Below are 56,321 nucleotides of genomic sequence, written 5' to 3' on the forward strand. Positions count from 1 at the left end.
GCCCGCCCCGCCCGCCCGGGCCCCCCCCCCCCCCCCCCGCGCCCCCCCCCCCCCCCCCCCCCCCCCCCCCCCCCCCCCCCCCCCCGTTCCCGGATCAGGCGAGTCTCGCGGTCAGGTCGGCCACCAGAGCGTCGAGCGGTACGGGCTTCTGCTCGCCGCTCTCCATGTCCTTGACCTGCGCCACGCCCTCGGCGAGATCACGTTCACCGGCGACGATCGTGAACCGCGCGCCCGACCGGTTGGCGTTCTTCATCGCGCCCTTGAGCCCCTTGCCGCCGTAGCTGAAGTCGGCCGCGACCCCGGCCCTGCGCAGCTCGGTGACCACGCCGAACAGCAGCCGGCGCGCCTCCTCGCCGAGCGGCACCGCGAATACGCTGGTGGCGGGCGGCAGTTGGAGCGTGATGCCCTCGGCCTCCAGCGCCAGCACCGTACGGTCCACACCCAGCGCCCAGCCGACCGACGGCAGCGCGGGGCCGCCGATCATCTCCGAAAGCCCGTCGTAGCGGCCGCCACCGCCCACCGCGGACTGCGCGCCGAGGCCGTCGTGGACGAACTCGAAGGTCGTGCGGGTGTAGTAGTCCAGCCCCCGTACGAGCCGTTCGTCGTCCTCGTACGCGACACCCGTGGCGGTCAGCAGCCCGCGCACCTCCGCGTGGTACTGGCGGCAGGCGTCGCACAGATAGTCGCGCAGCTTCGGGGCGCCGGTGAGCTGGTTCTGTACGGCCGGGCGCTTGTCGTCGAGGACCCGCAGGGGGTTGATCTCGATACGCCGCCGGGTCTCCTCGTCGAGGTCGAGGTCGCGCAGGAAGGTCTGCAACGCCTCGCGGTAGACGGGGCGGCACTCCTTGTCGCCCAGGGAGTTCAGCAGGATGCGGAAGCCGGTCAGCCCGAGCGAGCGGTACGCCTGGTCGGCGAGGATGATCAGCTCGGCGTCGAGCGCCGGGTCCTCCGCGCCGATGGCCTCGGCGCCGACCTGCGAGAAGTGGCGGTAGCGGCCCTTCTGCGGACGCTCGTAGCGGTAGTACGAGCCGGAGTACCAGAGCTTGACGGGGAGGTTGCCGGCCTTGTGCAGATTCGCCTCCAGCGCGGCGCGCAGCACGGAGGCCGTGCCCTCGGGGCGCAGCGCCAGCTCGGAGCCGCCCTTGGTGGTGAGGGTGTACATCTCCTTGGTGACGATGTCGGTGGACTCGCCGACGCCGCGCGCGAAGAGTTCGACGTCCTCGAAGCCGGGCGTCTCGATGTAGCCGTAACCGGAGTTCTTCAGCGGTGCGGAGATCGCCTCGCGCACCGCGAGGAACACGGCGGATTCCGGCGGAAGCAGGTCGTACGTGCCCTTGGGGGCCTGAAAGGTGTTCATGGAAGTCGCTGCGTCACATTCCTCGTCGCGGAGCGGCGCCGTGGCCGCTGCCGTAGCCTGCGGCCACCTCGCGCAGATACGGGTTGGTGGCTCGCTCCCGGCCGATGGTCGTCTGGGCGCCGTGGCCGGACAGCACCACGGTCGAGTCGTCGAGCGGCAGGCACACGCGGCCCAGCGACTTGAGCATCTCGGCCGGATCGCCGCCGGGCAGGTCCGTGCGTCCGACGGAGCCGGCGAACAGCAGGTCGCCCGAGAAGAGGACGGACGGAATCTCCGCCGCCTCGGGCACCCTGAAGGTCACCGACCCCTTCGTATGGCCGGGCGCGTGCGCGACGCCGAGGCGCAGCCCCGCCAGCTCCAGCTCGGCGCCGTCGCCCAGCTCTTTGACGTCGGCGGGCTCCCCCACGGTGAGTTCGCCCATGAGCGGCATCCCGATGGAGCGGCCGAGGGCCTTCTCGGGGTCGTTCATCATGTACCGGTCGGAGGGGTGGATCCACGCGGGCACGTCGTGGGCACCGCACACGGGGACGACCGACGCGACGTGGTCGATGTGGCCATGGGTGAGGATGACCGCGACCGGCTTGAGGTGGTGCTTTTTGACCGTCTCGGCGACGCCCTCGGTGGCCTGGTGGCCGGGGTCGATGATCACGCACTCCTCGCCTGCGGCGGGGGCGACCAGATAGCAGTTGGTCCCCCAGGCCCCGGCGGGGAACCCGGCAATAAGCACGATCGTCCTCAAATGTCGTCCGTCGGGAGATTGCAGCAGATCAGAGCCTACCGGCGCTCCTCATTCCACAGGTAACCCATATACCGTACGGGGCTAGTCAGCGTTCATAGGACTTAGTTCCGAGCACTGTTCCGAGCACCGCCCAGACAGGGCCCACGAAGACACGAGGAGACGACCCGGTGGTCAACAGCGAGCAGCGCCGGCGCCAGCTTGCCAGGGAGAAGTTCGAGCGGCAGCAGCAGCGCCGGGCGGAGATCCGCAAGGGCGCCAGGCGCCGTAACGCGATCATCGCTTCCGCGCTGGCGGTCGTACTGGCGGCGGCGGGCGGCGCGTACGCCATCGCGGGCCTGACGGACGACAACGGTGAGAAGGACGTCGCGCAGGACAGTCCCTCGGCGCCGCCGTCCCCGACCGAGAGCAAGCCGGCCGGTCCGAAGATGGCGATCGACGCCAAGGCCAAGTACACGATGTCCCTGAAGACGAATCAGGGCGACATCGGCATCGCGATGGACGCGGCGAAGACTCCGGAGACGGTGAATTCCTTCAAGTCCCTCGCGGACAAGAAGTTCTTCGACGGCACGAAGTGTCACCGTCTGACCACGGAGAACATCTTCGTGCTCCAGTGCGGCGACCCGAAGGGCGACGGCACCGGCGGTCCGGGCTACACCATCGCGGACGAGAATCTCGACGCGCTCGGGAAGCCGGCCGCGGACGGTGCGGTGACCTACCCCGCGGGGTCGGTGGCGATGGCGAATACCGGCCAGCCGAACAGCGGCGGCAGCCAGTTCTTCCTCGTGTGGAAGGACACCAAGCTCCCGCCCTCGTACACACCGTTCGGGACGATGGACGCCAAGGGCCTGAAGACCGTGAAGGACGTGGCGGCGGGCGGCGTCACCGGCGAGAACAAGGGAGACGGTGCGCCGAAGAAGACCGTCACCATCGAGAAGGGCACCGTCGGCAAGTCGTGACCACCGGTGACCGGCGGCGCGGCCCGCGGCGCGGGGCCTTCGACGGCCCCCGCACCGCACCCCGCGAATTTCGGCCGTGCGGAGTGCGGACAGCCGGGCCGCCGGTCACCTAGATTGGCGTTGTGCGACGCGCGGATCGGCTCTGCGGATCCGCTTTCGCGTCGCGGAAGACGGGCGAGGCCCGTCCAGGAAACTGTGGACGATGCCCGGGGGGCACCCCTCGCAGGCATCAGGTGGAGGAGGCGCTGTGAGCAGCGACCCGTGGGGCCGTGTCGATGAGACGGGCACCGTGTACGTGCGCACGGCCGAGGGCGAGCAGGTCGTCGGATCGTGGCAGGCAGGCTCTCCCGAGGAGGCTCTGGCCTACTTCGAGCGCAAGTACGAGGGCCTGGTGGTCGAGATCGGCCTTCTCGAACGGCGGGTGAAGACCACCGATCTCTCGGCCAAGGACGCGCAGGCCGCCATCGACCATCTGCGGGCGCAGGTGGACGAGCATCACGCCGTCGGGGATCTCGCCGCCCTGCGTACGCGTCTCGACGGCCTTGTCGCGACGGTCGAGGCGCGGCGCGAGGAGCGCAAGGTCCAGAAGGCCAAGCAGACCGACGCCGCGCGTGAGGCGAAGCAGGCTCTGGTCACGGAGGCCGAGGAGCTGGCGCAGAGCGACCAGTGGCGGTCCGCCGGGGAGCGGCTGCGCGCGCTGGTGGACACCTGGAAGGGTCTGCCGCGGCTGGACCGGAAGTCCGACGACGAGCTGTGGCACCGCTTCTCGCACGCCCGGTCGGCGTTCTCCAAGCGCCGCAAGGCGCACTTCGCCTCGCTGGACGCGCAGCGCGAGGAGGCCCGTAAGGCCAAGGAGAAGCTGGTCGCCGAGGCCGAGTCGCTGTCGGGCTCCACGGACTGGGGCGGGACGGCGGCGCGTTACCGCGAGCTGATGACCGAGTGGAAGGCCGCGGGCCGCGCGCAGCGCGAGTCCGAGGACGACCTGTGGAACCGCTTCCGCGGCGCCCAGGACGTCTTCTTCGCCGCCCGCGGTGAGGTCTTCGCCGAGCGGGACGCGGAGCAGACCGAGAACCTGAAGCTGAAGGAGGAGCTGGCGGCCGAGGCCGAGCGGCTGCTCCCGGTGAAGGACCTGAAGGCGGCCCGCGCCGCGTTCCGGGCCCTCAACGAGCGGTGGGAGGCGGTCGGGCATGTGCCGCGCGACGCCAGGCCCAAGGTCGAGGGCCGGATGCAGACGGTCGAGCGGGCGCTTCAGGAGTCCGAGGAGAACGAGTGGCGCCGTACGAACCCGGAGGCGCGTGCGCGTGCCGCGGGTCTGACGGGCCAGCTCCAGGCGGCCGTCGACAAACTGCGCACGCAGATCGACACGGCACGCGCCGCGGGCAACAACGCCAGGGCGGACAAGCTGGCGAAGGAGCTGGAGGGCCGGCAGGCACTGCTGGACCAGGCGCTGAAGGGTCTTCAGGAGTTCGGCGGCTGACACCCGCAGATGCGACGACGGAGCGGCCCGGCGGTGATCCCACCGTCGGGCCGCTCCGTCGGACAGGACCTAGGGCGTGTCCGCAAAGCCCCGCCTGGCCCGCGACGCCTGGCACGATCCTCGCGCCCTGCGATGCACCGCACCAGCCGCCGCGCGCCCCGCCCTGCGGGCGGACGGCGCTATTTGTCAGACACGGCCTAGGGCCGGCGGGCGGACGTGACGCGGTAGACGTCGTAGACGCCCTCCACGCCTCGTACGGCCTTCAGCACGTGCCCGAGGTGCTTGGGGTCGCCCATCTCGAAGGTGAAGCGCGAGGTGGCGACCCGGTCGCGGGACGTCTGGACCGCCGCCGACAGGATGTTGACGTGCTGGTCGGACAGGACCCGGGTGACGTCGGAGAGCAGCCGGGACCGGTCCAGTGCCTCGACCTGGATGGCGACGAGGAAGACGGACGACTGGGTGGGCGCCCACTCGACTTCGAGGATCCGCTCCGGCTGCTGCGACAGCGAGTCGACGTTCACGCAGTCCGCGCGGTGTACGGAGACGCCGCTGCCGCGGGTGACGAAGCCGATGATCGGGTCGCCCGGGACCGGCGTACAGCAGCGGGCGAGCTTGACCCACACGTCCTCGACGCCCTTGACGACCACACCGGGGTCGCTGCTGGAGCGGCGCTTGGAGCGTCCGCGCGAGGGCGGCGCGCTCTCGGCGATGTCCTCGTTGGCGGCCTCCTCGCCGCCGAGCGCCTGCACCAGTTTCTGTACGACGCCCTGCGCGGCGACATGGCCCTCGCCGATCGCCGCGTACAGCGACGAGATGTCGGGGTAGCGCATCTCGTGCGCGAGCGTGACGAGCGAGTCGCCGGTGAGGATCCGCTGGATCGGCAGATTCTGCTTGCGCATCGCCTTGGCGATGGCGTCCTTGCCGTGCTCGATCGCCTCGTCGCGCCGCTCCTTGGAGAACCACGCGCGGATCTTGTTCCTGGCCCGTGGCGACTTGACGAAGCCCAGCCAGTCCCGGGAGGGTCCGGCGCCCGACGCCTTGGAGGTGAAGACCTCCACCAGGTCGCCGTTGTCGAGGGTCGATTCGAGGGGGACGAGCCGCCCGTTGACCCGCGCTCCTATGGTGCGGTGGCCGACCTCCGTATGGACGGCGTAGGCGAAGTCGACGGGGGTGGCTCCGGCGGGCAGCGCTATGACATCGCCCTTGGGCGTGAAGACGAAGACCTCGTTGCGCGACAGGTCGAAGCGCAGTGACTCCAGGAACTCACTGGGGTCCTCGGTCTCCTTCTGCCAGTCGAGCAGCTGGCGCAGCCACGCCATGTCGTTGACGGTGTCCTGGCCGGCGCCCTTGCCCGCGTGTCTGGGCACGTCGGTACGGACCTTGGACGCCCCGGCGACGGCCTCCTGCTTGTACTTCCAGTGCGCCGCGATGCCGTACTCGGCCCGGCGGTGCATGTCGAACGTACGGATCTGGAGCTCGACCGGCTTGCCGCTGGGCCCGATGACCGTCGTGTGCAGCGACTGGTACATGTTGAACTTGGGCATCGCGATGTAGTCCTTGAACCGCCCCGGCACCGGATTCCACCGGGCGTGGACGGTGCCGAGCGCCGCGTAGCAGTCGCGGACCGTGTCGACGAGGACACGAATACCCACCAGGTCGTAGATCTCGGCGAAGTCCCGGCCCCGCACGATCATCTTCTGGTAGACGCTGTAGTAGTGCTTCGGCCTGCCGGTGACGGTGGCCTTGATACGGGCGGCGCGCAGATCGGACTGGACCTCGTCGGTCACTATGGCCAGATACTCGTCACGCTTGGGCGCCCGCTCGGCGACGAGCCGGACGATCTCGTCGTACATCTTGGGGTAGAGGATCGCGAAGGCGAGGTCCTCCAGCTCCCACTTGATGGTGTTCATACCCAGGCGGTGGGCCAGCGGCGCGTAGATCTCCAGCGTCTCGCGGGCCTTCTTCTCCTGCTTCTCCCGCTTGAGATAGCGCATGGTGCGCATGTTGTGCAGCCGGTCGGCGAGCTTGATGACCAGGACTCGGGGGTCCTTGGCCATGGCGACGACCATCTTGCGTACGGTCTCGGCCTGGGCGGCCTCGCCGAACTTGACCTTGTCGAGCTTGGTGACGCCGTCGACGAGGAGGGCGACCTGGTCGCCGAAGTCCTTGCGGAGCGTGTCGAGGCCGTACTCGGTGTCCTCGACGGTGTCGTGCAGCAGCCCCGCCATGAGCGTGGCCGGGTCCATGCCGAGTTCGGCGAGGATCGTGGTCACTGCGAGGGGGTGCGTGATGTACGGGTCGCCGCTCTTGCGCTTCTGGCCGCGGTGCCAGCGCTCGGCGACCTGGTAGGCGCGCTCGATCTGGCGGAGGACCGCGGTGTCGATCTTGGGGTCGTTGCTCCGTACGGTCCGCAGGAGCGGTTCGAGGACCGGGTTGTACGGCGACGAGCGCTGCACGCCGAGACGGGCCAGCCGCGCGCGTACGCGGTTGGAGGAGCCGCCGGAGCGCGAGGGGGCGGCCGGCGGGGGCTTGGGCGCCGTGACGGGGACCGGGAGCTGGCTCTTGGCTGGCGCGGAGCCCGGCACGGCCGGGGACGCGGGGGCGGGGGCGGGGGCCGGGTCGACCGGCTTCGACGGGCTCCGCGTCGGATCGGGCCCGTTGCGGTCGGAGCTCTGCTCGGACCCGTTCCGCTCGCTGCCGCTGCGCCCGGACCCGTTCCGCTCGGCAGACGTCCGCGCAGCCGTCCTCGACCCGTCCGCCTGATTCTGCGGCGGAGCAGGCGCCGCCATGGCCTGGTCTGCGTGCGGATCGGGCTGGGCGGCGGCGAGTGGCTGGGCCTCGTCTGGCAAGAGCGCTCCTCGTGCGTTTCCGGGGTCCCCCGGTCAGGTGCGGAACGGCCATGGTATCGACCTCGTGCCGCGGGTGCTCACGAGACCGTTGACCGCACGGGGGCAGCGAGATATTCCGGGTCGATGAATGGAAAAACGCGGACGCCCCGGGCGGAATTCCCGGGGCGTCCGTTTTCATCGCATTTCACCGTATCTGACCGAGTCGGTCAGAGCTTGATCAGTGCCTCCAGCGGAGCGTCCCGCAGGTGCGGCTCCAGGCGGGCCCTGCCGCCGAGGAAGCCCAGCTCCAGCAGGACTGCCACGGCCACCACGTCGGAGCCGGCCCGGCGGACCAGTTCGACCGAGGCCTCGGCGGTACCGCCGGTGGCGAGCACGTCGTCGATGACGATGACGCGGTCGCCCTCCTGGAGGTCCTCGGCGTGGACCTCCATCTCGGCGCTGCCGTACTCCAGGTCGTACGTCTGCGACAGCGTCGCACCGGGCAGCTTCCCCGCCTTGCGGACAGGGATGAAGCCGATGCCGGCCCGGACCGCGACCGGCGCGGCCAGGATGAAGCCGCGCGCCTCCAGACCGACGATCTTCGTGGCGCCGTGCCGCACGGCCAGTTCCGCGAGTGCGTCGGTGAGCGCCGTGAAGGCCTGCGGATCCGCGAGCAGCGGCGTGATGTCCTTGAACATCACCCCCGGCTTCGGATAGTCCGCCACATCACGGATCCGGCTGAGGAGCAGTTCCCTCGTACTGTCGTCGGTCATCGACGCTTCCCCGACGCACGGCCCCGGCCACGGCCGCCGTGGCTCCGGGGACCCGCGACCGCGGCGGCGGGCGGGGCGTCGCGCACCGGCCCCTCGCCGTCATCCGGGTCGGCGTCCCTCGGCTCGTCGGAGCCCTCCTGCTCGTACTCGGCCGACTCGCCCTTGGCCGCCGCGGCGGCCCGCTTGGCCAGTACGCGCCTCTTCAGTGCCTTTATCGACGGCTCGCGCTCCTTGAGGTCCGCGACCAGCGGAGTGGCGATGAAGATCGACGAGTACGCACCGGCGGCGAGGCCGACGAACAGCGACAGCGAGATGTCGTTCAGCATGCCGGCGCCGAGGAATCCGCCACCGATGAAGAGCAGGCCGGCGACCGGCAGCAGTGCGACCACGGTGGTGTTGATGGAACGCACCAGGGTCGAGTTGATGCTGCGGTTGGCCACCTCGCTGAAGGTGTAGCGCGTCTGCTTGGTGATGTCCTTCGACCCCTCCTTGAGGCTGTCGAAGACCACGACCGTGTCGTACAGGGAGTAACCAAGAATGGTCAGAAGACCGATCACCGTGCCCGGTGTGACCTCGAAGCCGACCAGCGCGTACACACCGACCGTGATGGTGAGGTCATGGATCAGGGCGATCAGCGCGGCGACCGCCATTCTCTATTCGAAGGCGATCGCCAGATAGATCACCACCAGGATCATGAAGATCCCGAGTCCTGTCCACGCCTTGTTGGCGATCTGCTCGCCCCAACTCGGCCCGACCAGGTCGGCGTTGATCTTCTCCTTGGGGATGTTCAGGTCTTCCGCGAGCTGGGTCTGCGTCTTGTCGGCCTGGGCCGTGTTCAACTCGGTGACCTGGATTCGCAGGCCGCCGTTGCCGAGCTTCTGGACGATCGCGTCGTGGCCGGACGCCGCTTCCGCGTGCTCCTGCGCCTCCGACACGGAGATGCTCGTCTTGGGGGTGTTGAAGACGGCACCGCCCTTGAACTCGATGCCCATGTTGAGCCCGCGCACCGCCAGGCCCGCGATGGCCAGGATGGTGATGAGGATCGAGAGCGCGTACCAGAACTTGCGCTTCCCGACGAAGTCGTAGCCGACATCGCCGCGGTAGAGCCGGGCGCCGAGATCGCCGAGTCGCGACATCTCACGCCTCCTTCGGGTCGGTGGGGGCGCCGAGACGGCGTGTGCGGCGCAGCGGTGGTTTCGCACCGAGGCGCTTCGGGTCGAGACCGGACCAGGAACCGCCGCCCGAGAAGAACTTCGTGCGGGCGACCAGAGTCATGATCGGCTTCGTGAAGAAGAAGACGACGACGACGTCGAGGACCGTGGTCAGGCCGAGCGTGAACGCGAAGCCCTGCACCTTGCCGACGGTGACGGTGAACAGCACGGCCGCGGCGAGGAACGACACGAAGTCGGACACCAGGATCGTGCGCCGGGCACGTGGCCAGGCCCGTTCGACGGCGGGCCGCAGCGTACGGCCCTCTCTGATCTCGTCACGGATTCGTTCGAAGTACACGATGAACGAGTCCGCCGTGATGCCGATCGCAACGATCGCACCACACACCGCGGGGAGGTTGAGGGCGAAGCCGATACCCGGTCCGAGCAAGGTCATGATCGCGTACGTCATGGCCGCCGAGGCCAGGAGGCTGACGATGGCGATCATCGCGAGACCCCGGTAGTAGAGCACCAGGTAGATGATCACCAGCGCGAGGCCGATGGCGCCGGCGATCAGACCGGCGTGCAACTGCTCACCGCCGAGCGCGGCGGTGACCGTGGTGACGGTCTCTTCCTGGAAGGTGAGGGGCAGCGCGCCGTACGACAGAATGTTGCCCAGGTCCTGTGCGGACTCCTGGGTGAAGTTGCCGGAGATCTCGGCGTTGGCGCTCAGGGTCTGGCGCACCGAGGGCGCCGAGACGACCTCACCGTCGAGGACGATGGCGAACTGGTTCTGCGGGGGCTGCTGCTGCGACAGCTTGCTGGTGATCGCCTGGAACTTCTTCGAGCCACCGCCCGTGAAGTCCATCTGGACGATCCACTGGCCGGTCTGCTGGTTGATGGTGGCGTTGGCGTCGTCGACGTCCTTGCCGCCCACCTCGGCCGGGCCGAGGATGTACTTCTCCCACACACCGTCGTTCTCACCGCAGGCGAGCGTCGGCTGGTCCGGCTTCGCGTTGTCGCCGAGGGCGCCCCTGACCTTCTCGTTCGTGCAGTCGAGCGCCGCGAAGTCGGCCTGGAGCTTCTCCGTCGCGGGGTCCGTGGGCGGTGTCGCGGGCTCGCTCGGTGACGGGCTGGGCTCGTCGGAGGGCGAGCCGCTCGGCGTGGGCGTCGCGTCGGCCTTCAGGTCCTCCGTGAGGGGACGGCCCTGGGTCGTCTCCGAGGGGCTGGGGGCGTTGTCGCCCGAAGGAGAGGCGGTCTCCTTCGGCTTGTCGCTCCCGGAAGGGCTCGGGCTCTCGCTCGAACCGGCGCTCGGAGTCGGGTTCGCGTCCGGCGGCGGCTGCTGCGCGGCGGGGTCACCCGGTCCGAGGGTCACGACCGGCCGGAAGTACAGCTGAGCGGTGGTGCCGACCTGCTCACGAGCCTGCTGCGAGTTCGTGCCCTTGGGGATGTTGACAATGATGTTGTCGGATCCCTGGGTCTGAACCTCGGCCTCCTGAACGCCGAGACCGTTGACACGACGCTCGATAATGCCGACCGCGGTGTTCATGTTGGTCTCGTTGACCGCGTTCGCCTGGCCCGGCGAGCTCTTGGCCTTGAGCGTGATGGTCGTGCCGCCGGCGAGGTCGATACCGAGGCGCGGCGTGAGCTCGCCCGCCCCGAACATCCCGCCGACGAGGGCGATCATCGCGATCAGGAACAGGATCAGGGTGCGCCCCGGCTTTCCCGGGGCCCCCGTCTGCCTTCGGCCCTTCTGAGGTGCTGCCACCTTTTCGTTTCTCCCTGTCCAACCGCTCCACGCCGGGTGAGCGACAAAGCGGCAACGAAGTGTTGTGGGGACGTGCCCACGCGAATGCCTGCGCCGTCCGGGGACCGCGGTACGCCCGGGGGCGCGGTGCGGGACCGGACGGGACTACTTCGCGCCGCTCTCGCCGTCGGCCTTGGCGTCCTTGGGCTCGACGACCGACTCCTTCTCGGCGTCGGCGTCGGCCGTGGGCGCGTCGGCCTTGGGCGCGTCGACGTCGGCCTCAGTCTCGGCCTCGGCGTCTTCCGGGCTGTCCTTCTTGCCCAGGTCGATCTTGGAGACGTCGTCGTCGACCAGCGAGGAGGCGTCGTCGGGCACGACGTGGCCGTCGACCTCGAACTCTTCCTCGTCGCCGTGGACGATGCGGTTGTACTCCTCGTCCGTCAGGACGGCGCCAATGGCGTTCTTCGCGTACACGGCGTGGACGGCCGGCGCGACCTCCAGCAGGACCGTGTCGTCGTGAACTTCCTTGACGGTGGCGTACATGCCCCCGATCGTCCGGACACCTGTGCCGGGCTGCATCTCATTGCGCATCTGCACAGCCGCCTGCTGCTTCTTCTTGGCGGACCGGGTCATCAGGAACATGGCCCCGATGAGCACGATGAAGGGGAGGAGGGTCACGAGACTCACGGGAGGGAACTTCCTTCGCACGACCGCGCTGTCGAGCGGCCTGATATACGGGGGTGGGTAGCCGACCGTTACGGGCGGCATCGGCGGAGTCTAAGCGAGTCCGCATCAATGGAACAACGCCCAGCATGGCACCGGGGTTCCTGCTGAGGCGAGTGCCAGTGCGCTCACGCCCCGAAGAGCCCCGGTTGTCCGCTTGCGCCTGGGCTCCGCGGGGGTGGCGTCAGCCCCAGATGTGCCCATGCCGCCGGAGTCGCGACCCGGCCCCGGGGGGTGCGGGCGAGCAGTCCCTCCCGTACGAGGAAGGGCTCGGCGACCTCCTCGACCGTCTCTCGCTCCTCCCCCACCGCGACGGCGAGGGTCGACAGGCCGACCGGGCCGCCGCCGAACAGCTTGAGCAGGGCCCGGAGCACGGCCCGGTCGAGGCGGTCCAGGCCGCGCTCGTCCACCTCGTACACCTGAAGGGCGACGGAGGCGATGTCGCGGTTGATGTACCCCTCGGCCTTGACCTGCGCGTAGTCGCGGACCCGGCGCAGCAGACGGTTGGCGATACGGGGCGTGCCCCGGGAGCGGCCGGCGATCTCGGCGGCGCCGTCCGCGTCGATCTCCAGGTCCAGGAGGTGCGCCGAGCGGTGGATGACCCGTTCCAGCTCGACGGGCTCGTAGAACTCCATCTGCGCGGTGAAGCCGAAGCGGTCGCGCAACGGGGGCGGAAGCAGGCCGGCCCTGGTGGTGGCGCCGACGAGGGTGAAGGGCGGCAGCTCCAGCGGGATGGCGGTGGCGCCGGGGCCCTTGCCGACGATGACGTCGACGCGGAAGTCCTCCATGGCCATGTAGAGCATTTCCTCGGCGGGCCGGGACATCCGGTGGATCTCGTCGAGGAAGAGGACCTCGCCCTCCTGGAGGGAGGAGAGGATCGCCGCGAGGTCGCCCGCGTGCTGGATGGCGGGGCCCGAGGTGATGCGGATCGGGGCGCCCATCTCGGCCGCGATGATCATGGAGAGAGTGGTCTTGCCGAGGCCGGGCGCGCCCGACAGCAGGACATGATCGGCGGTGCCGCCCCGGGCGAGGGCCGCCTTCAGGACGAGGTCGAGCTGTTCCCGTACGCGCTCCTGCCCGACGAATTCGTCCAGCGACTTGGGCCGCAGCGCCGCCTCGACCGCCTGGTCCTCGCCGTCGGCGGACGCGGCGACGAGCCGGTCGGACCCGTCGGTCGCGTCCGTCGGCGGAGGGCCGCCTCCCGGCGTCCCCTTGCTGCTGTCGTCCCAGTTCACTGTGGCTCACCTCATGGAATCGGGACGTCCCTGGACGGTCCCGTGGAGTTCGGCTCCGGCGCGGGCCTGGCGGCGATCGCGGGGCGGCCCGGCCCGCGCCCGTCGTCGTGGCCCGGTCAGCGTGTGCGGTTCAGCGACTGGAGAGCCGCCCGCAGGAGTCGCGGTACGGCGGGCGCCTCGCCCGCCTCGATCGCGGCCTCGGCCTGGGGGGCGACCAGCGCGACCGCCTCGTCCGCCTCCCTCGTCGCGTAACCGAGACCGATCAGCGCCGAGTGCAGCTGATCGTTCCACGCGGCGGAGACGGGGACGCCGATTCCCTGTCTGCCGATATGCGTACCGAGGGGCTCGCCGAGCCGGTCCTTCAGCTCCAGCAGCAGCTTCTGCGCGCCCTTCTTACCGATGCCGGGGACGGCGGTGAGCGTCTTCTCGTCCCCCGTGGCCACGGCGACACGCAGGGTGTCGGGCGCGTGCACCGCGAGCATCGCCTGGGCCAGCCGCGGACCGACACCGCTGGCGGTCTGGAGCAGCTCGAACGTCTGGCGCTCGTCGTCGTCGGCGAAGCCGTACAGCGTGAGCGAGTCCTCCCGGACGACCAGCGAGGTGGCGATCTTCGCCTCCTGACCGATCCGCAGCCCGGCGAGGGTGGCCGGGGTGCACTGGACCATCATGCCGACGCCGCCGACCTCGATCACCGCGGAGGTCGGGGCGAGCGCGGCCACCGGGCCGCTGACGAAGGCGATCATCGGGGAACCTTCCGTACGGGTGTGTGGCCGGCGGGGCGGGACGCCTTCGCCGCGGCGTGCGCCTGCTGGAGACGGTTGACGGCGGGGGCGCGCCAGATATGGCAGATGGCGAGGGCGAGGGCGTCGGCGGCGTCGGCCGGTTTGGGCGGCGCGTCCAGTCTCAGCAGCCGGGTCACCATGACACCGACCTGTGCCTTGTCGGCGCGCCCGTTGCCGGTGACCGCGGCCTTGACCTCGCTGGGGGTATGCAGGGCGACCGGGATGCCGCGGCGGGCGGCGCACAGCATGGCCACGGCGCTGGCCTGGGCCGTGCCCATCACCGTACGAACGTTGTGCTGGCTGAACACCCGCTCCACAGCGACCAGTTCGGGCCGGTGCTCGTCCAGCCAGGCTTCCACTCCCCGCTCGATGGCTACCAGGCGCGATCCGAGGTCCGCGTCGGCGGGTGTGCGCACCACACCGACGCCGAGCATCGTCAACGTCCGTCCGGCGACGCCCTCGACGACGCCGACACCGCACCGCGTCAGTCCGGGGTCCACGCCCAGTACCCGCATCGCGCCCCTCCCCCTCACACTCTCGGTCCCGCCCGATCACCTGTTCCGCCGGTGAGTCAGAACCCCTGATCAGCACAGTATCGGTCGGCACCGACAACGCGGCGGGCCGACGGGGGGTGTGTCCCCGTCGGCCCGCCGCGTACAGCCGAGTTGACGCCGGCGACGCGCGCCGGTGGGCCCGCCGGTCAGGCGTCGACCTTCTCCATGACCTCGTCCGAGACGTCGAAGTTGGCGAAGACGTTCTGCACGTCGTCGCTGTCCTCCAGCGCGTCGATCAGCTTGAAGATCTTCCGTGCGCCGTCCTCGTCCAGCTCGACCTGCATGGTCGGCACGAAGTTGGTGTCGGCGGAGTCGTAGTCGATGCCGGCCTGCTGGAGCGCCGTGCGGACCTCGACCAGGTCGGTCGCCTCGCTGAGCACCTCGAAGGACTCACCCAGGTCGTTGACCTCCTCGGCGCCCGCGTCGAGGACGGCGCCCAGGACGTCGTCCTCGCCCAGCTCGGCCTTGGGGACGATCACGACGCCCTTGCGGTGGAACAGGTACGACACGGAGCCGGGGTCGGCCATCGAGCCGCCGTTGCGGGTCATCGCGACGCGGACGTCGGACGCGGCACGGTTGCGGTTGTCGGTCAGGCACTCGATGAGCACGGCGACACCGTTGGGCCCGTAACCCTCGTACATGATCGTCTCGTAGTCGGCGCCTCCGGCCTCCAGGCCGGCGCCGCGCTTGACGGCCGAGTCGATGTTCTTGTTCGGCACCGAGCTCTTCTTCGCCTTCTGGATGGCGTCGAAAAGGGTCGGGTTGCCGTCGACATCGGCGCCCCCGGTGCGGGCCGCGACCTCGATGTTCTTGATCAGCTTCGCGAAGAGCTTGCCGCGCTTGGCATCGATCACGGCCTTCTTGTGCTTCGTCGTAGCCCATTTAGAGTGGCCGGACATCTGCCTGTCTCCTTCGCGTAACCAATCCTGCTCCGTTCGGCAGAGATCCTACCGGGATCCCCTCACCCCGCGGAGCGCACCATCTCCGTGAAGAAGCCGTGCAGCCGGTGGTCGCCGGTGAGTTCCGGATGGAACGCCGTGGCGAGCGCGTTGCCCTGCCGAACGGCCACGACATGCCCGCCGTGCTCGGCGAGCACCTCCACCTCGGCGCCCACCGACTCGACCCACGGCGCCCGGATGAAGACCCCGTCCACCGGTCCCACACCCACGACATCGACGGCCGCCTCGAAGGACTCGTTCTGCCGCCCGAAGGCGTTCCTGCGGACGATCATGTCGATGCCGCCGACGGTCTCCTGTCCGGAGCGCGGGTCGAGGATCTTCTCGGCGAGCAGGATCAGGCCGGCGCAGGTGCCGTAGACCGGCATCCCGTCGCGTACGCGCTCGCGCAGCGGCTCCAGCATCCCGAAGAGGACGGCCAGTTTGGACATGGTCGTCGACTCGCCGCCGGGGATCACCAGACCGTCGACGGCGGCCAGTTCGTCCGGCCGCCGTACGGTCGTGGGCACCGCACCGGCCGTCTCCAGGGCGGCCAGGTGCTCCCGTACGTCGCCCTGGAGGGCCAGGACGCCGATCAGCGGGCCGCGCGCGGCGCCCTGGTCACCAGCCACGGTTGGCATAGTGCTCGGACGCGGGCAGGGTGTCGATGTTGATGCCGACCATGGCCTCGCCGAGATTGCGCGAGGCGTCCGCGACGATCTTGGGGTCGTCGTAGAAGGTGGTGGCCTTGACGATGGCGGCGGCGCGCTTGGCGGGGTCGCCGGACTTGAAGATGCCGGATCCGACGAAGACGCCCTCGGCGCCGAGCTGACGCATCAGGGCGGCGTCCGCCGGGGTGGCCACGCCTCCTGCGGAGAAGAGCACGACGGGCAGCTTGCCCAGCTCGGCGACCTCCTTGACGATCTCGTACGGAGCGCGGAGTTCCTTCGCGGCGGCGTACAGCTCGTTGTTGTCGTAGCCGCGCAGCCGGGCGATCTCGTTCTTGATCTGGCGCAGGTGACGGACCGCCTCGACGACGTTGCCGGTGCCGGCCTCGCCCTTCGAGCGGATCATGGCCGCGCCCTCGGCGATACGGCGCAGGGCCTCGCCCAGGTTGGTCGCGCCACAGACGAACGGCGTGGTGAAGGCCCACTTGTCCGAGTGGTTGACCTCGTCGGCCGGAGTCAGGACCTCGGACTCGTCGATGTAGTCGACGCCGAGGGACTGCAGGACCTGGGCCTCCACGAAGTGGCCGATGCGGGACTTCGCCATCACCGGGATCGAGACGGCCTCGATGATGCCCTCGATCATGTCGGGGTCGGACATCCGCGCGACGCCGCCGTCCTTACGGATGTCGGCCGGAACGCGCTCCAGCGCCATCACGGCGACCGCGCCGGCGTCCTCGGCGATCTTCGCCTGGTCCGGCGTGACCACATCCATGATCACGCCGCCCTTGAGCTGCTCGGCCATGCCGCGCTTCACGCGCGCGGTGCCGGTCTCGGGGGTCTGGCTGGTGGTGGAAAGCGTGCTGGACACGGGAACGACCTCACGGGGACGGGGACGGGAGCGGTTGACGAGGCGAGCAAACCTCTCCGGACCAGTCCACAGCAAGGGCCAATGGAAGGCCTGTGGATCGTTCTCGCGGCCTTGTCCGAAAGACAGCCCCTAGGCGGGACGGTTCGCGAGAGCCACCGGTGGCTCGTCGTCCATCTCGAAGGCGAGCGGGGACGGCGCGTGCCCGGCGAGGCGGAACCAGCGGACCGTACGGTGCCGGCGCAGCGCGCGGGCCGCGCGTACGGAGTCGTTGTGGAATCGCCGGGCCATCGGAACGAGGCGTACGGCGGCGGCCAGCTCGTCGGCGGCCTCGTCACCGCCCGGAGCCGCCCGTACCGCCTCGACCTGCGCGACCTCTCCGAAGACGGCCCGCAGCGCCTCGCTCAGCTCACTTTCGGCCACCTCACGCTGCTCGTCCTCGGCCTGGCGCGCGGCGTGCGCGCCCTGGTAGAGCACGATCGAGGCGGCGGGATCGAGGAGGCCCGCGGTGGCCAGCTCCTGGGCGACCGAGGCGCGGCGCAGCAGTTGGGCGTCGAGGGAGGCCCGTGACGCGTCTATCCGCGAGTGCAGTCGGTCGAGGCGGCCGGCGGTCCAGCTGAGGTACAGGCCGATCGCCAAGAGCCCGGCGAAGATCCAGATCAGGGTTTCGGTCACGAACGGCAGGCTACTTGTGGCCGGGGTCCCTTCCGCCACCCCGTCCCGCCCCAATCCCGGGAGCGGGCTCCGTCCCCCTCCCGAGAAGGGCGCGAGCGGACGACAGAACCGGATGAGGCGCCAGGTCCTGTCCGGCGGATCTCGCGGATCGGCCGGGGCCCGCCGCGGCAGCGGCTGATGTCACGTTGGTGCGGGCCCCGCCCTGCGGGCGGACGGCGCCACTTTGCGGACAGGCCCTAGTCGCGCGCCGCCAAACCGAAGCGGGCGCGGAGGCCGACGCGTTCGTCCGTGGCCACCGACGCCGCGCCGTCGGTGACCGTCTCGTACACCGCGAGGATGTCCGCGCCCACCGTCGACCAGTCGAAGCGCCGCACATGCGCGCTGCCGCGCTCGCCCAGTTCCTTGCGTCGCCGCGAGTCCCCCAGCAGCCCTATGGCCGCCTCCGCCAGCGCGTCCGCGTCCTCGTTGGCGAACAGTTCCCCGGCGGCGCCCTGGTCCAGGACCTGCGCGAACGCGTCCAGGTCGCTCGCCAGCACCGCCGCTCCCGCCGACAGCGCCTCGACCAGGATGATGCCGAAGCTCTCGCCCCCGGTGTTGGGCGCCACGTACAGGTCGACGCTGCGCAGCAGCCGCGCCTTGTCCTCGTCGCTCACCATGCCGAGGAATTCGACGCTGCCGCGCATCTCCTCAGGAAGCGACTCCACCGCTTCCCTCTCGTCGCCGCGCCCCGCGACGAGCAGCCTCGTGTCGGGGAACGCTTCGAGAATCCTCGGCAGGGCCTTCATCAGGACGGGCAGCCCCTTGCGCGGCTCGTCGATGCGCCCGACGAAGCCGATCGTGCCGCTCTGCCACTGAGGGTTGACCGCGGCCCTGGCGAAGAAGTCGACATCCACCCCGTTGGGGATGACGACGGCGTCGCCGCCCAGATGCTCGACCAGGGTGCGCCGCGCGTACTCGCTGACCGCGATCCGTGCGCTTATCTTCTCCAGCGCCGGCTGAAGGATCGGGTACGCGGCGAGCATCACGCGCGAGCGCGGGTTGGACGTGTGGAACGTCGCGACGATCGGCCCCTGCGCCGCCCAGCAGGCGAGCAGCCCGAGCGAGGGCGCCGTGGGTTCGTGGATGTGGATGACGTCGAAGGTGCCGTCGTGCAGCCAGCGCCGTACCCGGGCCGCCGCCAGGAAGCCGAAGTTCAGCCGGGCGATGGAACCGTTGTACGGCACGGGCACGGCCCGCCCGGCGGAGACCACGAACGGCGGGAGCGGCGTCTCGTCGTCGGCGGGCGCGAGCACCGAGACCTCGTGGCCCAGCCGGATCAGGTGGTCCGCGAGGTCCCTGATGTGGAACTGCACTCCGCCCGGCACGTCCCAGGAGTACGGGCAGACGATGCCGATCTTCACCCGGCCCCACCGACCTTCTCGGGGCTTCCGCCGGTCCCGGAACTCGTATCGGGACGGGGTTCGAGGTCGGCGAGCCAGAGACGTTGCAGCATGTGCCAGTCCTCCGGGTGCTCGGCGATGCCGGCGGCGAACTTGTCAGCGACGGCCTGTGTCATCACAGACGACTTTTCGGCGCGTTTGCCTGTCTCCGGCACCTCGACGGCCGGATAGACCCGTCCCCGCATGAGTTTCGGCCCGTCGAAGTGGAGCGAGACCGGAAACAGCAGTGCCCCGGTCTGCTGCGCGAGCAGGGCGGGCCCGGCCGGCATCCGCGTCTTCTCGCCGAAGAACGTCACCTCGACGCCCGACGCGGACAGATCCCGGTCGGCGACCAGGCACACCAGGCCGCCCGACCGCAGCCGCCGGGCGAGCGTCCCGAAGGCGGTCCCCCCGGTGTGCGGCAGCACCTCCATACCGAGGCTCTCGCGGTATTCGACGAAACGGTCGAAGAGCGATTCGGGCTTGAGCCGTTCCACGACGGTGGTGAACGGAACGCCCATCCCCCGGGTCAGCCAGGCCCCGGCCAGATCCCAGTTGGCCAGATGTGGCAGGGCCAACACGACGCCCCGCCCGCTCTCCAGACCCTCCGTCAGGAGATGGATGTCCTTGATCTCGACGCTGTCCCGCACTCGCTCCGCGCTCCAGACCGGCAGCCGGAACGACTCCATCCAGTACCGCATGTACGAGCGCATGCCCGCCTTCGACAGCTCCGCGAGGCGCTCGGGGCCCGCGTCCGGCACCACACGGGCCAGATTCGATTCGAGCCGCAGTACGTTCGAGCCGCGCCGCTTCCAGACGGTGTCGGCGATGGTCCTGCCGAGGGCGACGGCCACCGGTTCGGGCAGCGTCTTGACGGTGCTCCAGCCGAGTCCGTAGAGGGTGTCGACGAGCCGGTCCCGCCCGCCGCTCATGAGGCGGACCCGCCGGCCCTGGCCGCGTCCGCCTCGGCGGACTCCCGCCGTACGGTCACCACACGCTGTCCGAGTGTCACCAGACTGCCCGCGGCCACCACCCACAGCGCGATCGGCAGCAGGATGTCGATACCGGGCACCCCGAATTTGTGCATGCCCGCGAGACCAGCCGCCACCAGCGAGATGACAAGACGCTCGGCGCGCTCGATGAGCCCGTTGACGGCCACCGGCAGCCCTATGGATTCGCCGCGGGCCTTCGTGTACGAGACGACCTGGCCGCTCGTCAGGCAGAAGATCGAGACGGCGCACAGCACATTGTTGTCGCCCGTCCCCGCGTACCAGAGCGCGAATCCGCCGAAGACGGCGCCGTCGGCGACCCGGTCGAGCGTGGAGTCGAGGAAGGCCCCCCACCGGCTGGAGATCCCGGCCTGCCGCGCCATGTTGCCGTCGATGAGGTCGGAGAAGACGAAGAGCGTGATGACGATCGTGCCCCAGAAGAACTCTCCACGGGGGAAGAAGACCAGCGCTCCCGCCATCACTCCCGCGGTACCGATGAGCGTCACAGCGTCGGGACTCACCCCACGGCGGAGCAGAAACGCGGCGAACGGGGTGAGGACACGCGTAAAGAATGCACGCGCGTACTTGTTCAGCATGGCCTTCCCGACGGTCGTTGGCAGGCGGCCCCATCGGCCACCGGCTGGCCCATCGTAGCCAGGACCGCGGGCCTCCACCGCCGGGGAGCCCACCTCGGGCGGAAAGGGCGCTCCCGCCCGACATGGTGACCGCGTATGGACGCGGGCCGACGCGAGTGGAAAGCTCGAAGGACCACCGTGGGCATCGCAGGAGCTGCCACGCGCGGCCCCCACTTGCCCGCGCCCGACTCCTCACCGTGCGATCGATCGGGAGGCATGATCATGGGCGACAAGTCGAACGGACATCCCGGGGCCGCCGGCAGGGCGACAACGGTCGGCCGGCCCTCCTCGGTACGGAACGTGGCGCTGGTCGGCCACAGCGGATCCGGCAAGACGACTCTGGTCGAGGCCCTGGCGCTGACCGCCGGGGCTCTCACCCGGGCGGGCCGCGTGGAGGACGGCGGCACCGTCTCGGACTACGACGAGATCGAGCACCGGCAACAACGTTCCGTACAGCTGTCCCTCGTCCCACTGGACTGGGGAGAGTACAAGATCAATCTGCTGGACACCCCCGGCTACGCGGATTTCGTCGGGGAGCTGAGGGCCGGTCTGCGCGCCGCGGACGCGGCTCTTTTCGTTGTCTCGGCCGCCCAGGAGGCGGAGGCGGTGGCGGGCTCCACCCGCGCGATGTGGGAGGAGTGCGCCGCCGTCGGCATGCCGCGTGCGATCGTCGTGACGCATCTGGAGACCGCCCGCACGGGCTTCGACGAGCTGACGCGGGTCTGCGGCGGGATCTTCGGCGGTGACGACCCCGACGCCGTCCTGCCCCTGTATCTCCCTGTGTACGGCGCCGAGGGCCCCGACGGGCACGCGCCGGTCACCGGGCTCACCGGACTGCTCACGCGCAAGATCTACGACTACTCGTCCGGCACCCGCGAGGTGCTCGCGCCCGACCCCGGCCGGCTGCCGCTCATCGACGCGGCCCGGGACCGGCTCATCGAGGGGATCATCGCCGAGAGCGAGGACGAGACCCTGATGGAGCGCTATCTGGGCGGCGCCGAGATCGACGAGCGGACGCTCGTGGACGATCTGGAGAAGGCCGTCGCCCGCGGTGTCTTCCACCCCGTCCTCGCGGCGGCGCCGGCCGCCGGCGGAGCGCGCCAGGGCCTCGGCACGGTCGAGTTGCTCGACTTGATCACCCGGGGCTTCCCCACCCCTCTGGAGCGCCGCGCGCCCGAGGTGACGACCCCGCACGGCTCGGCACGCCCGCGCCCGAGCTGCGATCCGGGCGGCCCGCTTGTCGCCGAGGTGGTCAAGACGGCGTCCGACCCGTACGTGGGCAGGCTCTCCCTCGTCCGGGTCTTCTCCGGCACGCTGCGGCCCGACGAGACGGTGCATGTCTCCGGGCACGGGCTCGCCGACCGCGGACACGAGGACCACGACGTGGAGATGCGGATCGGCGCGCTGTCGGCGCCCTTCGGCAAGCAGCAGCGGATCCTGGACAGCTGTATCGCGGGCGATCTGGCGTGTGTGGCGAAGCTGTCGCACGCCGAGACGGGCGACACGCTCTCCGCGAGGGACGACCCGCTGCTGATGCGGCCGTGGACAATGCCCGATCCGCTCCTGCCGCTCGCCGTGGAGGCGCACAGCGCGTCGGACGAGGACAAGCTGTCGCAGGGGCTCGCCCGGCTCGCCGCCGAGGATCCGACGATGCGTCTGGAGCAGAACCCGGCGACCCGTCAGGTCGTCCTCTGGTGCCTCGGCGAGGCGCACATGGACGTGGCCCTGGAGCGGCTGCGCGACCGGTACGGCGTCCAGGTGGACGTCGTACCGCACAAGGTGTCGCTCCGGGAGACCTTCGGCGAGCGGGCGTCGGGGCGCGGCAGGCTCGTCAAACAGTCCGGCGGCCACGGCCAGTTCGCGATCTGCGAGATCGAGGTCGACCCGCTGCCCGTGGGCTCCGGCGTCGAATTCGTCGACCGGGTCGTCGGGGGCGCGGTGCCGCGGCAGTTCATCCCCGCCGTGGAGAAGGGCGTACGGGCGCAGGCCGCGCGCGGGGTCGCCGCCGGCCATCCACTGGTCGACGTACGGGTGACGCTGGTGGACGGGAAGTCGCACTCGGTGGACTCCTCCGACGGTGCTTTCCAGACGGCGGGCGCGCTCGCGCTGCGTGAGGCGTCCGAGCAGGCGCGTATCGAACTGCTGGAGCCGGTCGCCACCGTGGAGGTCGTGGTCCCGGACGAGTACGTGGGCCCCGTGATGAGCGACCTGTCGGGGCGGCGCGGCCGGGTGGTCGGCACCGATCAGGCCGGGGCGGGACGGACGGTCGTACGGGCGGAGGTGCCGGAGATCGAGATCGGCAGGTACGCGATAGATCTGCGGTCGGTCTCGCACGGCACGGGGCGGTTCAGCCGCTCGTACGCCCGGCACGAGGCGATGCCGGCGCACGTGGCCGACCGTATCCGGGAGAGCGCCGACGCCGGGGTGGTGGCCTGAAGACGGCGCCCCGGCCACGGGATCCGCACGGTGCCGGGGCCGGGTTCTCCCTGACGCGGGGGGTGCCCCCCGGGTTACGCTGTGATGCGCCCCAGCTCAGCAGGTGTGCGGGGCACGGTAGTTGGGAAAAGGGCGCAGCAGCGGATGCTCGCGGCGATGGGGGCGGACAGTGGCGCAGGACGGATTCGATTTCTCTCCGGGAGCTCAGGTTCCGCTCCAGGGGTCGGCGGGTCAGACGGCGGCGACGCATGCCCTGGCCTCGGCGGCGTACCGCGACAGTCCGATCGAGGAGATCCTCAAGGCCGACAGCGAGTGGCACAAGTCGACGGTGAAGAAGGGCAAGGTCTCGCTCTTCGAGCCGAATCTGGGCGAGGCGTTCTCGCGCGCGGTGCAGACGCGGATGCTCGGTGGCGGCCGTGCCGCGCTCATCCAGTCCTTCGGTATGGAACCGCAGTCGGTGGTCGAGCACTGTCTGGCGGCGATCCGCATCCGCAAGGAGCGCGACACCCGGCTCACTCTGGTGACCGTGGTGTTCGGCCTGCTGTTCCTGCCGGGGGCGCTGCTGTGGCTCGGCGTCTTCCAGCTGCGCAGGACGCTGGCCGGGTCGAAGGACAAGAAGGCCGGCGCGATCGGCGGCGCGCTGCTGCTCGGCGTCGCCGCGCTGGCCGTGGTCTTCCTGGTCGCGCTGCCGTTCACAGGGCTCCTCGGCTGGTATCTGCGCGGTGTGATCGTGGCGCCCGTCATCGGCTGGCTGGTCGCCAAGCGGATCTGCGAGGCGACGGCCAAGGACCTGCGCGCCCGCTGGAGCGACCTCCTGTCGGGCGGTGGCCTCGGCGCCAAGGTGCCCGAGGCGGTTCCGGGGCATCCCGACGAGACCGCGCGGGAGGAGCTGCGCCACGGGCTGGAGAAGCTGACGGCCGAGCAGCGTTCCAACGCGGTCTTCTACGCGGGCCCCAAGGGCATATTGGGTATGGGCACCCGGTGGGGCAGCTGGCAGCTCGCGGAGGAGCTGGTTCCCAAGGAGGCCGGCAAGGACATCCACCAGTTCCGCAGTTACGACGTGATACGGGCGATGCACGACCAGCTGAAAATGCTGGAGCGCGGCCCGCTCAACTCGGGTGGTTTCCCCAAGCCCGAGGTGAAGCACTGGATCGTACGGCCGGTCGGCGAGAACGCCGGATCGGTCAGCAGGCCCGAGGGCCAGGACGTGGAGACGTTCCAGGTCAAGGGCCATGAGATACAGCGGATCTGCAACCACCAGCAGTTCGGCAGCGGCGACCGGCACTATCTGGGGGTCCAGTTCACCCTCTGGGACGGCCAGTTGATCATCACCATGATGATCACGGTGACGGTCCTGCACGAGACACTGCGCATCGAGGTGACAGGCCACGCCCTCGGTCCGGTGCACTCGCTCTTCACCACGAAGCCGTCGCCCAAGACGGTCACGGTGGCCAAGACGATCCGGTTCTGGGAGACCACGACACGCAACCTGCCGTTGGTGGAGCCGAAGGAGGCGGTACGGCTCGCCGTCCGCGCGCCGTTCACCTGGTACCCGCCGATCCTCGACTTCCTCGGCGGCAAGCTCGCCCTGCCCGAACCGTTCGGTCTGCGGCACGCCTGGGCGGAGAAGCCGTGGCGCCACCGCTTCATGGCCGACGACGCGATGCGCGCGGCCACGCCGGTGCTGCGGGTGGCGCACACGGCGGCCATGCGCGTACTGGACGAGAACGGCGTGGACACCGAGCGCTTCGGCAACCGCTCCTCGTTCCTCAGCGGCGCGGTCCAGGACCCGTCGCCGAGGAAGGTCGACGTGTACGACGCGTAGCGAGGGCTACGAGTCCGTCTTCGGCCACGCGTCGGCGAGCATCACCCGGGTGTCGGCGAGGAGTTGGGGCAGCACCCGGGTACGGGCGATGACGGGCATGAAGTTGGCGTCGCCGCCCCAGCGCGGCACGACGTGCTGGTGCAGATGGGCGGCGATGCCGGCGCCGGCGACGGTGCCCTGGTTCATGCCGATGTTGAAACCGTGCGCCCCGGAGGCCGTACGCAGCGCGGTCATCGCCTGCTTGGTGAAGGTGCCCAGCTCGGCGGTCTCGGCGTCGTCCAGCTCCGTGTAGTCGGCGACGTGCCGGAACGGGACGACCAGGAGATGGCCGCCGTTGTACGGATAGAGATTCAGCACCGCGTACACCGACTCACCGCGTGCGACGACGAGCCCGTCCTCGTCGGACTTGAGCGGGATGGAGCAGAAGGGACAACCGTCGCCCGCGTCCGGGCTGGTGGGCTTGTTCTCGCCCTGGATGTAGGCCATCCGGTGGGGTGTCCAAAGGCGCTGGAACGCGTCCGGGTTGCCCACTCCGATCTGCTGCTCCGGCTCACTCGTCATGCTGTGCAGCATATGACTTCGGCCCGGTGACGCGTGTCGCCGGGCCCGCCCCGTACCGGCCCCGGCCATGCTGGCGCGATGCATGTCCGGAACCGAGCGAACCGCCCGCGTGGCTGGGAGCGGCGCGTCGAACTGCCACTGCTCATCGCCTCGCCGCTCTTCCTCGCCTGTTACGCGGTGCTCGTGCTGAACGACAGCCGGAACCCGCTCCTGGGTGATGTCGTGCTGGGCTTCCTCCTCGCGGTCTGGGCGCTGTTCGCGGTGGACTACGCGGTACGTCTGGTGCTGAGCGGCCAGGGGGCCCGCTTCGTGACGACGCACTGGCTCGACACGGTCGTCCTTCTGCTGCCCCTGCTGCGCCCTGTGCGGATCGTGAGCACCTACGTGGCGCTCCAGCGCCGCCGCGACCAGCCACGGCTGAGCCTGTACGGGCGGGTGATGCTGTACGCGGGTGTGACGGCCGTCCTGCTCAGCTTCGCCTCCGCGCTCGCGGTCTACCAGCAGGAGCGCGGTGCGCCGGGCGCGACCATCCGGACCTTCGGGGACGCGGTGTGGTGGGCCTGCTCGGCGATCACCACCGTCGGGTACGGCGACGTGACACCGGTGACACCACTCGGCCGGCTGTTCGCGGTCTTTCTGATGGTGTGCGGTCTGGCGTTGCTGGGCGCGGTGACGGGTTCGTTCTCCTCGTGGCTGATCCAGGTCTTCGACCGGGAGGACCGGGCGAGGACGGTGGACCGGGGCGAGCGGGGCGACGACCGGGGAGACCAGGGAGGGCGCGCGGTACGGCCTCCGGGAAGCTGACGCCTCCCGGAGGCCGTACCGGACCCGCGCCCGCGCCTCAGACCTGTACGCGGCGCTCCACGACGTCCAGCAGCTCGGCGAGCGCCTCGTCGGCCGGGATGCCGTTCTTCTGCGTCCCGTCCCGGTAGCGGAAGGACACCGCGCCGTTGGCGATGTCCTCGTCACCGGCGATGATCATGAATGGCGTCTTGGCCTTCTGGTGGTTGCGGATCTTCTTCTGCATCCGGTCCGCCGACGCGTCCACCTCGACCCGCAGCCCCTTGGCCTTCGCCCGCGCGGCGAACTCCTGGAGGTAGGGCACGTGCGCGTCGCCGATCGGGATGCCGACCGCCTGGACGGGCGCCAGCCAGGCCGGGAACGCGCCCGCGTAGTGCTCCAGGAGTACGGCGAAGAAACGCTCGATCGAGCCGAACAGCGCCCGGTGGATCATGACCGGCTGCTGCTTGGTGCCGTCGGACGCGGTGTACTCCAGCTCGAACCGCTTCGGCTGCTGGAAGTCGACCTGGATGGTGGACATCTGCCAGGACCGCCCGATGGCGTCCTTGGCCTGAACGGAGATCTTGGGCCCGTAGTACGCGGCGCCGCCCGGGTCGGGGACCAGCGGCAGGCCCTGCTTGTCGGCGGCCTGCTGGAGCGCCGCCGTGGCCTCCTCCCACTCCGCGTCCTCGCCCATGAACTTGTCCGACTCCGGGTCGCGGGTGGACAGCTCCAGCTCGAACTCGGACAGGCCGTAGTCGCGCAGCAGCTCCAGGACGAAGGTGAGCAGGGAGTCCAGCTCCTGCGGCATCTCCTCCTTGGTGCAGTAGATGTGCGCGTCGTCCTGGGTGAAGCCGCGTGAGCGGGTGAGCCCGTGCACGACACCGGACTTCTCGTAGCGGTAGACCGTGCCGAACTCGAACAGGCGCAGCGGCAGCTCGCGGTAGGACCGCCCGCGCGCCTTGAAGATCAGGTTGTGCATCGGGCAGTTCATGGCCTTGAGGTAGTAGTCCTGGCCGTCGAACTCCATGGGCGGGAACATGCCGTCCGCGTAGTGCGGCAGGTGTCCCGAGGTCTCGAAGAGCTTCTTCTTCGAGATGTGCGGGGTGTTGACGAACTCGTACCCGGACACCTCGTGGCGGTCGCGCGAGTACTGCTCCATCTCCTTGCGGATCACCCCGCCCTTGGGATGGAAGACCGCGAGACCGGAGCCCAGCTCGTCGGGGAAGGAGAACAGGTCCAGCTCGCTGCCCAGCCTGCGGTGGTCGCGGCGCTCGGCCTCGGCGAGGAAGTCGAGGTGCGCCTTGAGCTCTTCCTTCGACGGCCACGCGGTGCCGTAGATCCGCTGGAGCTGCGGGTTCTTCTCGCTGCCACGCCAGTAGGCGGCGGCGGACCGCATCAGCTTGAAGGCCGGGATGTTACGGGTGGTGGGCAGGTGCGGGCCGCGGCACAGGTCCTTCCAGCACAGCTCGCCGGTCTTGGCGTCGAGGTTGTCGTAGATCGTCAGCTCACCGGCGCCGACCTCGGCCGACGCACCCTCGGCGGCGTCGGCGGCCTTGCCCTTGAGCCCGATCAGCTCGATCTTGTACGGCTCGTCGGCCAGCTCGACCCGCGCGTCCTCGTCGGTGGTGACCCGCCGGGAGAACCGCTGGCCGCGCTTCTGGATCTCCTGCATCTTCTTCTCGACGGCCTTGATGTCGTCGGGGGTGAAGGGCTCGGCGACGTCGAAGTCGTAGTAGAAGCCGTCCTTGATCGGCGGACCGATACCCAGCTTGGCCTCGGGGAACAGCTCCTGCACGGCCTGCGCCATGACGTGCGCGGTGGAGTGGCGCAGGATGTTCAGGCCGTCCTCGGAGGAGATCTCCACGGGCTCGACGGTCTCGCCGTCGGCGACCTCGTGGCTGAGGTCCTTCAGCTCTCCGCCCACCCGGGCGGCGATCACGGTGCGCTCGCCGGGGAAGAGGTCGGCCGCCGTAGTGCCCGTCGTCACCACGCGCTCTTCCCGCTCGGAATCGCGTTCGATGGTCACGCGGACATCTGACACCGGTCTCTCCTGACTCACGGGGCGCGCGGGCTCGTTTCCCTACGCGACGGGAATCGTACCGAGCCGGAGGGGCCACTCGCTAAACGGTTGAATTGTGCCGCCATCTCCGGCGTACGCCGCAAAGGGGGCGGGTATCACCGATTCGGGCAGTCGGCCGGATGCCATCTGCCAAGCGTGCGTGAGGAGTTACAGGGATGACGCACTGGTACGAGGGCCCCCTGGCCGCATTCGACATCGAAACGACAGGCACCGACGCCGAGGAGGACCGGATCGTCTCGGCCGCCCTCGTCGTCCAGGACATATCGGGCGCTCGGGCCCGGGTCACCCGCTGGCTGGTCAATCCGGGGGTCCCGGTGCCGGTCGAGGCGACCGAAGTGCACGGTCTCACCGACGCGTTGGTCCAGCGCTCGGGCCGCTGGCCGGCTCCGGTGATCGAGGAGGTCGGCCGGGGACTCGCCGAGCAGTGCATGGCGGGCCGGCCGCTGGTCGTGATGAACGCGCCGTTCGGCCTGACGCTGCTCGACCGCGAGATGCGGCGCCACCGCAGCTCGTCAATGGCCCGGTATCTGGAGAACGCCCCGTTCTGCGTGCTGGATCCGAGTGTGCTCGACCGGCATCTCGACCCCGTCCGCAAGGGCCGGCGGCGGCTGGTCGACCTCTGTTCGCTGTACGGGGTGGTGCTGGACGGCTCGCACGACGCCGCGGCCGACGCGACGGCGGCGCTGGAAGTGGTCCGGTCGCTGGGGCGCCGGTTCGCCACCACGACACAGCAGCTCACCGTGGCCCAGTTGCACGCCCGGCAGGCCGCCTGGCACGCGGCGCAGTCACGCGGCCGGCAGGAGTGGTTCGCGCGCGGCGGCTCGCGGGTGGCGGCGGACCCGGCGTGGCCACTGCGGCCCCAAATGCCGGTCGTGGCCTGACCGTTCGGCCGTACGCCGATACGGCGGCCGGGGCGGGCCCCACAACAGTGAGGCCGGTCCGTCAGCGACGGACCGGCCTTTCCCGGTGGGCGATACTGGGTTCGAACCAGTGACCTCTTCGGTGTGAGCGAAGCGCTCTCCCACTGAGCTAATCGCCCGGGAACGGACTGAACCATACAGGTCTCGGCGGGTTTCGTTCAAACGGTATGGCCGCCCGTGAGGACCTTCCGCAGCCCCCGCCGCCCGGCCCGCATCATCAGCGCGTGATTGGCGAGGAAGAAGGGCCGACCGGGCAGGGCGAAGCGCCGCAGCAGCGGCTTGTTGACGACGACCTCCTGCTCGTACAGGGCGCGGGTGCCGGGGCCCCGGGCGCTCAGGGTCCAGCGCGCCCAGCCTTCGAGGTCACCGGTCATCGCGATTTCGAGGACGCGGGCACGCGGGTCGTTCCTGCTCTCGCGGGCGTGGACGACGAGGTCGTACGGAATCACCGACCGGAACCGGGCCGTCCCGCCGCGCTCGTCGACAGGGGTCACCTCCCGGACCTGGGGCCACCAGTCGGGGTACTCACCGGCCCGTTCCAGCACGCCGAACACGGTGTCCGGGGCGGCGTCGAGATCCCAGACGCTGCGGAAGCGGAAGTGATGCCAGTCCATGGGGCAAGTGTGCGCCCCGCGCACGTACTCAGACACGTATCTGAGTACGAGAGCCGATGGCCCGTGCTGTGGCCCGGACCACACTCCAGGCCATGGAAAACGTTCCGCGACCGGCCGAGGAGCTCGCGGTCCTCGATCACGAACTCGCCCGAATCGAGGCGCGCAGAGCGCGGTTGCTCGCCCGCAGGTCCTATCTGTTGACGCTGCTGACACCGGTGGCACCACCGGTCCCACAGGCGCGGCCCGCCGCCCGGGCGCCCGAGACATCCCCGCCGAGCGTGCAGAACGCCCTGCTCGCGCTGGGCGGTGTGCTGCTGACCATCGCGGCGATCGCCTTCACGGTGGTCAGCTGGGGGTCCATAGGTATCGGCGGCCGGTCCGTCGTGCTGGGCACCGTCACCGTCGCCGCACTCGCCGCCCCGGCCCTTCTGCTCCGCCGCTCCCTGGCCTCGACCGCCGAGGCGGTCGGCGCACTGGCCCTGGTCCTGACGGTCCTCGACGCCTACGCGCTGTACCGCGTCGCACTGCCCGACGCGGATCCGCTCGGCTACGCGGCCACCGTGTGCGCCGTACTCGCCGCGCTCTGGGCGGGGTACGGACTGCTGGTCGACGGGCTGCGGACGCCGCTGCCCGCCGCGGTCCTCACCGCCCAACTCCCCCTGCCGCTCTGGGCACTGGCCGCCGGCGCGGGCGAACTCGCCCTCGCGTGGGCGCTGCTGGCGACCGCCGCCGCCGACACGGCGATCGTGCTGTGGACCAAGCCCGCGCCGGCCAGGTCGATCGCGGGTGTCACCGCCTGGGCGAGCGGCGGCTGGGCGCTGCTTGTCGCGGTCGGTCTCTCGGTGACCGCCGACACCCCGCTCGACGCCGCCCGGCCCGGCGTACCGCTGCTCGCCGGAGCCGGTCTGGGTCTCCTCGTCGCCGTGCGCGTTCCGGGAGTCTCGTTCGCCGGCGGCCTGGTGGCCGGTCTGGCCGCGATCGCCGCGACCGGTGGTGTGCCGCGTCCCTCCGTACCGCTCAGCTGGGCCGTCGTCGGGTATCTGTTGTGCGGCGCGGTCCTGTTGACGGCCGTACGGGCTCCACTGCCCCGCGCGGCGGTGCGTGGGCTGGGCGCGGCCGCCGGAGCGGTGGTGGCCGGGGCCGTTCTGTGGACGCTGCCCTCGGTGGCCGTGACGGTCCTGGGCCCCGTGTCCCGGGCCGAGGACATCTGGTCGGGCGCACCGGGCGGCGCGCGTGAGGCGCTCGGGACGGATCCGGGGTGGTCGGCGATGGCAACGGCGCCGCTGGTGCTGCTGATCGCCGCAGGTCTCCTCGCCGCCGCGTACCGACATCTGAGCGCCTCCGTCCGACCGGCCGTGCTCGGCGGTGCGACGGCGCTCGGCTGGGCCGCGGTGCTGGTGCTTCCCGGGGCGCTGGACCTCGGGTACGGGGCGGCCGTGGCGACTCATCTCGCCCTGACGGCGGGCGCGTTGACGCTCGCGGTGTACCCGCGCCTGTCGGCTGCCGGGGCGGCCTGGCCGCCGGTCTCGACGACCGCCGTGGTCTGCGCGCTCGTCGGCGCGGCCGCCGTCTCGCTGCTGGCCCTGGCCACGGAGACGACCACGCTGATCACCCTCGGGGTACTGCTCACCCTGCTCTGCGGCGGCGCGGTGGCCCTCGGCCCCGCCGTGGCCGACGCCGAAACGGACACCGGCACCGGCACCGGCACGGACTCCACCCGCGCCGGCCTCCTGGCGCGGTCCTTCCAGGCGCTCCTCGCCTGCGTCGCCGTCGTGACGGCCGTCGCCCTGCTGTGCGCGCTCTGCGCGTCCGCCGGGCTGCCGCGCGAGCACATCGCCCTGGTCGTCCTCGCCGTGCCCACCGTCGTCGCCCTGCTCGGCGCGGGCCTGCGCGACCGTCCCGTCGCCCTGCCGGTCGAGCTGACGGCGGCCGGAGCCGGTCCCCTCGCCGTCGTCCTCGCCTCGGGCCACCCGGAGACCGTCGCCCTCGTGCTCGCCCTCTGCGGGGTCGTCGCGGCGGGCACCGCGCTGCGCCCGGACCGCCGCCCGGCCGCCGGGTATCTCGCGGCGGTGCTGTTCGTCCTGGCCACCTGGGTGCGGCTGTACGCCTCCGAGGTGGCGACCCCGGAGGCGTACACCCTGCCGGTGACCGTCCCCGCGCTCGTGGTGGGCTTCCTGCGGCGCCGCGGCGACCCCGGGGCGTCGTCCTGGACGGCGTACGGCCCCGGCCTCGCCGCGACGCTCCTGCCGAGCCTCGCCGCCGCATGGGGCGACACGCACTGGCTCCGCCCGCTGGCGCTGGGTGTCGCCGCGCTCGCCGTCACGCTCGTCGGCGCCCGGCTGAGGCTCCAGGCGCTGCTGGTCCTCGGCGGCACCGTGCTCGCCCTCGACACACTGCACGAGCTGGCGCCGTACGCCGTCCAGGTCGTCGGCGCCCTGCCCCGCTGGCTGCCACCCGCACTCGCCGGACTGCTGCTCCTGGCGCTGGGCGCGACCTACGAACGGCGCCTGCACGACGCCAGGCGCCTCCGGGAGTCCCTGGGCCGGATGCGCTGACGGGCCGACGGCCGGAATCACGTAGGGAAACGGCCGATGCCCCGGAGACGGTGAAGTCTCCGGGGCATCGATTCCGGGTGGGCGATACTGGTTTCGAACCAGTGACCTCTTCGGTGTGAACGAAGCGCTCTCCCACTGAGCTAATCGCCCGGACGCAGGGCAAACATTACCCCATGTCAGTGCCTCCGCCGGACCGCTTCCGCGGTCACTGGTCGATCTTCCAGGGCATGACGAATCCGAACTTCCACAGGTAAATGCCGGCCAGTACGGCCATGATCACCAGACCGACGGTCGTCAGGATGATGTTGCGTCGGCGCACCTTGGGTTCGAGCGCTTTCTGCGCCGCTTCGGTGACCTTGCGTCGCGTCCACCGGAGCACCAGTTGCGCCCAGACGAATTCGGTCGCCCAGATCGCCATACCGCCGAAGATTATGAGCCAGCCGGGACCGGGCAGCGGCAGCAGCACCACACCCACACCGACCACCGCGAGCCCGACGACGAATACGCCGACCTGCCAGCTCACGTGGAGCGTCTTCGAACTCTTGATAAAGCCGGGAGCGCGTGAGCCGAGCTCCCGCTCCGGCGGCTCCGCGGTCAATTCCGCCGTGGATTTCCCTGTCGTCGGTAGGACGACATCCCCCCGCTCGTCACTCTCCGCATGCATGACTCCCAACCTACCGGACGCCGGGTCGTCACCGGAATGGCGGCATAAGTCGAAGTTACGCACCGCTGTACGAGCTACCTGAAGGATCACAAAACAGACAGAGGGGTTTACAACGGCACCGTAGGTGGCATGTCGATTTCGCCGACGTGCGAATCCCCGAGCGCACACTGAGCGAAAGGCCCTGGCGCTTATGAACACCACGGTCAGCTGCGAGCTGCACCTGCGCCTCGTTGTATCGAGCGAGTCCTCACTGCCTGTACCCGCGGGCCTGCGGTATGACACGGCCGATCCTTATGCCGTGCACGCCACCTTCCACACCGGAGCCGAGGAGACGGTCGAGTGGGTGTTCGCCCGCGACCTTCTGGCCGAGGGGCTGCACAGGCCCACCGGCACCGGCGACGTCCGAGTCTGGCCCTCACGCAGCCAGGGCCAGGGAGTCGTCTGCATCGCACTCAGCTCCCCCGAAGGAGAAGCCCTGCTGGAGGCCCCGGCGCGAGCCCTGGAATCCTTCCTCAAGCGAACCGACGCGGCGGTGCCACCCGGCACCGAGCATCGCCACTTCGACCTCGACACAGAGTTGTCTCACATCCTGGCCGAGAGCTGAGCCAGGCCGACAGCTGCTCGGCGCCGTCCGACTCGGGGAGACGGCGCCGTGCGGACAACCTCATACGGGCGAACACCGACGCCGTCGCCGCGGAACCACCGCGGCGACGGCGTCGGCGCGCTCCGCCGCTTTCCGGACAGGCTCTAGGATCTGCGGAACCCGGCGGGCACCGGCCCGCAGCAGGCCAGGGAGCGAATCGTGCAGGTCCCCCACGACACCCGCAATGCCCTTGAGACCGTCGTCAGTCTCTTGAACACCATCCCGGAGGCCGACGGCACGGACGGGCTCGCCGATGTCGAGGCCCTGTACGGCTTCGCACAGGCCCATCGGATGAGCGGGGTCGGTGACCTCGGACCCCGCGATCTGCGGGCCGTGCGGGACGTGCGTACGCGCTTCGCCGAGGTCTTCGCCGCGGCCGGTCCCCGCGAGGCGTCCCAGCTGCTGAACGAGCTGGTGGCCGCCGCCGGGACGACCCCGCAGCTGACCGATCACGACGCCTACGACTGGCACGTGCACTACTTCGCGCCCGACGCGTCGATGGCCGACCATCTGGCCGCCGACTGCGGCATGGCGCTCGCGTTCATCGTGGTGGCGGGCGAACAGGAGCGGCTGCGGCGCTGCGAGGCGCCGGACTGCGGGCACGCCTTCGTCGACCTGTCGCGCAACCGCTCCCGCCGTTACTGCGACAGCCGCACCTGCGGCAACAGGCTGCATGTGGCCGCCTACCGCGCACGCCGCAAAGAAGCGGCCGGCTGAGCGTCACAGCAGGAACAGATCATGGATCGCCGCCATCAGCAGCAGGGTGCCGATCACCGTCAGAAAGATCATCAACGGCGGCTGGGAGAGCGCGAAGAGGCAACCGCGCGGCTCTTCGGTGGGTGCGGGGGTTCGGCCCCGTGAGGTATCGAGCATCGCGGGGTGATCATGACGCAGGCAAAGGGCCGCCGAACAACCAACACGCGTCCCGATCAGGCGAGTTCGTCAGATTCCCGGTAAACGTCCAACCCCTGAGACGGTCGGGCCGCCGGGAGGGCTTCCGGTCAGATGCCGTGCTTCTTGAGGATGGCCTCGACATCGCTGAAGTCGTCGCCGGAATCGGCGCCGCCGGACTTCTTCGCCTTGGCCGGCCGCGGCTGCGCCGCGGGGGCGGTGGACGCGCCCAGCGAGGGCGCGGAGGCAGCCGGCGCGACCGCGTCGCGCTGCGCCGCCTTGGCCGCCGCCCTGCGTTCCTTACGGCTGCCGACCCCGGCGCGTCGCTCCACCATCCGTGTCGTCATGAACAGCAGCCACGAGAATCCGAGGAGTCCGACACCCACCCAGGCGGTCGGGCTGAACGCCTTGTCGGCGACCCACTGGACCACCCCGGTCATCACGAGCGCGACCGGCACCAGCGAGTACGCCGCGATCCTGGTCGCGGCGAGGAAACGCTTGCGGTAGGCGGTGATCGCCGCGATGCCGAGGCCGGCAGCGGACACCGCGGAACAAATGGTCTCGGCAATCATCCGGTCCTCCAGGCGTGCGCGCCGTCGTCGGTCGTGGTCGGCTCTCGTCGCGCGTGTCGGCCCCCACCGACATGTCGACCCTTCCATCCTGCACCCCCCGGCGGGGTACGGGCCACGGTGCGGAGTCACCTCAGGGAGATCTCCGGGATCCTCCTCCTCCCCAGGTCCCGGTCGGGAGCGCGGGCGGGGACCTGGAAGACTGGTCACATGAGTGACTCCCCCACCACCGGCCCCGTCGTGCTCGACGTCTGGTGCGAGCTCGAGTGCGCCGACTGCCACACCGCCCTGACGGACCTGCGCGCGCTGCGGGCGCGCTACGGGGACCGGCTCGACATCCGGCTGCGGCACTTCCCCCTGGAGAAGCACCGGCACGCGTTCGCCGCGGCCCAGGCGGCCGAGGAGGCGGTGGAGCAGGGCCGGGGCTGGCCCTACGCCGAGGCCGTCCTGGCCCGCCACGCGGAGCTGGCCACCCGGGGTGAGCCGCTGCTGGTCGAGGTCGCCCGCGAACTGCGCCTGGACGACGAGGAGTTCGACACCGCGCTGATCGACGGCCGGCACACCCTGATCGTCGACGCCGACCAGGCCGAGGGCAAGGCGATCGGCGTGACCGGCACGCCCACGTACGTCATCGGCGGCGAACGGCTCGACGGCGGAAAGAGCCAGGACGGGCTGCGGACGCGTATCGAGGAGATCGCGGACCGGCTGCTCGCCGAGGGGTGACAGCTGCCGGGTGACACCCGCTCCTCTGAAGCGGTGCCCCACCCGTGGCCCGCTCAGAGCAGCGGTTTGAAGACGTTGTGGTGCGTGGTCGCGTACCCGAGGGATTCGTAGAGACCGATCGCCGGGGTGTTGCCCGCGAAGACATGCAGGCCGACCATGCCCCTGCCCGTACGGTGGGCGATCCGCTCGGCGTGCAGCATCAGCGCGCGGCCGTAGCCCTTGCCGCGCCGCCCCTCGTCCACCTCCACGCCATAGACGAACGCGATGTCCTCACCGGGGGCGATCTCCCGGCTGCCCACCCACACATGACCGACGACGTCCTCGTCGTGAACCAGGACCTCGATCGAGATTCCGGGGGTGGCAAGGCCCTCGGAGAGATGGTCGGCGCGGCTGGACTCGGCCTTGGCGCGGGCCTGTTCCGGCGGCAGGCCGCGGTCGATCCAGCTCTGCCGGAAGCCGTCGAGCGAGTGCTCCTCCCAGACCTCGTACTCCGCCTCGTCCATCGGTCTGCCCGTGACGCCGGACCGCAGCACCGGGGGCTCCTGGGCGAGCTCCTTGAGCATGTTCCTGCTGCGCTCGGTGTAGCCAAGGGTCTCCAGCAGCGGCAGTACGCCGTCGGCCTCGGCCGGGAGGGAGGCGACCACCTGGCCGCAGCCCCAGCCGCGCAGCACCTCCTCGGCGGCCAGCGCGGCGATCGTGCCACGGCCCCGGCGCCGGTCGGCCTCGTCGATCCGCAGTTGGCGCAGGACCCCCGCCGGGGTGCCGAAGGCACCGTCCATGGCAAGTTCGATCACGCCCACGGGGCGGCTGTTGTCACACACGTCGTAGGTGCGTGACTTCATACCGTCGTCGGTCTGCTGAAGCGGCCCGATCGGCCGCAGAGTGGTGGTCATCAGGGGAGTTGTACCCATCTCGCGGGCACTCGTCATCAGGTTTTACGGATCCAGGTCGCTCGCCGCGCGCTCGTCGAACACCCGCATGGCCTTGGCGGTGACCGGGCCGGGGGCGCCGGGCAGTTCACGGCCGTCGACGCGGTGGACGGCCTGCACGTCCCGCAGCGACGACGTCACGAAGATCTCGTCGGCACGGTCGAGCACGTCGAACGGCATCCGCGTCTCATGGGCCCCGCACCACTCCACCGTCAGCGCCCGGGTGATACCGGCCAGACAGCCCGACGAGACGGGCGGGGTGTGCAGTTGCCCGTCCAGTACGACGAAGACGTTGGAGCCCGTGCCTTCGCACAGGTCCCCCACGGTGTTGGCGAACAGCGCCTCGGAGGCGTCCTGTTCGCGGGCCCGGGCGAGGGCGACGACGTTCTCGGCGTACGACGTGGTCTTGAGCCCGGTCACCGCGCCGCGTTCGTTGCGCGTCCAGGGGACGGTGATCACCGCGGTGGTGTCCGGGCGGCGCTTCGTCTCCCCGACGGCCACGATCAGCGTCGGCCCGGTGTCGCCACGGTCCGAGCCGAGCGGCGAGAGACCTCCGGTGTACGTGATGCGCAGCCGGCCCATCGGAGCCGGATTGGCTTCCAGGACCGCGGCGCACGCCGCGCGCACCTCGTCGTGGTCGGGATCGGGCAGTCCGAGACCGCGCGCCGAGCGGGTCAGCCGGTCCAGATGCCGGGTGAGGGCGAAGGTCCGGCCCTGGACGGACTTCACCGTCTCGAAGACTCCGTCGCCCACCGTCAGCCCGTGATCGAGCACGGACACCTGTGCGGCATCGGCCGCCCGCAGTCCGCCGTTGACCCAGATCATCATCTAGCCGGTCCTTCCCGTCGCCTCGTACACTCCCGACGCTACCGCCAGCAGCCGCGAAGCCTTGAGTTCTGTCTCCTGCCATTCACGCTCGGGGTCGGACCCCCAGGTGATGCCCGCGCCGGTGCCGAAGCGGACGACGGGCCCCCGCGGCGGGTCGCGCTCTATCCAGAAGGTCCTTATCCCGACGGCGAGTTCGGCCGTGCCGCGGTCGGCGTCCACCCAGCCGACGGCGCCGCAGTACGGCCCGCGAGGGGCGGTCTCCAGCTCCCCGATGATCTTCAAAGCGCTGGATTTCGGCGCGCCGGTGACTGACCCGGGCGGGAATGTCGCGGCCAGCAGTTCCGGCCAGCCGGCGCCCTCGGCGAGTTCGCCGCGTACCGACGACACGAGATGGACGAGGCCGGGGTGGGGCTCGACGGCGCAGAGAAAGGGCACGGTCACCGATCCGGTGGAGCAGACACGGCCCAGGTCGTTACGGACGAGGTCCACGATCATCACGTTCTCGGCGTGGTCCTTCTCCAGCAGGTCGGCGGCGGTCCGTCCGGTGCCCTTGATCGGCCCGGACTCCACGGTGCGGCCGGTGCGCCGGAGGTAGAGCTCCGGGGACGCGGTGGCGATCTCCACGCCGTGCGCGGGGAGCCGGATCGTGCCGGCGTACGGGGCGGGGTTGCCGCGCGCCAGAAGGGCGGTCAGCGCGTCGACGTCGGCCGCGGCCGGGTCGGGCAGCGGCGCCGTCATGACCCGGCAGAGGTTCGCCTGGTAGACCTCGCCGGCCGCGATGAGTTCACGCACGCGCCGTACGGCGGAGACGTACGCGGCCCGCTCCAGCGAGGACGTCCAGTCGCCCGGCCCGGGGCCCCGCCACTGTCCGGGGACGACCGGGGGCACCGGTTCGCGGCGGACGTCACCGAACCGGGCGCAGGTCAGACGGCCTTCGAAGTCCATGGCGACGGCCCAGAAGCCGGTGGAGTCCAGGGCTTCCGGGTCACGGGTGACATCGCGCAGATCGGTGGCGACGAGATCACCGAATCGGGCCAGCGGAGGAAGGTCGTGCACGATGGTGAGTCTAGGTCGGGTCGTCCGACACACCGCGAGCGTGTCACGACGGCGTCGTGAAGGTGCCGCAGCGTGAACGCACGGCAGCACGCTGCACAAACGCGTTTTTGTACTCGCCCCGTAATCCGCTAGAGTTCACCACGTCGCCGGGCCGCGCAGTAGGGACCGGGAAACGGCACGCGGACGTAGCTCAGTTGGTAGAGCGCAACCTTGCCAAGGTTGAGGTCGCCAGTTCGAACCTGGTCGTCCGCTCGAGATGGGGGATCCCTTCCCGCCCCCGTACTCCTGGTGGAGTGGCCGAGAGGCGAGGCAACGGCCTGCAAAGCCGTCTACACGGGTTCAAATCCCGTCTCCACCTCCAAGGACGATTAGCTCAGCGGGAGAGCGCTTCCCTGACACGGAAGAGGTCACTGGTTCAATCCCAGTATCGTCCACTGGATCCACTTGGATTCCCGCGCGATTAGCTCAGCGGGAGAGCGCTTCCCTGACACGGAAGAGGTCACTGGTTCAATCCCAGTATCGCGCACGCAGTACACGCGGGGTCACCCTGCGCGATTAGCTCAGCGGGAGAGCGCTTCCCTGACACGGAAGAGGTCACTGGTTCAATCCCAGTATCGCGCACAGCCCGAAGCCCCCGGCCGATCCGGCCGGGGGCTTCGTCGTGTCCGGGGCTCGCTCAGGAGGAGAAGAGCATCCGGCCGAAGCCCTTCTGACGGTGCTGCCCGCCATGGCCGCCGTGCCCGCCGTGGTGGCCGCCGTGCGGCGCGCCCCACGCGGGAGCCGGCGCCGACTGCGCGGGGTAGCCGCCGGGCGCCGCGGGCGGCGGCGGGGCCTGCTGTCCCCACTGCGCCTCAAGACGGGTGAGGGACTCAAGCTCGCCGTAGTCGAGGAAGATCCCACGGCAGCCGCTGCACTGCTCTATCTGGACACCGTTGCGGTTGTAGGTATGCATCGCTGCATGACACTTGGGGCACTGCATTGATCGGCTCAGCTCCTCGCCGTTCGGTCGGCATCGCCGGAATGCCTCCCGGCGACGGTCCGTTCACCTTACGACGAGGGTCCTGCCCCCAACTCCGTTATGAGAGTGGCAATTCGGGCACAGGACTCGATCATCGTCTCCTCCACCTCGTCCAGGTCACGGCCCTGCTCGGCCGACTTGGCGACGGCCAGGGCGGCGGTCTGGACGGTGAGGACGCGGGCGGGGATGTCGAGCCGGGGCCAGGGGTCGCCGCCGGGCGGTACGGCGGGGCCGCCCGCCGACCGGTAGGCACCGAGGAAGCGCTGCCACTCGTCGGGGGCCAGCAGTCCGGCGGCGTACCAGGCGGCGGGGCGGGCCAAGTCCCAGGCGGCGTCGCCGAGTCCGAGGTCGTCCACGTCGATCAGCAGCCAGGGGCCGTCCGGTACGGGGTGCCGTACGAGCTGGCCGAGGTGCACGTCCCCGTGGCAGAGCGAGCCGCCCTCGGGGGCGGGCGCCTCGCCCCTGGCCCAGGCGGGCAGCCCCGCCCAGGCGCGCTCCACGTCGGCGCCCGCCGGGTGGCGTCCGGCTGCCCGCATCCGGGAGAGGGCCTGGGCGGCCTTGAGGGGGCCGCGCGTGGGCGGGACGGCCAACGGCGCGAGAGCGGCGGGCCGTACCGCGTGCAGCCGGGCCAGCAGCGTCGCCGCCTCCTCCCAGGGCGCGTCGTCGGGGCGGTCCGGGTCGACGGGGGCGCCGTAGGGCCAGGCGGTGACGGGACGGCCCGCGACGTGCGGGGTGGGCGCCGGGAGCGGTGGCAGCAGGATGCCCGCGAGCGACGGATGGGCGGCGACGGCGACCCGGGCGCGGTGTCCCGCCGGGTCGGTGGCGGGCGCGTGGGCCTTGGCGACGGCGGACTCGTGCCGTACGACCGTGGCATCCGGCCGGTCGGCCAGTACGGTCTCGTCGCGTCCGCAGGCGCGGCAGAGCCCCGGGGGTGCGGAGGAAGAGTCCCCGGGCGGGTTGCCGGCGTCCGGGTGGGCGGCGTGACGGGCGGCGGCGGTGAGCGCGCGGACGACGGAGGGGGCCGTACCCGAGGTGCCGGTCGCGGATGTGGTCACGGTGGTGTCTGTCCCCCGGTGCGGTGTGTTTCAGCCGGGAGCTTACGCCGGGCACCGTCGACAAGGGCGCTCCCCGCGGGATCCGAAACGGGTCGGGACAGCGCGATGGCCGGTCAGCTCCCCAGCTGACCGGCCAAACGCTGCCGTCCGCCGCACCCCCGTCCCCACGGGGTTGTTGGCCGGATGTCTACGATTCGGGCCGCTCTCCCGAATCTGGGGCGCCGCTCAGCGCCCCAGCATCACGCCCACGGACGACGCTTGTGTGACCACTGCGTCCCAGCCGCCGAAGACGACGACCAGCAGGGCCGCGAGAGGGAGGACCATGGCCGTGGCCACCAGGGGGTGGCGCGGACCGGAACTCCGCCCGCCGAACGCGTCGAATGCCCTGCGTCCCTGCGTGCGGATCATCGCTCGCGATGCCGTGTCGGCCATGGTCCTTCTCCCGTCGTGTCTGGCAGCGGCGAGTGTCTGACCTCGGGGGACGAGTGCTCCACTCGCCGCTTGACAACAACATTAGGTAAGCGCCGTGCCCGGGTCGTCATGCCCGCGTACCGATTGCCGGGCCTCCCGGAGGATGACCGGTACCCCCGCCGCGTACTCCCCTGGGTGGAGAGGGGGGCCTATGCCTTGGGGTCTTCCCTGAGGGGACGCTCCGAGAGGTCCTCCCTGGGGACCGGCTGCTCCACCAGAGCGAGCACGCGCGTGGCCATGAATCGCGCCGTGCGCACCACCGAGCCGTTGCGGGTGACTTCACTCACTTCCACCACTCCTCGACGCACCGCCGTCTCCACCCGGCGGCCCGCCCGACTTGCCACGACTTCGTACGTACGCGTCGTGTCACCCGCGTCCACCACTATCTCCACGCGGTCACCCTTCATTGATCCAATCCCCCTTCTGCGACGGACCTTTGAGATCTCGCACGGGCCTGGGGACCTTGGATCCACGGTCCCCTGACCACCTTTCAAGTTTCTCACCCAGCACTGACAATCGATCCGTCCGTGAGGGCGCGGCCTATGAGCGCCCCGGGGCGTGGGTACGTAAGCTGTGCCACGTCACACGGACGACCGGGCAGCGGGGATGGACATGGCGATGATGCGGCTCCGGCGCGAGGACCCGCGTGTCGTCGGTTCGTTCAGGCTTCACCGGCGGCTGGGCCAGGGCGGCATGGGCGTCGTCTATCTCGGTTCGGACCGGCGTGGGCAGCGGGTCGCGCTGAAGGTGATCAGGCCCGATCTCGCCGAGGACCAGGAGTTCCGCTCGCGGTTCGCCCGCGAGGTGTCGGCGGCCCGGCGGATCCGCGGGGGCTGTACGGCCCGGCTGGTGGCCGCCGATCTCGACGCGGACCGGCCGTGGTTCGCCACCCAGTACGTTCCGGGGCCCTCCCTGCACGACAAGGTGGCCGAGGACGGGCCGCTGTCCGCCGCCGAGGTCGCCTCCGTAGGAGCGGCGCTCTCCGAGGGGCTGCTGGCGGTGCATGAAGCGGGGGTCGTCCACCGCGATCTGAAGCCGTCGAACATTCTGCTCTCCCCCAAGGGCCCCCGCATCATCGACTTCGGGATCGCCTGGGCGACCGGGGCGTCAACGCTCACGCACGTCGGCACGGCGGTGGGATCGCCCGGTTTCCTGGCTCCCGAGCAGGTGCGCGGCGCGGCCGTCACCCCGTCGACCGACGTATTCGCGCTCGGCGCGACGCTGGCCTATGCCGCGACGGCCGACTCGCCCTTCGGGCACGGCAGTTCGGAAGTCATGCTCTACCGGGTGGTGCACGAGGAGGCACAGCTGTACGGGGTGCCGGACGCGCTGGCGCCGCTGGTGCGGGCCTGCCTCGCGAAGGACCCCGAGGAGCGGCCGACCACGCTCCAACTGTCGATGCGGCTGAAGGAGATCGCGGCGCGGGAGGCGCAGGGGCTGCCGGACTCGCGGCCTCCCGTGCAGCGGGAACGGAACGGGCACGACGTGGCGACAGGCCGGATTCCGGAGCGTACGGCGCGGATGTCGCAGCGGACCGAGCGGGCGGAGCGCTCGGAGCGGATCGAGCGGCAGGACCGGCAGGACCGTACGGACCGGTCCACTCAGGGCCGTACGGCGAACGGGCAGGACCCCCGTCCGCACGGGAGCCGTGGTTCGGCGCCGCGCACGGGCGGCGGGCGTCCGCCGAGGCCCCGTGAGGGCTCGCCCCGTACCGGCTCACGTACCGGCGGCCGTCCCGGCACCAGGCCCGGAGCGCGTACGACATCGGGCGGACGGGGTGGACGCAGACCGGCGAATCCGCGGCTGCTGCGCCAGCGGCTGATCGTCTTCGTCGTGGTGACGCTGATCGTCGCGCTGGGGATCGCGGCGGCGCAGCAGTTGTAGGGCGCCTTCGCGCCGGATCAGCCTCGGGGACGCGTCATGTAGAAGGCGACGGCCGAGGTGGCGGCGACGTTGAGGGAGTCCACCCCGGCGTCCATCGGGATGCTCACCCGCAGGTCGGCGGTGGCGAGGGCGCCGGCCGTCAGTCCGTCGCCCTCCGTACCGAAGAGGAGCGCGAGCCTGTCGTCGCGCCGCTCCGCGAGTTCGTCGAGGGTGATCGACCTCTCGTCCAGACAGAGCGCCGCGGTGACGAATCCCGCCTCGCGCAGCAGGTCGGCGTCCTTCGGCCAGGATTCCAGCCGGGTCCAGGGGACCTGGAGGACGGCGCCCATCGAGACCTTCACGGCCCGGCGGTAGAGCGGGTCGGCGCAGCGTGGGGTGAGCAGGACCGCGTCGACGCCGAGCGCCGCGGCGTTACGGAAGGCGGCGCCGAGGTTGGCGTGGTCGACCATGTCCTCGAAGACGACGGCTCGGCGTGCCGTGCTCAGCAGATCGGCGGGCTGCGGCAGGGGCTTGCGGTGCATGGAGGCGAGCGCGCCTCGGTGGACGTGGTAGCCGGTGACGCGTTCGGCGAGGTCGGGGGCGACCTCGTAGACGGGTGCGGCGGTCCGGTCGATGACGTCGCGCATGACGTGGGTCCACTTGGTCGTCAGGAGCATCGAGCGCATCTCGTAACCGGCGGCCACCGCACGGCGGATGACCTTCTCGCCCTCGGCGATGAACAGGCCCTCGGCGGGCTCGCGACGGCGGCGCAGTTCGACGTCCGTGAGGTCGGTGTAGTCGGCGAGGCGGGGGTCGGCGGAGCCGTCGGAGGCCGCTTCGACGGTGACGATCTCAGCCACGGCCGGCCTCGCCGCCGCCTCCGGCGCCGACCGAGACCACGTCGCCGATGACGATGACGGCCGGGGGCCGTATGTCCTGCGTACGGACGGCTTCGGCTGCCGTTTCGAGTGTCGCGTCGACGCGGCGCTGGGTCGCCGTGGTGCCTTCCTGGATCAGCGCCACGGGGGTGGACGGCGACCTGCCGTGGGCGATGAGCGTCTGGGCGATGGCGCCGATCTTGTCGACGGCCATCAGCAGGACGAGCGTGCCGCGCAGCCGGGCGAGCGCGGGCCAGTCGACCAGGGAGCGCGGGTCGTCGGGGGCGACATGACCGCTGACGACCGTGAATTCGTGAGCGACCCCCCGGTGCGTGACGGGGATGCCCGCCGCGCCGGGGACGCTGATGGAGCTGGAGATGCCGGGGACGACGGTGCAGGCGATACCCGCCTCGGCGAGCGCCTGGGCCTCCTCCATTCCGCGGCCGAAGACGAAGGGGTCGCCGCCCTTGAGCCGTACGACCGCCTTGCCCGCCTTGGCGTGCTCGATCAGCGCGTTGTTGATCGCCTCCTGGGCCATGTAGCGGCCGTACGGGATCTTCGCGGCGTCGATCACCTCGACGTGCGGCGGGAGTTCGTCGAGGAGGTCGCGCGGGCCGAGGCGGTCGGCGATGACGACGTCGGCCTCGGCGAGGAGGCGCCGGCCGCGGACGGTGATCAGCTCCGGGTCGCCGGGGCCGCCGCCGACGAGGGCGACGCCGGGGGTCCTGGTGCGGTGGCGGGGGGCGACGAGGGTGCCGTCGCGCAGGCCCTCGACGATGGCGTCACGGACGCCGGCCGAGCGCCGGGGGTCGCGTCCGGTGAGGACGGCGACGGTGACGCCCTCGCTGCGGCCGGTGGCCGGGGTCCAGGCGGTGGCGGCCTCGGCGTCGTCGCTCCGTACGCACCAGGTCCTGTTCCGCTCGGCCTCGGCGGAGGCGCGGGTGTTGGCCTCGGTGTCGCTGGAGGCGACCAGGACGTACCAGGCGTCGGCGAGGTCGCCCTCGGCGTACGGGCGGCGCTCCCAGCGCAGTTCGCCGGCGTCGGCCATGGCTTCCACGGAGGGCGTCGCGGACGGCGAGACGAGCAGGATGTCGGCGCCGGTCGCGATGAGGGCCGGCAGCCGGCGCTGGGCGACCTGTCCGCCCCCGATGACGACGACGCGCCGCCCGGCGAGACGGAGTCCGACGGGGTAGGCGGGATGCTCGGCCATGGCGCTACGGGCTCCTCTGGGGACGGTGCGGGGGGGCGTCGGGGCGGTGAAGGTGCTGGTGGTACCCCGGTTTCAGCTTAGACCGGGGGTGGCGGGGGAGGTCGGCGACCCGGTCGGGGTGACGGGCGGCGCGGCCGGGCTTCGTCCCGCCCGGAGCCGGGCGCCGGGTGTGGTGTTCGGGCGGAGCGACCGGCGGCGGGCCGACGGATCCGCGCGGCGCGCAGGTCGAGTCCGGAGCCGTCGGCCGAGTCCGGCCCCGCCGGAGCGCCCGCCCGTCGTCGGGGCGGCGGGCGCTCCCGGTCGCCGGCACCCGCCGCGCGGATGCCCACGACCGCGCGGGGCGGCTACTTCTCCGTCACTCCCGCCGAGTCGAACGTGGCCACCTCGTGCATCGCCCGCGCGGCGCTCTGGACCACCGGGAGGGCCAGCAGGGCGCCCGTACCCTCGCCCAGGCGGAGGTCCAGGTCGACCAGCGGGCGCAGACCCAGCTTGTTGAGCGCCGCGACATGGCCCGGTTCGGCGCTGCGGTGGCCCGCGATGCAGGCTGCCAGCGCCTCCGGGGCGATGGCGCGCGCGACGAGGGCAGCGGCTCCCGCGCTCACGCCGTCGAGGATGACCGGCGTACGCAGCGACGCGCCGCCGAGCAGGAAACCGACGAGCGCCGCCTGCTCCAGGCCGCCGAAGGCCGCGAGAACTCCGATGGGGTCGGCGGGGTCGGGTCGGTGGAGTTCGAGACCGCGCCGGACGACGTCGATCTTGCGCGCGTGCGTCTCGTCGTTGATGCCCGTGCCGCGCCCGGTGACCTCGGACGGGTCCAGGTCCGTGTAGACCGAGATCAGCGCCGCGCAGGCCGTGGTGTTCGCGATGCCCATCTCGCCGGTGAGCAGGCCCTTGTTGCCCGCCGCCACCAGATCGCGGGCGGTCTCGATGCCCACGTCGATCGCGGCCAGTACCTCTTCGCGGGTCAGCGCGGGGCCGGTGGTGAAGTCGGCCGTGCCCGCGCGGACCTTGCGGGGCAACAGGCCGGGTGTGGCGGGCAGTTCGCCCGCGACGCCGACGTCGATGACACAGACCTCGGCACCGACCTGATTGGCGAAGGCGTTGCAGACCGCTCCGCCACCGAGGAAGTTGGCGACCATCTGCGCCGTCACTTCCTGGGGCCAGTGGGTGACGCCCTGCGCGTGCACGCCGTGGTCGCCGGCGAAGACAGCGACGGCCGCGGGCTCCGGGATCGGCGGCGGGCACATCCGGGAAAGGCCGCTGAGCTGCGCGGAGATGATCTCCAGCATGCCCAGCGCCCCGGCGGGCTTGGTCATCCGCTTCTGCCGCTCCCACGCCTCGCCGAGCGCCTTGGCGTCGAGCGGGCGGATACCGGCGATGGTCTCCTTCAGGAGGTCGTGCGGTTCCTCTCCGGGCAGGGCCCTGCGGCCGTACGTCTCCTCGTGGACGACCCAGGAGAGCGGGCGGCGCTTGGACCAGCCCGCCTGTGTCAGCTCGGGCTCCTCCGGGAACTCGTCGACGTACCCGACGCACAGGTACGCCACGACGTCCAGGTGCTCGGGGAGGCCGAGCGCGCGGACCATCTCGCGCTCGTCGAAGAAGCTGACCCAGCCGACGCCGAGTCCTTCGGCGCGGGCCGCGAGCCACAGGTTCTCGACGGCGAGGGCGGAGGAGTACGGCGCCATCTGCGGCTGTGTGTGACGGCCGAGGGTGTGCCGGCCGCCGCGCGTGGGGTCGGCCGTGACGACGATGTTCACCGGGGTGTCGAGGATGGCCTCGATCTTCAGTTCCTTGAACTGCTTGGCCCGGCCCTTGGGGAGCGACTTGGCGAACGCGTCGCGCTGGCGCTGCGCCAGTTCGTGCATGGTCTGGCGGGTCTCGGCGGAACGGATGACGACGAAGTCCCAGGGCTGCGAGTGGCCGACGCTGGGGGCGGTGTGCGCGGCTTCGAGGACGCGCAGCAGCACCTCGTGCGGGATCGGGTCGGAGCGGAAGCCGTTGCGGATGTCGCGGCGCTCGCGCATGACGCGCAGGACGGCCTCGCGCTCGGCGTCGTCGTAGCCGGGGGCGGGAGGTGACGCGTCGTCGGCGACGGCCGCGGACGGCTCGTGCCCGGTGCCGGGCACGGGGGTCGGGGCCGCGACGGGGGCGGGCGCGGGTTCGGTCTCCGCCGCCGGGGCGGGCGCGGGCTCGGGCGACGGCGCGGGCTCGGGCGAGGGCGCGGGCTCCTCCACCACCGCGAGCGGTACGGGCTCCGGCTCCGTGTGTACGGGCTCCGGCTGTACGGGCTCGGGGTGCGGCTCGGCGACCGCCGACGGCTCGACCGGCTCGTCCGGCGCGGGCGCTTCGGGGGCCGCGCCGGGCAGCGCTATCGGCTCGCGCGTCTCCTCTGCCTCGACCGGTTCGACGACCGGGGCCTTGTCCACCACCACGTCGGGTACGGGTACGGGCGCAGGGACGGGATCTTCGGCCACCGGCGGCGCGGGCGCCGGCTCGGGCTGGAGCGAGGGCTCGGGCTCGGGAGTCAGCTCGGGGTTCTCGGCCACTGGCTCCGGCGCGGCTGTCGGCACCGGCAACGGCTCAGGGACCGGCTCCGGGACCTGGACCGGCTCGCGGGCGAACTCCGGTCCGAAATCGGGCACGACCGTTTCCGCGGCGGGCCCGGGAACGGCTTCGTCGGCCACCACCCGCGGTTCGGCCACCGCTTCGGCCACCACTTCCACCACCGCGACCGCGGCCTCCGCCACCGGCGTCTCGGACTGCGGCGGCAGCGATGCCCACGGGTCCGCGCCCTGCGCGGGAATCGCGCCGAGCTGCGGCCCCGGCAGCGCGCCCGCCTCCTCGCGCGGGATGTCCAGATACTCGGGGCCGGTGGTCGGCGGTCCCTGTGTCCGTACCCGCACCGGGATGGGCGGCGTACTGCTGGGACCACGGTCGGCGAGCGAACGGACCACGCCACCCGTGGAGTCGGGCATCGGCGGGCCCATGTGCAGCGGGCGGCGCGCGGGCGGTGGAGTCGACGTGGACGTGGCGGTCGGGACCCGTACGGCCCCGACGTCGACGGAGCCCGAGTCCCGGCCACCGGCTTCGTGCGCGCCCGGTTCGGAAGCCACGGGCGCCGTCGCTTCCTCGGCCGCCGCGGGCGCGGGGACCTGGGCGGCTTCCTGCGGCGCCTCCCGCACGGCCTCCTGGGCCAGTTCGGGGGCGGGCTGCGTCACGGGGTCCGGAACAGGGGGCTGCGCCACGGCGTCCGCGGGCGCGTACGCCTCCGGCGCCACCGCGAACTCCGCCTGCGGGGCGAGGGGCTGAGCGGGCTGTGCGGGCATCTGGGCCAGGTTCGGCGCCGGATACTCCGACAGGCTCTCGGGCGCGGGCACCGGCTGGAACTCCGGCGGCGTCCCGTACGACACCTGGCCGTGCTCGGGCTCCGAGTACGCCGCCGGCTGCGACTGCGACGCGAACTCGGCCTGGCCCACCCGCCGCACGCCCTGCCCCACCGAAACGGGCTCCGGCTCGGGCACAGGCGCGGGCATGGCGTGAGCGCCCGGCGCGACCGGGTCCGCCGGCGGCACCGGCAGCGGATCGCCCCACGCGCCCTGCGAACTCGGCATCAGCAGAAGGTCGTCGTCCTCGGGAGCACTCTCGGAGGGGCCCAGGTAGGCGTAGGAGCCGGCAGCGGGGTCGCCCGGCTGCTCCACCATGCCTGCGTTCTCCGGCTGTCCCTTGTCCGGGATCTGGCCGGTGTCAGTCATGCGTACCCCTCGCCCATTGGTGGTGCTCCTTCGGCCCTTCGACCGGGGCGCCCGATTCGGCGGCGCTTCCGGCGCCCGTCAGTGACAACGAGCGTGGGCGCCGCGCGGCACGAATCGAGCCGCGGCCCTCACGTATTCTCGCGGCCGTCCGCGGCCAACACACGGAGATCTGCGGCGGCCGTCTGTGGGCTGCGCCACGTTGCGCGACCCCCGGTGCAGCCGTACCACATGAGGGGCCAAAACGCCCCCCTTTTCCGGACATTGACGAACGAAGCGACGAACGCCCGGCTGCGGTACAACGATCGGTCAGCCTACCCCGCGACTCCGACAACGGGGTCAGGGGGCGCGGTCGGGCCGCTTCCCCGAGACCAGGAAAACCACCGAGCGTTCGCGCTCCGACCAGTCTCCGGTGTCCATGCCGACGGACTGGAGCAGGACGCATTCCACCGTGTAACCGCCCTCTCGCAGGGCGGTGCAGATGGCCTCCGCCTCGTCCCGCGTCGCCGCGTGGGTGACGATGCGCGCGGGCCTGCGGTCGGCGCAGGCGACGACGACGTCCACTCCCCCGCCACCGATGCGTACGACGTCGGGCTCGGGCAGATTCTCCAGGACGTGGGGCGCGCGGCCTTCCACGACTTCCAGTTGTACGCCGGCGCGCCGGGCGGCGGCCGCCGTGCTCGCGCACGCCCCCGGTTCCGCGTCGACGGCGATCACGGCGGCGCCGAGGCGGCCCGCCTCCGCGGCGAGTGCGCCGCTGCCGGAGCCGATGTCCCAGACCAGATCGCCCGTACGGGCTCCGAGCCGGGCGAGTTGGGCCGCGCGCAGCCAGGTCGACTCGCCCTCGTCGAGTTCGACGCCGTACTCCTCGGAGGGCAGCGCCCAACCCCGCACGGCGGGCGGGAACTCGGGGTCGTGGGCCGCGATCCAGCCGCCGGTGCGGACGGGCGCGGTGCCGATGCCGCCGACGACGATGACCACGTTGGGGTCGCGCCAGACGTGGTCGGCCGCCTTGTCCGAGGTCAGGACGGTGACCTGTTCGCGCTCGGTGCCCAGTTCCTCGCAGATCACGAAGGTGCGGTGAACTCCCTGGAGCAGCAGGGCGAGTTCGGCGGGCCCGGCGCCCGGGGAGGTGAGGACGGCGACTTTGGTGTGCGCCCGGCACACGTTGACGGCGCGCCGGAGTGTGCGTTGCTGGGCGACCACCACCTGCGCGTCGTCCCAGGGCATTCCGGCGCGGGCGAAGGCGGTGGCCACGGCGGAGACGGCGGGTACGACTTCGACCTCAAGGCCGTGCTCGGGTGCGCGCAGGGTGCGTACGACGCCGAAGAAGCCCGGGTCGCCGTCGGCGAGCACCACAGCACTGCCGCGGTGTCCGGCGATCCTGCGGGCCGCGAGGTCGACGCTGCCGAGGCGGATGCGTTCGGCGTCCGGCGGGATCTCCGGCAGGGCGAGATGGTGGGCGGCACCGGCCACCAGTGTGGCGGCGGCGAGTGCGGACGTGGCCGCGGGCGCGAGGGGCGAGCCGTCCCAGCCGATCACCGTGACGCGGTCGGCCATCGTCGTCAGTCTCCCCAGAGGTCGTTCGGTCGTTTTGCCGCAGGCCGGAGCCGCTGCGGATCGGTTGTCGCGTGTGGGGTCCACCGTGGCGGTGCGTGTGAGGGTACCCGCACGTCGTCGCGCGGTCCTCCGGGGGTCCTGGGGGGCGGGGACCGCCGCCGGGGTTCAGTTCCAGTCGGTGTAGGAGCCGTAGCCGCCCGCGTCCGCCATCTGGTCGGCCACGCCTTCGAGGTCTTCGGGCAGCAGGCTCCAGACGATCAGGTCCGTACGGATGTCGATCCAGCCGCCGGACTCGGTCTGCGTCCGCGCTATCCACGCGTTGCGCAGGACGCCTTCGCTGATGCAGCCGGCCTTCTGCGCGACCTGCTGGGCAGCCGTGTTGTCGGCGGCGGTGCGCAACTCTATGCGTTCGAAGGTCTGGTCGCGGAAGAGCCACTGCGCGACGGCGAGCACGGCCTCGGTGGCGTACCCCTCGCCACGCGCCCAGGGGGCGGTGATGTAGGAGATCTCGGTCGTCCGGGTGCGCCAGTTGGTGTGCTGGAGGCGCGCGAGGCCGACGAGTCGCTGGGTGAGGAACTCGGTGACGGCGAGGACCAGTCCGCGCCCCTCGGTGCGTTCCGCGGGAGCGATTCCGCGTACCCACTCCTCGGCGTCCCGGGTGGTGTACGGGTACGGCGCCGACGTCCACGCGATGACCGGTTCGTCGTTCATCATCTCGATGTGCGCCGGGATGTCCGCGTCCTCGAACGGGCGCAGCACCAGCCGCTCGGTGCTGATGGAGACGTCCGGAAAGGTGGTAGTCATGCGCAGCTCCATGCCTCAGTCCGTCGTAAATGCACAGCATGCAGCATCGGGTGAGCCCCGCACACGGGCGGGGTGCGCGGGGCTCACGCCGGATTGACGGCCGGGTCACACGGACAAATTACGCGGGCGGGCCGAAGGCGGGCAGGACAGCGCCGTTCTTGTAGGTGTCCTCGATGTACTTCTTCACCTGGGGCGAGTTGAGGAGCTTCGCGAGCTTCAGCACCCGCGGGTCCTTCTCGTTGCCCTCCTTGACGGCGAGGAAGTTGGCGTACGGATTGTCCTCGGTCTTCTCCAGGGCCAGGGAGTCCGCGGCCGGGTTGAGGTCGGCCTCGATGGCGTAGTTGCCGTTGATGACGGCGGCGTCCACGTCGTTCAGGGCGCGGGGCAGGGTGGCGGCCTCCAGCTCCTTGAACTTCAGGCCCTTGTCGTCCTTGATGTCGGCCAGGGTGCCGTTGCCCCCGACGCCGTCCGCGAGCGTGATCACGTCGTTGTCGGCGAGGAGCTTCAGGGCGCGGCCCTCGTTCACCGTGTCGTTGGGGATCGCCACTGTCCGGCCGGACTTGAGGCCGCTGAGGTCCTTGACCGTCTTGGAGTAGAGGGCGAGCGGTTCGAGGTGGACATTCACGACCGGGACGATGTGGGTGTCGTTCTTCTTGTTGAAGTCGTCGAGGTAGGGCTTGTTCTGGAAGTAGTTGGCGTCGACCTCGCCGCTCTCGGTGGCGGTGTTCGGCAGGACGTAGTCCGTGAACTCCTTGACGTCGAGCTTGAGTCCGGCGTCCGGCGCCAGTTCGTCCTTGATGAAGTTCAGGATGTCGGCGTGCGGGGTCGGGGACGCGGCGACGAGCAGGGGCTTGGACTCGTCGGCCTTGGCGCCGTCCGCGGTCTTCTCGGCCGGGTCGGACGAGGTGCCGCAGGCGCTGAGGCCGATGGCGAGTGCGGTGGTGGCCGCGGCGGCCGCGATCTTGAGGTGAGTGCGCACGAAGAGTGCCTCTTTCCGGTGTGGGTGGTTCGGGCCCGGACAAGGAGTGCGGGCCGGTGGGACATCTGGAGGGACGCGGCGGCGCCCGTCGGTCTATGCCGTACGGGTCCGGCGGGTCAGCAGCCGTACGGCGAGGTCGCCGAGCAGCTGGATCACGGTGACGATCAGGATCAGCACGACGACCGTGGCGATCATGAAGCCGTTCTCGAACCGCTGGAATCCGTAGGTGACGGCCTTGGAGCCGAGGCCTTCGCCGCCGACCGCACCGGCCATGGCGGAGTAGCCGATGAGCGCGATGACGGTGGTGGTCGTGCCGGAGACGATCGACGGCAGGGCCTGTGGCAGCAGCACCTTGCGGACGATGGTGGGGACGGAGCCGCCCATGGCCTGGACGGCTTCGACCAGTCCGTGGTCGACCTCCCGTATCGCCGTCTCGACGAGCCGGGCGAAGAACGGGATCGCGCCGATGGCGAGCGGCACGATCATGGCCGTGGGGCCGATGAAGGTGCCGACGACGAAGGTCGTGAAGGGGATCAGCGCGATCAGCAGGATGATGAACGGCAGTGAGCGGCCGATGTTCACGATTACGCCGACGACCTTGTTGACGGGGGTGTTCTGGAGCAGCCCGCCCTTGTCGGTGAGGACGAGCAGGACTCCCAGCGGCAGTCCGCCGGCGACGGTGACCAGCGCCGACCACAGCACCATGTAGAGGGTGTCGAGCGTCCCCTGGCTGAGCAGTGGCTGCATTTCGGACCAGGTCACTTGGCACCTTCCTCGGTGAGCGCGGCCGACGGCTCGGTGGCGTCGGGCGGGCCGGTGGCCGGCGGCGCTCCGGCGACTGATTCGGCCGTCTCCACGACCTCGACCTGGAGGCCCTGCTCGCGCAGGAAGCCGATGGGCACGACGTTCTCCTCGAAGGCGCCCGGCAGTTCGATGCGCATCCGGCCGATCTGTCGGCCGCCGACGGTGTCCATGGCCGCGCCGAGGATCGAGATGTCGATGTTGTAGGTGCGCGACAGCTGGGAGATGACGGGCTGGGTGGCGCTCTCGCCCTGGAAGGTGACGTCGATGACCGTGCTGCCGGGTCCGGCGACGGCTCCGTCGACCGGGAACAGCTCGCGGGCCAGCCGGGAACCGGGCGTGGCGAGCAGTTCGCCGACCGTGCCGGACTCGGTGATCCGCCCCTTCTCCATGAGCGCGGCCGAGTCGCAGATCGTCTTGACGACCTCCATCTCGTGCGTGATCAGCAGGATGGTGAGGCCGAGCTGCTGGTTGATGTCGCGCAGGAGTCCCAGGATCGAGCGGGTGGTCTCGGGGTCGAGGGCGCTCGTCGCCTCGTCGGAGAGCAGCACCCTCGGGTTGCCCGCGAGGGCGCGTGCGATACCGACGCGCTGCTTCTGGCCGCCGGAGAGCTGGGCCGGGTAGACCTTGGCCTTGTCGGCGAGGCCGACGAGGTCGAGCAGTTCCAGCGCCCTGCCCGAACGCCTCTGCCCGGAGTGGCCGAGGATCTCCAGCGGCAGTTCGATGTTGTCCTGGACGGTGCGCGACGACAGCAGGTTGAAGTGCTGGAAGACCATGCCGATCGAGCTGCGCGCGCGCCGCAGGTCCTTGCCGGCCCGTCGGCCGCGCCCGGCGAGCGCGGTCAGGTCGGTCCCGTCGACGGTCACGGTGCCGGCGGTGGGCCGTTCCAGGAGGTTGACGCAGCGGATGAGCGAGGACTTCCCGGCGCCGCTGCGGCCGACGACTCCGAAGATCTCGCCCTCGCGTACATGCAGGTCGACGCCGTCGAGAGCGGTGATCTCAGGGCCGCGCGACCGGCCGGACCGATAGACCTTGGTCAGGCCTGTAGTGGTGATCACAGGGGTTTCCGTCACTGTCGGGTGCGCGGCACGAAGACCGGGCGGGGCGGGGGGGTCGGGCGGTCCGACAGGGCGCGGTGCGACACGGCAAGCCACGTCCGCTCGCGGCGGCTCACTGCCGTTCGCGGGTGCTGCGGTGGGTGACCGTGCGGCGCCGCCGGCGGGCGTACGTGGTCCGGGTGCGTGACGTACGGGAGGTACGGACGTAACCGTGGACGTGACGTCGCGTCTGTCGGGTCTCGCTTCGGGGCGCGAGGCTCAGGCAGGGGCCCTCAGTGGGCGCACATTCGACACAGACAACGAACACCGGGCGTCGTGATCGCCTCGGTCGCAAGGGTGCGGCTGTTCGTCGTGGTCATGTCGGTAAGTAAAGCAGACGTATATCCGGACTCCGGCCGACTGTCCGAATACCGAACGCCTCCCGAAAGGCCGGCCACTCCTCGACCTCACGGCTCTGACCTGCACAAATACGGGCGCGAGAGCGCGGACCGCAGTGCCGGCGTTGGGCTCTGAGCCGTCGTGGGCTGTGGCCAAGGCCACGGTCCCCCGGCCCGCCGCGGCCCGTGGCCGTTCCCCGCGGGGGCGAGCGGGGGCGAGCGCACCGGCCTTATCGGGCCGTAATACTCTCGACCACATGCTTGTCGCCCTGACGGTCGCGGTCTCCGTGGCCGCCCTCGCCCTCGCCGCCTGGTGCGGTTACGCCGCGTACCGGGACCAGCCCACCAAGGACTGGCACTTCATCGGCATGGCAGTGGTCACGGTGCTGGCGCTCGTCCAACTGATCGTCGGAATCGTTCAGTTGGCGCGTGGCGAGGAGCCGGCGGACAGCTCGGTGATCTTCGTCTCGTATCTGATCGGCGCGTTGGCGGCCGTACCGGCGGCCGGATTCCTGTCCCTCGCCGAGCGGACCCGCTGGGGCTCGGCGACGGTCTCGGCGGGCGCCGTCCTCCTCGCCGTACTCGAAGTGCGTCTGTACGACATCTGGGGAGGCTGACGGTGGAGACCGGGACAGGCGGCGCGGGAGCGGGCACGGACGAGCGGCCCGCGGGGCGGACCAGGCTGGTCCAGGGGCCCGGACTGCTGCTCGTGTGGCTGTACGGGGTGATGTCGGTCGGCGCGGTGTCGCGGACCGCCTTCGAGATCTCCACCAAGTTCGACCGGGCACCGCTGGCGTACACGCTGTCGGGCGTCGCCGCCGTCGTCTACGTGTTCATCACCTACACGCTGGTACGGGGCGGCGAGACGGCCCGCAAGGTGGCGCTGGTGTGCTGCGCGGGCGAACTCGTCGGTGTGCTCACCGTCGGGACCTGGACGGTCGTGAACCCCTCCGCCTTCCCCGACGCGACGGTCTGGTCCGGGTTCGGCTGGGGGTATCTCTTCATTCCCGTGCTGCTGCCGGTCACGGGGATGCTGTGGCTGAGCAGGTCCCGACGGAGTTGAGCGGTCGGCCGCCGTAGGTCAGGCGCTGTAGGTCAGGCGCCGTAGGTCGGCCGCCGTGGGTCAGGCGCCGTGGGTCAGGCGCTGGCGGCGAAGGCTCCGGTGGCCGCCTCCTTCTCCAGCGTCACGAGCGTGAGACCGGGACCGGTCGGCTCGCTGGCCACCGGCGCGTACCCCTTGCTCCGGTACAGCCGCAGATTGCCCTCGCTCCGATGGCCGGCGAAGAGCTGGAAGCGCTTGGCCGCCTCGTCGCCGGCGAAGCTGCCCTCTATCGCGTCGAGCAGCCGGCCGCCGAGACCGTGGTGCCGCATCCGCGGGTGAACGATGAGCTTGCCGATCCTGGCGGTACCCTCCGCGTCGACGACGCCCCGCACGGAGGCCACGACTTCGCCGCCGAGCTTGGCCACGAGCGCGTGGCCGCGGGCGATCTCTTCCTTGAGATCGTCAAGGGTCTGGGTCAACGGTTCGATGGTGTAGTCACCGTAGAGCTCCGCCTCGCTCTGGTAACACAGGTACTGCAGCTTGAGGATGTGTTCCGCGTCCTGTGCACTCGCTGCTGAGATGGTCACGCTCATGCCCATGTGTGCATGCCTCCCGCTCACCTGCTGCCGCCGGTTGTCTACCGCTCCTTTCCCCGGAGTTCAGGAGCTGCAACCTCTGTGATGAGCATTCTGCCCAGGCATCACAGGCATCCGGAACGCACTGGCTCCAAACTCACCTGTGAGATACCCAACCCTCCTGTGATTTCGCGGGTGGTGGGGCCGTCGGACGACAACTTCCCAGCCGTCGGGGCGGGATGGGGGCCAGGTGTACGTTCTGGGCTCTCACGCCCAACTCGGCGTCCCTGGCGAATGGTT

Annotated in this window: 51 protein-coding genes, 7 tRNA genes and 1 pseudogene; 18 read left to right on the top strand and 41 right to left on the bottom strand. The window is 70.9% G+C overall.

All coding sequences use genetic code 11. From position 1 onward, the window contains the following. Positions 1-94: 94 nt before the first annotated feature. Positions 95-1,357 carry a histidine--tRNA ligase gene (hisS, locus tag ACIBBB_RS14080; protein ID WP_398981560.1) on the bottom strand — a complete coding sequence of 421 codons (1,263 nt, stop codon included), beginning with the start codon at positions 1,355-1,357 and terminating at the stop codon, positions 95-97. 13 nt (positions 1,358-1,370) lie between these two features. Beyond that, positions 1,371-2,084, bottom strand: coding sequence for an MBL fold metallo-hydrolase (locus ACIBBB_RS14085; protein ID WP_398981562.1), 714 nt, complete (start codon positions 2,082-2,084; stop codon positions 1,371-1,373). A 179-nt stretch (positions 2,085-2,263) separates the two neighbouring features. Between ACIBBB_RS14085 and ACIBBB_RS14090 the strand changes: the two genes are divergently transcribed. After that, positions 2,264-3,052: a peptidylprolyl isomerase gene (locus ACIBBB_RS14090; RefSeq protein WP_398981564.1), complete on the top strand. Its 789-nt coding sequence runs from the start codon at positions 2,264-2,266 to the stop codon at positions 3,050-3,052. Positions 3,053-3,299: 247 nt separating this feature from the next. Beyond that, positions 3,300-4,529 carry a DUF349 domain-containing protein gene (locus tag ACIBBB_RS14095; protein ID WP_398981566.1) on the top strand — a complete coding sequence of 410 codons (1,230 nt, stop codon included), beginning with the start codon at positions 3,300-3,302 and terminating at the stop codon, positions 4,527-4,529. Between the two features lie 197 nt (positions 4,530-4,726). Here the strand turns inward: ACIBBB_RS14095 and ACIBBB_RS14100 are convergent, their stop codons facing one another. The 15 genes and pseudogenes from ACIBBB_RS14100 to pgsA form a co-directional block, all read right to left on the bottom strand. Then, the gene (locus tag ACIBBB_RS14100; protein WP_398981568.1) at positions 4,727-7,378 is read right to left on the bottom strand and encodes a RelA/SpoT family protein; all 2,652 of its coding nucleotides are present in this window, start codon (positions 7,376-7,378) and stop codon (positions 4,727-4,729) included. 206 nt (positions 7,379-7,584) lie between these two features. Then, the gene (locus tag ACIBBB_RS14105; protein WP_398981570.1) at positions 7,585-8,130 is read right to left on the bottom strand and encodes an adenine phosphoribosyltransferase; all 546 of its coding nucleotides are present in this window, start codon (positions 8,128-8,130) and stop codon (positions 7,585-7,587) included. Next, positions 8,127-9,266: pseudogene (gene secF / locus ACIBBB_RS14110) on the bottom strand (protein translocase subunit SecF). The gene ACIBBB_RS14105 and the pseudogene secF overlap by 4 nt, the downstream one beginning before the upstream one ends. Position 9,267: 1 nt before the next feature. Then, a complete protein-coding gene (gene secD / locus ACIBBB_RS14115) occupies positions 9,268-11,046 on the bottom strand; it encodes a protein translocase subunit SecD (RefSeq protein WP_398981572.1) in 1,779 nt (592 codons plus the stop codon). Positions 11,047-11,190: 144 nt separating this feature from the next. After that, the gene (gene yajC, locus ACIBBB_RS14120; protein WP_398981574.1) at positions 11,191-11,712 is read right to left on the bottom strand and encodes a preprotein translocase subunit YajC; all 522 of its coding nucleotides are present in this window, start codon (positions 11,710-11,712) and stop codon (positions 11,191-11,193) included. Positions 11,713-11,876: 164 nt separating this feature from the next. Further along, entirely contained in the window at positions 11,877-12,983 is a 1,107-nt protein-coding gene (gene ruvB / locus ACIBBB_RS14125; RefSeq protein WP_398981576.1) for a Holliday junction branch migration DNA helicase RuvB, read from the bottom strand. Positions 12,984-13,099: 116 nt separating this feature from the next. Then, on the bottom strand, positions 13,100-13,726 hold the full coding sequence (gene ruvA / locus ACIBBB_RS14130) for a Holliday junction branch migration protein RuvA (RefSeq protein WP_398981578.1): 627 nt from the start codon (positions 13,724-13,726) through the stop codon (positions 13,100-13,102). After that, positions 13,723-14,280, bottom strand: coding sequence for a crossover junction endodeoxyribonuclease RuvC (gene ruvC, locus ACIBBB_RS14135; RefSeq protein ID WP_398981580.1), 558 nt, complete (start codon positions 14,278-14,280; stop codon positions 13,723-13,725). Before ruvC ends, ruvA begins: the two co-directional genes overlap by 4 nt. Positions 14,281-14,465: 185 nt before the next feature. Then, positions 14,466-15,218 (bottom strand): YebC/PmpR family DNA-binding transcriptional regulator, encoded by a 753-nt coding sequence (locus ACIBBB_RS14140; RefSeq protein ID WP_398981582.1) that lies wholly within the window; start codon positions 15,216-15,218, stop codon positions 14,466-14,468. Between the two features lie 62 nt (positions 15,219-15,280). Continuing rightward, complete coding sequence (gene pdxT, locus ACIBBB_RS14145; RefSeq protein WP_398981584.1) at positions 15,281-15,886, bottom strand: pyridoxal 5'-phosphate synthase glutaminase subunit PdxT; 606 nt, start codon at positions 15,884-15,886, stop codon at positions 15,281-15,283. Further along, positions 15,876-16,790, bottom strand: coding sequence for a pyridoxal 5'-phosphate synthase lyase subunit PdxS (pdxS, locus tag ACIBBB_RS14150; RefSeq protein ID WP_398981586.1), 915 nt, complete (start codon positions 16,788-16,790; stop codon positions 15,876-15,878). The genes pdxT and pdxS overlap by 11 nt, the downstream gene beginning before the upstream one ends. A 129-nt stretch (positions 16,791-16,919) precedes the next feature. Beyond that, positions 16,920-17,462: a hypothetical protein gene (locus tag ACIBBB_RS14155; protein ID WP_398981588.1), complete on the bottom strand. Its 543-nt coding sequence runs from the start codon at positions 17,460-17,462 to the stop codon at positions 16,920-16,922. A gap of 236 nt (positions 17,463-17,698) precedes the next feature. Then, positions 17,699-18,862, bottom strand: coding sequence for a glycosyltransferase family 4 protein (locus ACIBBB_RS14160; RefSeq protein ID WP_398981590.1), 1,164 nt, complete (start codon positions 18,860-18,862; stop codon positions 17,699-17,701). Beyond that, positions 18,859-19,812 carry a phosphatidylinositol mannoside acyltransferase gene (locus tag ACIBBB_RS14165; RefSeq protein WP_398981592.1) on the bottom strand — a complete coding sequence of 318 codons (954 nt, stop codon included), beginning with the start codon at positions 19,810-19,812 and terminating at the stop codon, positions 18,859-18,861. Before ACIBBB_RS14165 ends, ACIBBB_RS14160 begins: the two co-directional genes overlap by 4 nt. Next, positions 19,809-20,465 (bottom strand): phosphatidylinositol phosphate synthase, encoded by a 657-nt coding sequence (gene pgsA / locus ACIBBB_RS14170; protein ID WP_189109247.1) that lies wholly within the window; start codon positions 20,463-20,465, stop codon positions 19,809-19,811. Before pgsA ends, ACIBBB_RS14165 begins: the two co-directional genes overlap by 4 nt. Positions 20,466-20,726: 261 nt before the next feature. Between pgsA and ACIBBB_RS14175 the strand changes: the two genes are divergently transcribed. Together ACIBBB_RS14175 and ACIBBB_RS14180 are read left to right on the top strand one after the other, a co-directional pair. Then, positions 20,727-22,940: an elongation factor G-like protein EF-G2 gene (locus tag ACIBBB_RS14175; protein ID WP_398981594.1), complete on the top strand. Its 2,214-nt coding sequence runs from the start codon at positions 20,727-20,729 to the stop codon at positions 22,938-22,940. Positions 22,941-23,109: 169 nt separating this feature from the next. Then, a complete protein-coding gene (locus ACIBBB_RS14180) occupies positions 23,110-24,765 on the top strand; it encodes a hypothetical protein (protein WP_398981596.1) in 1,656 nt (551 codons plus the stop codon). 6 nt (positions 24,766-24,771) lie between these two features. On the opposite strand, the gene ACIBBB_RS14185 is transcribed toward ACIBBB_RS14180, so the two are convergent. Next, positions 24,772-25,338 carry an HIT family protein gene (locus ACIBBB_RS14185; RefSeq protein WP_398981598.1) on the bottom strand — a complete coding sequence of 189 codons (567 nt, stop codon included), beginning with the start codon at positions 25,336-25,338 and terminating at the stop codon, positions 24,772-24,774. Between the two features lie 66 nt (positions 25,339-25,404). Here ACIBBB_RS14185 and ACIBBB_RS14190 point away from each other — a divergent pair, with 66 nt between their 5' ends. Beyond that, positions 25,405-26,130, top strand: coding sequence for a potassium channel family protein (locus ACIBBB_RS14190; RefSeq protein WP_398981600.1), 726 nt, complete (start codon positions 25,405-25,407; stop codon positions 26,128-26,130). A 37-nt stretch (positions 26,131-26,167) separates the two neighbouring features. On the opposite strand, the gene thrS is transcribed toward ACIBBB_RS14190, so the two are convergent. Continuing rightward, positions 26,168-28,150 (bottom strand): threonine--tRNA ligase, encoded by a 1,983-nt coding sequence (gene thrS, locus ACIBBB_RS14195; protein WP_398981602.1) that lies wholly within the window; start codon positions 28,148-28,150, stop codon positions 26,168-26,170. A 194-nt stretch (positions 28,151-28,344) separates the two neighbouring features. Between thrS and ACIBBB_RS14200 the strand changes: the two genes are divergently transcribed. Next, the gene (locus ACIBBB_RS14200; protein WP_398981604.1) at positions 28,345-29,070 is read left to right on the top strand and encodes an exonuclease domain-containing protein; all 726 of its coding nucleotides are present in this window, start codon (positions 28,345-28,347) and stop codon (positions 29,068-29,070) included. Between the two features lie 86 nt (positions 29,071-29,156). Here the strand turns inward: ACIBBB_RS14200 and ACIBBB_RS14205 are convergent. Together ACIBBB_RS14205 and ACIBBB_RS14210 are read right to left on the bottom strand one after the other, a co-directional pair. Beyond that, positions 29,157-29,228 (bottom strand) — tRNA-Val (locus ACIBBB_RS14205). Between the two features lie 39 nt (positions 29,229-29,267). Beyond that, the gene (locus tag ACIBBB_RS14210) at positions 29,268-29,723 is read right to left on the bottom strand and encodes an SRPBCC family protein (RefSeq protein ID WP_398981606.1); all 456 of its coding nucleotides are present in this window, start codon (positions 29,721-29,723) and stop codon (positions 29,268-29,270) included. A 92-nt stretch (positions 29,724-29,815) separates the two neighbouring features. On the opposite strand from ACIBBB_RS14210, the gene ACIBBB_RS14215 reads away from it, so the two are divergent. Then, on the top strand, positions 29,816-32,278 hold the full coding sequence (locus ACIBBB_RS14215; RefSeq protein WP_398981608.1) for an SCO7613 C-terminal domain-containing membrane protein: 2,463 nt from the start codon (positions 29,816-29,818) through the stop codon (positions 32,276-32,278). A 78-nt stretch (positions 32,279-32,356) separates the two neighbouring features. On the opposite strand, the gene ACIBBB_RS14220 is transcribed toward ACIBBB_RS14215, so the two are convergent. Together ACIBBB_RS14220 and ACIBBB_RS14225 are read right to left on the bottom strand one after the other, a co-directional pair. Next, a tRNA-Val gene (locus tag ACIBBB_RS14220) sits at positions 32,357-32,428 on the bottom strand. Positions 32,429-32,483: 55 nt separating this feature from the next. Then, the gene (locus ACIBBB_RS14225; protein ID WP_398981610.1) at positions 32,484-32,942 is read right to left on the bottom strand and encodes a TIGR02611 family protein; all 459 of its coding nucleotides are present in this window, start codon (positions 32,940-32,942) and stop codon (positions 32,484-32,486) included. A 190-nt stretch (positions 32,943-33,132) separates the two neighbouring features. Here ACIBBB_RS14225 and ACIBBB_RS14230 point away from each other — a divergent pair, with 190 nt between their 5' ends. Further along, positions 33,133-33,546, top strand: coding sequence for an SsgA family sporulation/cell division regulator (locus ACIBBB_RS14230; protein WP_023542925.1), 414 nt, complete (start codon positions 33,133-33,135; stop codon positions 33,544-33,546). Between the two features lie 198 nt (positions 33,547-33,744). Further along, entirely contained in the window at positions 33,745-34,302 is a 558-nt protein-coding gene (locus ACIBBB_RS14235) for a CGNR zinc finger domain-containing protein (RefSeq protein WP_398981613.1), read from the top strand. 3 nt (positions 34,303-34,305) lie between these two features. Here the strand turns inward: ACIBBB_RS14235 and ACIBBB_RS14240 are convergent, their stop codons facing one another. Both ACIBBB_RS14240 and ACIBBB_RS14245 read right to left on the bottom strand, forming a co-directional pair. Then, positions 34,306-34,458 carry a hypothetical protein gene (locus ACIBBB_RS14240; protein WP_189109258.1) on the bottom strand — a complete coding sequence of 51 codons (153 nt, stop codon included), beginning with the start codon at positions 34,456-34,458 and terminating at the stop codon, positions 34,306-34,308. Positions 34,459-34,586: 128 nt separating this feature from the next. After that, a complete protein-coding gene (locus tag ACIBBB_RS14245) occupies positions 34,587-35,048 on the bottom strand; it encodes a hypothetical protein (protein ID WP_398981615.1) in 462 nt (153 codons plus the stop codon). 207 nt (positions 35,049-35,255) lie between these two features. On the opposite strand from ACIBBB_RS14245, the gene ACIBBB_RS14250 reads away from it, so the two are divergent. Then, positions 35,256-35,768 (top strand): DsbA family protein, encoded by a 513-nt coding sequence (locus ACIBBB_RS14250; RefSeq protein WP_398981617.1) that lies wholly within the window; start codon positions 35,256-35,258, stop codon positions 35,766-35,768. 53 nt (positions 35,769-35,821) lie between these two features. Here the strand turns inward: ACIBBB_RS14250 and ACIBBB_RS14255 are convergent, their stop codons facing one another. The 3 genes from ACIBBB_RS14255 to ACIBBB_RS14265 are packed head-to-tail and all read right to left on the bottom strand — an operon-like array spanning position 35,822 to position 38,581. Next, the gene (locus ACIBBB_RS14255; RefSeq protein WP_398981619.1) at positions 35,822-36,661 is read right to left on the bottom strand and encodes a GNAT family N-acetyltransferase; all 840 of its coding nucleotides are present in this window, start codon (positions 36,659-36,661) and stop codon (positions 35,822-35,824) included. Positions 36,662-36,703: 42 nt separating this feature from the next. After that, positions 36,704-37,525, bottom strand: coding sequence for an aminotransferase class IV (locus tag ACIBBB_RS14260; protein WP_398981621.1), 822 nt, complete (start codon positions 37,523-37,525; stop codon positions 36,704-36,706). Then, the gene (locus tag ACIBBB_RS14265) at positions 37,526-38,581 is read right to left on the bottom strand and encodes a chorismate-binding protein (RefSeq protein WP_398981623.1); all 1,056 of its coding nucleotides are present in this window, start codon (positions 38,579-38,581) and stop codon (positions 37,526-37,528) included. Between the two features lie 179 nt (positions 38,582-38,760). Here ACIBBB_RS14265 and ACIBBB_RS14270 point away from each other — a divergent pair. From ACIBBB_RS14270 to ACIBBB_RS14290, 5 genes are all read left to right on the top strand, one after another. Further along, positions 38,761-38,833: transfer RNA gene (locus ACIBBB_RS14270), tRNA-Gly, on the top strand. Positions 38,834-38,868: 35 nt separating this feature from the next. Beyond that, positions 38,869-38,942: transfer RNA gene (locus ACIBBB_RS14275), tRNA-Cys, on the top strand. Position 38,943: 1 nt separating this feature from the next. Further along, a tRNA-Val gene (locus ACIBBB_RS14280) sits at positions 38,944-39,015 on the top strand. Positions 39,016-39,035: 20 nt separating this feature from the next. Next, positions 39,036-39,107: transfer RNA gene (locus ACIBBB_RS14285), tRNA-Val, on the top strand. A 23-nt stretch (positions 39,108-39,130) separates the two neighbouring features. After that, positions 39,131-39,202 (top strand) — tRNA-Val (locus ACIBBB_RS14290). Between the two features lie 55 nt (positions 39,203-39,257). Here the strand turns inward: ACIBBB_RS14290 and ACIBBB_RS14295 are convergent. The 4 genes from ACIBBB_RS14295 to ACIBBB_RS14310 all read right to left on the bottom strand — a co-directional run bounded on the left by ACIBBB_RS14295 (position 39,258) and on the right by ACIBBB_RS14310 (position 41,532). Next, positions 39,258-39,560 carry a zf-TFIIB domain-containing protein gene (locus ACIBBB_RS14295; RefSeq protein WP_398981625.1) on the bottom strand — a complete coding sequence of 101 codons (303 nt, stop codon included), beginning with the start codon at positions 39,558-39,560 and terminating at the stop codon, positions 39,258-39,260. 68 nt (positions 39,561-39,628) lie between these two features. Continuing rightward, positions 39,629-40,654, bottom strand: a complete 1,026-nt coding sequence (locus ACIBBB_RS14300; protein WP_398981627.1) for a phosphotransferase family protein — start codon at positions 40,652-40,654, stop codon at positions 39,629-39,631. 225 nt (positions 40,655-40,879) lie between these two features. Then, a complete protein-coding gene (locus ACIBBB_RS14305) occupies positions 40,880-41,086 on the bottom strand; it encodes a hypothetical protein (RefSeq protein WP_189109266.1) in 207 nt (68 codons plus the stop codon). A 188-nt stretch (positions 41,087-41,274) separates the two neighbouring features. Further along, positions 41,275-41,532 carry a hypothetical protein gene (locus ACIBBB_RS14310; RefSeq protein ID WP_329389828.1) on the bottom strand — a complete coding sequence of 86 codons (258 nt, stop codon included), beginning with the start codon at positions 41,530-41,532 and terminating at the stop codon, positions 41,275-41,277. Positions 41,533-41,737: 205 nt separating this feature from the next. Between ACIBBB_RS14310 and ACIBBB_RS14315 the strand changes: the two genes are divergently transcribed. Further along, positions 41,738-43,009, top strand: coding sequence for a protein kinase (locus ACIBBB_RS14315; protein ID WP_398982052.1), 1,272 nt, complete (start codon positions 41,738-41,740; stop codon positions 43,007-43,009). Positions 43,010-43,026: 17 nt separating this feature from the next. On the opposite strand, the gene ACIBBB_RS14320 is transcribed toward ACIBBB_RS14315, so the two are convergent. The 8 genes from ACIBBB_RS14320 to ACIBBB_RS14355 form a co-directional block, all read right to left on the bottom strand. Further along, positions 43,027-43,848 carry a TrmH family RNA methyltransferase gene (locus ACIBBB_RS14320; RefSeq protein WP_398981630.1) on the bottom strand — a complete coding sequence of 274 codons (822 nt, stop codon included), beginning with the start codon at positions 43,846-43,848 and terminating at the stop codon, positions 43,027-43,029. Next, complete coding sequence (gene cobA, locus ACIBBB_RS14325; protein ID WP_398981632.1) at positions 43,841-45,076, bottom strand: uroporphyrinogen-III C-methyltransferase; 1,236 nt, start codon at positions 45,074-45,076, stop codon at positions 43,841-43,843. The genes ACIBBB_RS14320 and cobA overlap by 8 nt, the downstream gene beginning before the upstream one ends. 344 nt (positions 45,077-45,420) lie before the next feature. After that, entirely contained in the window at positions 45,421-48,828 is a 3,408-nt protein-coding gene (gene cobT / locus ACIBBB_RS14330) for a nicotinate-nucleotide--dimethylbenzimidazole phosphoribosyltransferase (protein ID WP_398981634.1), read from the bottom strand. A 336-nt stretch (positions 48,829-49,164) separates the two neighbouring features. Next, the gene (cbiE, locus tag ACIBBB_RS14335; protein WP_398981636.1) at positions 49,165-50,385 is read right to left on the bottom strand and encodes a precorrin-6y C5,15-methyltransferase (decarboxylating) subunit CbiE; all 1,221 of its coding nucleotides are present in this window, start codon (positions 50,383-50,385) and stop codon (positions 49,165-49,167) included. 165 nt (positions 50,386-50,550) lie between these two features. After that, positions 50,551-51,189, bottom strand: a complete 639-nt coding sequence (locus ACIBBB_RS14340; protein WP_398981638.1) for a GNAT family N-acetyltransferase — start codon at positions 51,187-51,189, stop codon at positions 50,551-50,553. 118 nt (positions 51,190-51,307) lie between these two features. Then, positions 51,308-52,168, bottom strand: a complete 861-nt coding sequence (locus tag ACIBBB_RS14345) for a MetQ/NlpA family ABC transporter substrate-binding protein (protein ID WP_398981640.1) — start codon at positions 52,166-52,168, stop codon at positions 51,308-51,310. Positions 52,169-52,261: 93 nt separating this feature from the next. Next, positions 52,262-52,930, bottom strand: a complete 669-nt coding sequence (locus ACIBBB_RS14350; RefSeq protein ID WP_398981642.1) for a methionine ABC transporter permease — start codon at positions 52,928-52,930, stop codon at positions 52,262-52,264. After that, a complete protein-coding gene (locus tag ACIBBB_RS14355; protein WP_398981644.1) occupies positions 52,927-54,027 on the bottom strand; it encodes a methionine ABC transporter ATP-binding protein in 1,101 nt (366 codons plus the stop codon). The genes ACIBBB_RS14350 and ACIBBB_RS14355 overlap by 4 nt, the downstream gene beginning before the upstream one ends. 634 nt (positions 54,028-54,661) lie before the next feature. Here ACIBBB_RS14355 and ACIBBB_RS14360 point away from each other — a divergent pair. Continuing rightward, positions 54,662-55,021, top strand: a complete 360-nt coding sequence (locus ACIBBB_RS14360; RefSeq protein WP_398981646.1) for a hypothetical protein — start codon at positions 54,662-54,664, stop codon at positions 55,019-55,021. Beyond that, positions 55,018-55,467: a hypothetical protein gene (locus ACIBBB_RS14365; RefSeq protein WP_398982054.1), complete on the top strand. Its 450-nt coding sequence runs from the start codon at positions 55,018-55,020 to the stop codon at positions 55,465-55,467. Before ACIBBB_RS14360 ends, ACIBBB_RS14365 begins: the two co-directional genes overlap by 4 nt. Before the next feature lie 74 nt (positions 55,468-55,541). Here the strand turns inward: ACIBBB_RS14365 and ACIBBB_RS14370 are convergent, their stop codons facing one another. Then, on the bottom strand, positions 55,542-56,045 hold the full coding sequence (locus ACIBBB_RS14370) for a GNAT family N-acetyltransferase (protein WP_398981648.1): 504 nt from the start codon (positions 56,043-56,045) through the stop codon (positions 55,542-55,544). Positions 56,046-56,321: the final 276 nt, after the last annotated feature.

It is taken from the genome of Streptomyces sp. NPDC051217, assembly GCF_044455465.1.
Taxonomy (GTDB): domain Bacteria; phylum Actinomycetota; class Actinomycetes; order Streptomycetales; family Streptomycetaceae; genus Streptomyces.

What these genes read in the sequence shown, in the direction of transcription:
- cobA (WP_398981632.1), bottom strand. Translation starts at nt 45,076, where the DNA reads ATGGCCGAGCATCCCGCCTACCCCGTCGGACTCCGTCTCGCCGGGCGG.
- ACIBBB_RS14175 (WP_398981594.1), top strand. Translation starts at nt 20,727, where the DNA reads ATGGGCGACAAGTCGAACGGACATCCCGGGGCCGCCGGCAGGGCGACA.
- ACIBBB_RS14305 (WP_189109266.1), bottom strand. Translation starts at nt 41,086, where the DNA reads ATGGCCGACACGGCATCGCGAGCGATGATCCGCACGCAGGGACGCAGG.
- ACIBBB_RS14360 (WP_398981646.1), top strand. Translation starts at nt 54,662, where the DNA reads ATGCTTGTCGCCCTGACGGTCGCGGTCTCCGTGGCCGCCCTCGCCCTC.
- ACIBBB_RS14315 (WP_398982052.1), top strand. Translation starts at nt 41,738, where the DNA reads ATGGCGATGATGCGGCTCCGGCGCGAGGACCCGCGTGTCGTCGGTTCG.
- ACIBBB_RS14230 (WP_023542925.1), top strand. Translation starts at nt 33,133, where the DNA reads ATGAACACCACGGTCAGCTGCGAGCTGCACCTGCGCCTCGTTGTATCG.
- ACIBBB_RS14210 (WP_398981606.1), bottom strand. Translation starts at nt 29,723, where the DNA reads ATGGACTGGCATCACTTCCGCTTCCGCAGCGTCTGGGATCTCGACGCC.
- ACIBBB_RS14200 (WP_398981604.1), top strand. Translation starts at nt 28,345, where the DNA reads ATGACGCACTGGTACGAGGGCCCCCTGGCCGCATTCGACATCGAAACG.
- cobT (WP_398981634.1), bottom strand. Translation starts at nt 48,828, where the DNA reads ATGACTGACACCGGCCAGATCCCGGACAAGGGACAGCCGGAGAACGCA.
- ACIBBB_RS14140 (WP_398981582.1), bottom strand. Translation starts at nt 15,218, where the DNA reads ATGTCCGGCCACTCTAAATGGGCTACGACGAAGCACAAGAAGGCCGTG.
- ACIBBB_RS14260 (WP_398981621.1), bottom strand. Translation starts at nt 37,525, where the DNA reads ATGATGATCTGGGTCAACGGCGGACTGCGGGCGGCCGATGCCGCACAG.
- pgsA (WP_189109247.1), bottom strand. Translation starts at nt 20,465, where the DNA reads ATGCTGAACAAGTACGCGCGTGCATTCTTTACGCGTGTCCTCACCCCG.
- ruvA (WP_398981578.1), bottom strand. Translation starts at nt 13,726, where the DNA reads ATGATCGCCTTCGTCAGCGGCCCGGTGGCCGCGCTCGCCCCGACCTCC.
- ruvC (WP_398981580.1), bottom strand. Translation starts at nt 14,280, where the DNA reads ATGCGGGTACTGGGCGTGGACCCCGGACTGACGCGGTGCGGTGTCGGC.
- ACIBBB_RS14310 (WP_329389828.1), bottom strand. Translation starts at nt 41,532, where the DNA reads ATGAAGGGTGACCGCGTGGAGATAGTGGTGGACGCGGGTGACACGACG.
- ACIBBB_RS14370 (WP_398981648.1), bottom strand. Translation starts at nt 56,045, where the DNA reads ATGGGCATGAGCGTGACCATCTCAGCAGCGAGTGCACAGGACGCGGAA.
- ACIBBB_RS14295 (WP_398981625.1), bottom strand. Translation starts at nt 39,560, where the DNA reads ATGCAGTGCCCCAAGTGTCATGCAGCGATGCATACCTACAACCGCAAC.
- cbiE (WP_398981636.1), bottom strand. Translation starts at nt 50,385, where the DNA reads ATGGCCGACCGCGTCACGGTGATCGGCTGGGACGGCTCGCCCCTCGCG.
- hisS (WP_398981560.1), bottom strand. Translation starts at nt 1,357, where the DNA reads ATGAACACCTTTCAGGCCCCCAAGGGCACGTACGACCTGCTTCCGCCG.
- ACIBBB_RS14185 (WP_398981598.1), bottom strand. Translation starts at nt 25,338, where the DNA reads ATGCTGCACAGCATGACGAGTGAGCCGGAGCAGCAGATCGGAGTGGGC.
- ACIBBB_RS14245 (WP_398981615.1), bottom strand. Translation starts at nt 35,048, where the DNA reads ATGATTGCCGAGACCATTTGTTCCGCGGTGTCCGCTGCCGGCCTCGGC.
- ACIBBB_RS14255 (WP_398981619.1), bottom strand. Translation starts at nt 36,661, where the DNA reads ATGACCACCACTCTGCGGCCGATCGGGCCGCTTCAGCAGACCGACGAC.
- ACIBBB_RS14215 (WP_398981608.1), top strand. Translation starts at nt 29,816, where the DNA reads ATGGAAAACGTTCCGCGACCGGCCGAGGAGCTCGCGGTCCTCGATCAC.
- ACIBBB_RS14250 (WP_398981617.1), top strand. Translation starts at nt 35,256, where the DNA reads ATGAGTGACTCCCCCACCACCGGCCCCGTCGTGCTCGACGTCTGGTGC.
- ACIBBB_RS14105 (WP_398981570.1), bottom strand. Translation starts at nt 8,130, where the DNA reads ATGACCGACGACAGTACGAGGGAACTGCTCCTCAGCCGGATCCGTGAT.
- ACIBBB_RS14240 (WP_189109258.1), bottom strand. Translation starts at nt 34,458, where the DNA reads ATGCTCGATACCTCACGGGGCCGAACCCCCGCACCCACCGAAGAGCCG.
- ACIBBB_RS14190 (WP_398981600.1), top strand. Translation starts at nt 25,405, where the DNA reads ATGCATGTCCGGAACCGAGCGAACCGCCCGCGTGGCTGGGAGCGGCGC.
- ACIBBB_RS14340 (WP_398981638.1), bottom strand. Translation starts at nt 51,189, where the DNA reads ATGACTACCACCTTTCCGGACGTCTCCATCAGCACCGAGCGGCTGGTG.
- ACIBBB_RS14225 (WP_398981610.1), bottom strand. Translation starts at nt 32,942, where the DNA reads ATGCATGCGGAGAGTGACGAGCGGGGGGATGTCGTCCTACCGACGACA.
- ACIBBB_RS14165 (WP_398981592.1), bottom strand. Translation starts at nt 19,812, where the DNA reads ATGAGCGGCGGGCGGGACCGGCTCGTCGACACCCTCTACGGACTCGGC.